Source organism: Anaerophaga thermohalophila DSM 12881, assembly GCF_000191885.1.
In the GTDB taxonomy this organism is placed as follows: Bacteria; Bacteroidota; Bacteroidia; order Bacteroidales; family Marinilabiliaceae; genus Anaerophaga; species Anaerophaga thermohalophila.
In genome coordinates, this window is the sequence record NZ_AEWI01000024.1 from 1 (window position 1) to 57,671 (window position 57,671).

48 protein-coding genes are annotated in these 57,671 nt (G+C 41.6%); 27 read left to right on the forward strand and 21 right to left on the reverse strand.

Annotated elements, in window-relative coordinates:
- Positions 1 to 593: 593 nt before the first annotated feature.
- Together ATH1_RS0108905 and ATH1_RS0108915 are read right to left on the reverse strand one after the other, a co-directional pair.
- The gene (locus tag ATH1_RS0108905; RefSeq protein WP_010420382.1) at positions 594 to 2,090 is read right to left on the reverse strand and encodes a glutamine synthetase family protein; all 1,497 of its coding nucleotides are present in this window, start codon (positions 2,088 to 2,090) and stop codon (positions 594 to 596) included.
- Positions 2,091 to 2,458: 368 nt separating this feature from the next.
- Positions 2,459 to 3,073 carry an HAD family hydrolase gene (locus tag ATH1_RS0108915; protein WP_044115119.1) on the reverse strand — a complete coding sequence of 205 codons (615 nt, stop codon included), beginning with the start codon at positions 3,071 to 3,073 and terminating at the stop codon, positions 2,459 to 2,461.
- Positions 3,074 to 3,422: 349 nt separating this feature from the next.
- On the opposite strand from ATH1_RS0108915, the gene ATH1_RS0108920 reads away from it, so the two are divergent.
- Positions 3,423 to 3,989 carry a helix-turn-helix domain-containing protein gene (locus ATH1_RS0108920; protein WP_010420385.1) on the forward strand — a complete coding sequence of 189 codons (567 nt, stop codon included), beginning with the start codon at positions 3,423 to 3,425 and terminating at the stop codon, positions 3,987 to 3,989.
- 23 nt (positions 3,990 to 4,012) lie between these two features.
- Entirely contained in the window at positions 4,013 to 5,659 is a 1,647-nt protein-coding gene (locus ATH1_RS0108925) for an AMP-binding protein (RefSeq protein ID WP_010420386.1), read from the forward strand.
- Between the two features lie 604 nt (positions 5,660 to 6,263).
- On the opposite strand, the gene ATH1_RS0108935 is transcribed toward ATH1_RS0108925, so the two are convergent.
- From ATH1_RS0108935 to ATH1_RS0108955, 5 genes are all read right to left on the reverse strand, one after another.
- A complete protein-coding gene (locus tag ATH1_RS0108935; protein WP_245531757.1) occupies positions 6,264 to 7,340 on the reverse strand; it encodes an ATP-binding protein in 1,077 nt (358 codons plus the stop codon).
- A gap of 4 nt (positions 7,341 to 7,344) precedes the next feature.
- Positions 7,345 to 7,692: a hypothetical protein gene (locus ATH1_RS21830; RefSeq protein ID WP_029164049.1), complete on the reverse strand. Its 348-nt coding sequence runs from the start codon at positions 7,690 to 7,692 to the stop codon at positions 7,345 to 7,347.
- Positions 7,693 to 7,922: 230 nt separating this feature from the next.
- The gene (nspC, locus tag ATH1_RS0108945; RefSeq protein WP_010420396.1) at positions 7,923 to 9,065 is read right to left on the reverse strand and encodes a carboxynorspermidine decarboxylase; all 1,143 of its coding nucleotides are present in this window, start codon (positions 9,063 to 9,065) and stop codon (positions 7,923 to 7,925) included.
- Between the two features lie 70 nt (positions 9,066 to 9,135).
- Positions 9,136 to 9,912 carry a LytR/AlgR family response regulator transcription factor gene (locus ATH1_RS0108950; RefSeq protein WP_010420398.1) on the reverse strand — a complete coding sequence of 259 codons (777 nt, stop codon included), beginning with the start codon at positions 9,910 to 9,912 and terminating at the stop codon, positions 9,136 to 9,138.
- Positions 9,913 to 9,954: 42 nt separating this feature from the next.
- On the reverse strand, positions 9,955 to 10,980 hold the full coding sequence (locus ATH1_RS0108955; RefSeq protein WP_010420400.1) for a sensor histidine kinase: 1,026 nt from the start codon (positions 10,978 to 10,980) through the stop codon (positions 9,955 to 9,957).
- Positions 10,981 to 11,421: 441 nt separating this feature from the next.
- On the opposite strand from ATH1_RS0108955, the gene ATH1_RS0108960 reads away from it, so the two are divergent.
- From ATH1_RS0108960 to ATH1_RS0108980, 5 genes are all read left to right on the forward strand, one after another.
- A complete protein-coding gene (locus ATH1_RS0108960) occupies positions 11,422 to 12,720 on the forward strand; it encodes a TolC family protein (RefSeq protein ID WP_010420402.1) in 1,299 nt (432 codons plus the stop codon).
- Positions 12,721 to 12,940: 220 nt separating this feature from the next.
- Positions 12,941 to 13,957 (forward strand): efflux RND transporter periplasmic adaptor subunit, encoded by a 1,017-nt coding sequence (locus tag ATH1_RS0108965; protein ID WP_010420404.1) that lies wholly within the window; start codon positions 12,941 to 12,943, stop codon positions 13,955 to 13,957.
- A gap of 91 nt (positions 13,958 to 14,048) precedes the next feature.
- A complete protein-coding gene (locus tag ATH1_RS0108970) occupies positions 14,049 to 17,219 on the forward strand; it encodes an efflux RND transporter permease subunit (protein ID WP_010420406.1) in 3,171 nt (1,056 codons plus the stop codon).
- Positions 17,220 to 17,514: 295 nt separating this feature from the next.
- On the forward strand, positions 17,515 to 17,808 hold the full coding sequence (locus ATH1_RS0108975; RefSeq protein WP_010420407.1) for a PG0541 family transporter-associated protein: 294 nt from the start codon (positions 17,515 to 17,517) through the stop codon (positions 17,806 to 17,808).
- 59 nt (positions 17,809 to 17,867) lie between these two features.
- Positions 17,868 to 18,476 carry a TetR/AcrR family transcriptional regulator gene (locus tag ATH1_RS0108980; RefSeq protein ID WP_010420410.1) on the forward strand — a complete coding sequence of 203 codons (609 nt, stop codon included), beginning with the start codon at positions 17,868 to 17,870 and terminating at the stop codon, positions 18,474 to 18,476.
- A 212-nt stretch (positions 18,477 to 18,688) separates the two neighbouring features.
- Here ATH1_RS0108980 and ATH1_RS0108985 read toward each other — a convergent pair whose 3' ends face one another.
- The gene (locus ATH1_RS0108985; protein WP_342626187.1) at positions 18,689 to 19,912 is read right to left on the reverse strand and encodes a saccharopine dehydrogenase family protein; all 1,224 of its coding nucleotides are present in this window, start codon (positions 19,910 to 19,912) and stop codon (positions 18,689 to 18,691) included.
- A 77-nt stretch (positions 19,913 to 19,989) separates the two neighbouring features.
- Here ATH1_RS0108985 and ATH1_RS22220 point away from each other — a divergent pair, with 77 nt between their 5' ends.
- Complete coding sequence (locus ATH1_RS22220) at positions 19,990 to 20,121, forward strand: endonuclease/exonuclease/phosphatase family protein (protein WP_245531760.1); 132 nt, start codon at positions 19,990 to 19,992, stop codon at positions 20,119 to 20,121.
- Here the strand turns inward: ATH1_RS22220 and ATH1_RS0108990 are convergent.
- The 3 genes from ATH1_RS0108990 to ATH1_RS0109000 form a co-directional block, all read right to left on the reverse strand.
- Positions 20,118 to 20,624 carry a cob(I)yrinic acid a,c-diamide adenosyltransferase gene (locus ATH1_RS0108990; RefSeq protein ID WP_010420419.1) on the reverse strand — a complete coding sequence of 169 codons (507 nt, stop codon included), beginning with the start codon at positions 20,622 to 20,624 and terminating at the stop codon, positions 20,118 to 20,120. The genes ATH1_RS22220 and ATH1_RS0108990 overlap by 4 nt on opposite strands.
- Positions 20,625 to 20,912: 288 nt before the next feature.
- On the reverse strand, positions 20,913 to 21,659 hold the full coding sequence (locus ATH1_RS0108995) for an MBL fold metallo-hydrolase (RefSeq protein ID WP_010420421.1): 747 nt from the start codon (positions 21,657 to 21,659) through the stop codon (positions 20,913 to 20,915).
- Between the two features lie 407 nt (positions 21,660 to 22,066).
- Entirely contained in the window at positions 22,067 to 23,356 is a 1,290-nt protein-coding gene (locus ATH1_RS0109000) for an aminotransferase class I/II-fold pyridoxal phosphate-dependent enzyme (protein ID WP_245531758.1), read from the reverse strand.
- Between the two features lie 253 nt (positions 23,357 to 23,609).
- On the opposite strand from ATH1_RS0109000, the gene ATH1_RS0109005 reads away from it, so the two are divergent.
- From ATH1_RS0109005 to ATH1_RS0109080, 13 genes are all read left to right on the forward strand, one after another.
- On the forward strand, positions 23,610 to 24,410 hold the full coding sequence (locus tag ATH1_RS0109005; protein ID WP_029164050.1) for an outer membrane protein assembly factor BamD: 801 nt from the start codon (positions 23,610 to 23,612) through the stop codon (positions 24,408 to 24,410).
- Positions 24,411 to 24,434: 24 nt separating this feature from the next.
- Entirely contained in the window at positions 24,435 to 24,773 is a 339-nt protein-coding gene (locus tag ATH1_RS0109010) for a DNA-directed RNA polymerase subunit omega (RefSeq protein WP_010420424.1), read from the forward strand.
- A gap of 95 nt (positions 24,774 to 24,868) precedes the next feature.
- On the forward strand, positions 24,869 to 26,071 hold the full coding sequence (coaBC, locus tag ATH1_RS0109015) for a bifunctional phosphopantothenoylcysteine decarboxylase/phosphopantothenate--cysteine ligase CoaBC (protein WP_010420425.1): 1,203 nt from the start codon (positions 24,869 to 24,871) through the stop codon (positions 26,069 to 26,071).
- Positions 26,072 to 26,073: 2 nt separating this feature from the next.
- Positions 26,074 to 26,973, forward strand: coding sequence for a type IX secretion system protein PorD (gene porD, locus ATH1_RS0109020; RefSeq protein WP_010420426.1), 900 nt, complete (start codon positions 26,074 to 26,076; stop codon positions 26,971 to 26,973).
- 8 nt (positions 26,974 to 26,981) lie between these two features.
- Complete coding sequence (gene recN, locus ATH1_RS0109025; RefSeq protein ID WP_010420434.1) at positions 26,982 to 28,637, forward strand: DNA repair protein RecN; 1,656 nt, start codon at positions 26,982 to 26,984, stop codon at positions 28,635 to 28,637.
- 300 nt (positions 28,638 to 28,937) lie between these two features.
- Entirely contained in the window at positions 28,938 to 29,783 is an 846-nt protein-coding gene (locus tag ATH1_RS0109040; RefSeq protein WP_010420438.1) for an enoyl-ACP reductase FabI, read from the forward strand.
- Between the two features lie 396 nt (positions 29,784 to 30,179).
- Positions 30,180 to 31,085 carry a sulfate adenylyltransferase subunit CysD gene (cysD, locus tag ATH1_RS0109045; RefSeq protein WP_010420444.1) on the forward strand — a complete coding sequence of 302 codons (906 nt, stop codon included), beginning with the start codon at positions 30,180 to 30,182 and terminating at the stop codon, positions 31,083 to 31,085.
- A 127-nt stretch (positions 31,086 to 31,212) separates the two neighbouring features.
- Positions 31,213 to 32,490, forward strand: coding sequence for a sulfate adenylyltransferase subunit 1 (locus tag ATH1_RS0109050; protein WP_029164051.1), 1,278 nt, complete (start codon positions 31,213 to 31,215; stop codon positions 32,488 to 32,490).
- 212 nt (positions 32,491 to 32,702) lie between these two features.
- Positions 32,703 to 33,332, forward strand: coding sequence for a TetR/AcrR family transcriptional regulator (locus ATH1_RS0109060; protein WP_010420450.1), 630 nt, complete (start codon positions 32,703 to 32,705; stop codon positions 33,330 to 33,332).
- 160 nt (positions 33,333 to 33,492) lie between these two features.
- On the forward strand, positions 33,493 to 34,908 hold the full coding sequence (locus tag ATH1_RS0109065; RefSeq protein WP_010420453.1) for a TolC family protein: 1,416 nt from the start codon (positions 33,493 to 33,495) through the stop codon (positions 34,906 to 34,908).
- A gap of 59 nt (positions 34,909 to 34,967) precedes the next feature.
- A complete protein-coding gene (locus ATH1_RS0109070) occupies positions 34,968 to 35,996 on the forward strand; it encodes an efflux RND transporter periplasmic adaptor subunit (protein WP_010420456.1) in 1,029 nt (342 codons plus the stop codon).
- A gap of 58 nt (positions 35,997 to 36,054) precedes the next feature.
- Entirely contained in the window at positions 36,055 to 39,177 is a 3,123-nt protein-coding gene (locus tag ATH1_RS0109075) for an efflux RND transporter permease subunit (RefSeq protein WP_010420459.1), read from the forward strand.
- A 169-nt stretch (positions 39,178 to 39,346) separates the two neighbouring features.
- Positions 39,347 to 39,640, forward strand: coding sequence for a PG0541 family transporter-associated protein (locus tag ATH1_RS0109080; protein WP_010420461.1), 294 nt, complete (start codon positions 39,347 to 39,349; stop codon positions 39,638 to 39,640).
- 64 nt (positions 39,641 to 39,704) lie between these two features.
- On the opposite strand, the gene ATH1_RS0109085 is transcribed toward ATH1_RS0109080, so the two are convergent.
- Both ATH1_RS0109085 and ATH1_RS0109090 read right to left on the reverse strand, forming a co-directional pair.
- Entirely contained in the window at positions 39,705 to 41,270 is a 1,566-nt protein-coding gene (locus ATH1_RS0109085; protein WP_010420462.1) for an OmpP1/FadL family transporter, read from the reverse strand.
- A 176-nt stretch (positions 41,271 to 41,446) separates the two neighbouring features.
- Positions 41,447 to 42,943: a hypothetical protein gene (locus ATH1_RS0109090; RefSeq protein ID WP_010420464.1), complete on the reverse strand. Its 1,497-nt coding sequence runs from the start codon at positions 42,941 to 42,943 to the stop codon at positions 41,447 to 41,449.
- A gap of 550 nt (positions 42,944 to 43,493) precedes the next feature.
- On the opposite strand from ATH1_RS0109090, the gene proS reads away from it, so the two are divergent.
- From proS to ATH1_RS0109105, 3 genes are all read left to right on the forward strand, one after another.
- Complete coding sequence (gene proS / locus ATH1_RS0109095) at positions 43,494 to 44,969, forward strand: proline--tRNA ligase (RefSeq protein ID WP_010420465.1); 1,476 nt, start codon at positions 43,494 to 43,496, stop codon at positions 44,967 to 44,969.
- A 518-nt stretch (positions 44,970 to 45,487) separates the two neighbouring features.
- The gene (pepT, locus tag ATH1_RS0109100; RefSeq protein WP_010420466.1) at positions 45,488 to 46,723 is read left to right on the forward strand and encodes a peptidase T; all 1,236 of its coding nucleotides are present in this window, start codon (positions 45,488 to 45,490) and stop codon (positions 46,721 to 46,723) included.
- A 45-nt stretch (positions 46,724 to 46,768) separates the two neighbouring features.
- A complete protein-coding gene (locus ATH1_RS0109105; RefSeq protein WP_010420467.1) occupies positions 46,769 to 47,275 on the forward strand; it encodes a SixA phosphatase family protein in 507 nt (168 codons plus the stop codon).
- Between the two features lie 76 nt (positions 47,276 to 47,351).
- On the opposite strand, the gene ATH1_RS0109110 is transcribed toward ATH1_RS0109105, so the two are convergent.
- Genes ATH1_RS0109110 through queC form a run of 3 tightly spaced genes read right to left on the reverse strand, consistent with a single transcriptional unit; the run spans position 47,352 to position 49,764 of the window.
- Complete coding sequence (locus tag ATH1_RS0109110) at positions 47,352 to 48,224, reverse strand: NADPH-dependent 7-cyano-7-deazaguanine reductase QueF (RefSeq protein WP_010420468.1); 873 nt, start codon at positions 48,222 to 48,224, stop codon at positions 47,352 to 47,354.
- 11 nt (positions 48,225 to 48,235) lie between these two features.
- The gene (locus ATH1_RS0109115) at positions 48,236 to 49,093 is read right to left on the reverse strand and encodes a 7-carboxy-7-deazaguanine synthase QueE (protein WP_010420469.1); all 858 of its coding nucleotides are present in this window, start codon (positions 49,091 to 49,093) and stop codon (positions 48,236 to 48,238) included.
- Entirely contained in the window at positions 49,090 to 49,764 is a 675-nt protein-coding gene (gene queC / locus ATH1_RS0109120; protein ID WP_010420472.1) for a 7-cyano-7-deazaguanine synthase QueC, read from the reverse strand. Before queC ends, ATH1_RS0109115 begins: the two co-directional genes overlap by 4 nt.
- Before the next feature lie 314 nt (positions 49,765 to 50,078).
- Between queC and ATH1_RS0109125 the strand changes: the two genes are divergently transcribed.
- Complete coding sequence (locus tag ATH1_RS0109125; protein WP_029164054.1) at positions 50,079 to 51,212, forward strand: acyloxyacyl hydrolase; 1,134 nt, start codon at positions 50,079 to 50,081, stop codon at positions 51,210 to 51,212.
- Positions 51,209 to 51,964, forward strand: a complete 756-nt coding sequence (locus ATH1_RS0109130; protein ID WP_010420491.1) for a head GIN domain-containing protein — start codon at positions 51,209 to 51,211, stop codon at positions 51,962 to 51,964. Before ATH1_RS0109125 ends, ATH1_RS0109130 begins: the two co-directional genes overlap by 4 nt.
- A 10-nt stretch (positions 51,965 to 51,974) precedes the next feature.
- Here the strand turns inward: ATH1_RS0109130 and ATH1_RS0109135 are convergent, their stop codons facing one another.
- The 5 genes from ATH1_RS0109135 to ATH1_RS0109155 all read right to left on the reverse strand — a co-directional run bounded on the left by ATH1_RS0109135 (position 51,975) and on the right by ATH1_RS0109155 (position 56,712).
- Positions 51,975 to 52,415 carry an RrF2 family transcriptional regulator gene (locus ATH1_RS0109135; RefSeq protein WP_010420493.1) on the reverse strand — a complete coding sequence of 147 codons (441 nt, stop codon included), beginning with the start codon at positions 52,413 to 52,415 and terminating at the stop codon, positions 51,975 to 51,977.
- Between the two features lie 13 nt (positions 52,416 to 52,428).
- Complete coding sequence (locus tag ATH1_RS0109140; RefSeq protein ID WP_010420495.1) at positions 52,429 to 53,121, reverse strand: YceI family protein; 693 nt, start codon at positions 53,119 to 53,121, stop codon at positions 52,429 to 52,431.
- 33 nt (positions 53,122 to 53,154) lie between these two features.
- On the reverse strand, positions 53,155 to 54,420 hold the full coding sequence (locus tag ATH1_RS0109145) for a hypothetical protein (RefSeq protein ID WP_010420499.1): 1,266 nt from the start codon (positions 54,418 to 54,420) through the stop codon (positions 53,155 to 53,157).
- Between the two features lie 191 nt (positions 54,421 to 54,611).
- Positions 54,612 to 55,187 (reverse strand): YceI family protein, encoded by a 576-nt coding sequence (locus ATH1_RS0109150; protein WP_010420501.1) that lies wholly within the window; start codon positions 55,185 to 55,187, stop codon positions 54,612 to 54,614.
- Positions 55,188 to 55,773: 586 nt separating this feature from the next.
- Positions 55,774 to 56,712, reverse strand: coding sequence for a diacylglycerol/lipid kinase family protein (locus ATH1_RS0109155; protein WP_010420508.1), 939 nt, complete (start codon positions 56,710 to 56,712; stop codon positions 55,774 to 55,776).
- A gap of 171 nt (positions 56,713 to 56,883) precedes the next feature.
- On the opposite strand from ATH1_RS0109155, the gene ATH1_RS0109160 reads away from it, so the two are divergent.
- Positions 56,884 to 57,576: a phosphatase PAP2 family protein gene (locus ATH1_RS0109160; protein WP_010420513.1), complete on the forward strand. Its 693-nt coding sequence runs from the start codon at positions 56,884 to 56,886 to the stop codon at positions 57,574 to 57,576.
- The last annotated feature ends 95 nt before the right edge of the window (positions 57,577 to 57,671 follow it).

The following is a 57,671-nucleotide window of genomic DNA, read 5'->3' on the forward strand; positions in this document are numbered from 1 at the left end:
TCCCTGTTTTTGTTTTCTTAGATGATTAGAGGTTAAATGGTGTTATACATGTTCTGTTGTGGAAAAACGTTGTCATGCTTTTTTCATCTTAAATCTTAAATCTAAAAATCTGATAATCTATTAAGACAAACCTTGCCATGCTCGTTTCATCAATATAAATATTTTTTCTTTATACGGGCAAACTGTGGTGTTGCAGGGGTTGGTAAAAAAAGCTAAAACGCAAAGACGTATGTTGTGTTTATAATTCACACTACTGGCTACTGACTAAAAACTACTGACTAAATTACTTATATCTAAAAATCTGATAATCTATTAAGGCTGTCTTTATCATGCTCGTTTCATAGTATTATCTTTTTTATCCTTTAACAAACAAAAATGGATGATGTTCTGCATCGCTTTCAATCTTTCGGGCTGAAGATTTTTTCTTCCAGGATGGTTTTGACCAGCCCGGTTATGGCTACACTTTCTGAATACTTTTCTGGATAGAGGCGAAAATATCATTCATTGGTTCACCTATGGTAAGGGTAACAGCAATAAATGTCACAATAAGCACTGCTAATGGTCAGAAACAAGGCTGTCAACATCAAAGTATTTTATTGGCAGTGAATATATTTTATGACCAGTTCTCTTTCTTTATTTTTATCAGCAGAGATTTCTTCCCTGATATTAATATCATTATAATTTTTGAGTATGTCGATGGTGTGGGTAATGATCATTCGGGGAAATACGCCGCTTCCGATGAATATATCCCTTTTCGAATCAAGTCTTTGAGCCGATTCAAAGCACGACGATGGAAGCTGGTTCAGATGCTTGAAATCCGAAGTATGGAAAATGTTTCCTTTTACGTAGAGTGCTTCGGCTTTTTCCAGTGCGTCGGGCATAGTTAGTCCATGCACGGCGGCGACCAACAATCCTGCCATGATGAGATGGATATTGGCACTTCCGTCGGGAACTCTGAATTCGAATGTTTGAAGATTGTTTATCGTAGCCTGGTTGTTGTTTTGCATTCCCGGATTAACTACACCTGCCATATCCTTATTACCCGACCATCCGAGCGGTATTCTTACAAGCGCTGAGCGGTTTCTTTCTCCCCAGCATATATATGTAGGTGCTTCCTGATTGGGGACAAGTCTCAGGTAAGAAGTGGGGACGGTATTTCCAAATGCCGTTAGTGCATCGGCCAAGTCAAGAATGCCTGCGATAATTTTTCTTGTGGTAGGACTTACCAGCTCATTTTGCATGACAATATTTTGTCTGTCTTTGAGCACCATCATATGAAAATGTAACCCGTTGCCTGCTTTTCCGGTACTGATTTTTGGGGCAAAGCTGATCTCAACACCTAATTCTTCCGCCAGCATTCTTAAAATCCATTTGGCAATAAGTATCTGGTCGGCAGCAATATCCGGTCTGGTCGGCAGAAATTCTATTTCATGTTGTTCGAACGATTCATCACCTCTTGTGAAATTTCCTACTTCGGAATGACCGTATTTAATTTGGCCCCCACATTCAGCAATCAGCCTGAGGGCTTCTTTGCGCATCCATTCAAATTTGGCAAATGGTTGCGACTCATGATAACCTTTTTGGTCGGTAGCGGGGAAAATACTCGCTGTTGAACTGTTTACGTAGTATTCCAACTCTCCCAGCATTTTCATTTCCAGCCCGGTAGATTGAGTGAAATAGTGCGATGCCTTCCTGAGAATATTTTCAGGAGACAGCTCAAACAAGCTTCCGGTATAATCAAAAAAAGAACAAAGTATTTCCAGTGACGGCATATCGGAGAATGGATTCAAAAACGCAGTGTGATATCGTGGAACCACATAAAGATCACTGCTTCCGGTCTCCATGAATGAAAACAAACTTGAGCCGTCAACTCTTTCTCCGAAAGTTAAAATTCTTCTGAGATGATCGATACTGTGAATAGCAAAATTGAGGGTTTTCAAACGTCCGTCTTCTCCTGGATATCGAAAGTTTAAAAGTCTAACATTATTTGCCGACATATAATTGATGATATCCTCCCTGGTGAAATTTTCCGGCTCCTTTTTAAGAAATTTGACCAGAGGATTGGGGCTGAAATCGAAATGTTCTTCCATGATGCTCTCCTTAAAGTTTAAAGCCAAAGTCCTCTACATTCCATCTTTCAGGAAACGATAAGATAGACAAAACAATAGCTCCCGTTTGTTGTGACTAACTTAGGCAATAAGTATCACGAAAAAGATGAGGAACATCAGAAAGAAGGCCATTTCTGATTTGATTTTTATCAGCGTTTTGATGTCGTTTTGCATATCAGCACTCTGTTAGACTTTTACAATATATATACTGAAAACCAATTTTTTCATGTCAAAAACTTGTATCTGTTAAAATACAGTTTCTGAAAGTTATATGATTTATCTGACATCTAAGAATCTTTCGATCTATTGACATATTATTTAGTGCCCGTCTGTAAAGTCGGGAAAATTTCTTACTTATCATGTGTCTGTCCGGTTGTTACTTCGTAATAGTCTGTCACATCTGTAACCATCATTCCGGCATCGCGGGCAGCTTTCATACCAAGTATTCCGTCTTCAAAAACCTGGCAATACTCTGGTTCTATGTTCATGCGTCGGGCACATTTCAGAAAAGTCTCCGGATGTGGTTTGGGGTTGGTAATATCATCAGAAGTGACAATAATATCGAAATATTTATCCATTCCAACGGTTTTCAGCGTTTCTTCTGCTACTTTACGCTGACCTCCTGTACCTACAGCCATGGGCAGCAGACCATGATAGTGACGTATGATTTCGGCAACGGGCTCGATAGGCTTAGTTTGCGACAGAGTTGCCCTGAAGCGTTCTTCTTTTTCTTCGCCAACTTTTCGCGGGTCCATATTGGTGCCGAACATTTCGTTAAGTTTTTCAACTGTGCCGTACAGGGGAATGCCGGCAAGTTGATTAAACAGGTCTGTTGTAAACTCAATGCCGTGTTTCCTGCATGTTTCGCGCCAGGCAATAAAATGGGCCGGCATTGTGTCGGCAATGGTGCCGTCCAGATCAAAAATGAGTCCTTTTGCTTCGGGATAAACCGGAATGCTATGCATGATTTTTTTTTTTATGAGTGTAGTATAAAAGGCCTTCAAACTGCTGATTTTTACCATTTTTACCCCTGACCCCTAAAGGAGAACTGCTAAAAATCAGCAGTTTGAAAAAATCCCCTTTAGGGGATTTAGGGGTCAAAAGGCGTTTTAGACTGCACTCATTTATGAAGGTGCAAAAATAGTGAATTTTCCCGTATAAGGTAAGCTTTGTTATTGCTCACTTAAGGGCTGTTAACAAGTTTGAGACAGTGTTTCTCACTTTCGATCCATAATAAAAACGCGTAAATTGTTGTGTATTTTGTTAAAAAACCCTTTTTTTGGTGTCGGTATTTAATCATCTAACAATCTTTTTATGAAACCTGGAGAAAAGATTAAATTACAAAGAACGGATAAGAAACTCGAATTACCGGAAGTGGCAAAACGTGCCGGAATCGACGAAAAGCAATTGGCCGCAATAGAATCCGGTAAGGTGGAGCCTTCGTTGGGAACACTCATTAAGCTTGCCAGGGTATTTGGTGTCAGACTGGGTACTTTCCTGGACGATCAGCAGGATAAGGGTGTTGTTGTCACCAAAAAAGGAGAAAATAGACCTTTGGGAAGTATGAATGCACCCGGAACAAATGAGGTAGAGAATCTGACCTTTTCGTCATTGGCTTGCCAGAAGAGCAACCGTCACATGGACCCGTTTCTCATCGAGGTGTTTCCCGGAGATGACGTAACCGGACAAAAATTTTCGGCCCACGAGGGCGAAGAATTTATTTATGTTCTGTCAGGAAGTATTGAAGTAGCGTATGGAAAAGAAACGCACCGGTTGGTTGAAGGCGACAGTATTTATTATGATTCTATTGTGAAGCATCGGATCAGGGCATTGAACAATGAAAAAGCACTTGTTCTGGCCGTAGTTTATTTACCGGTTTAGTTCTTTCTGAAAAATTTTACACTATGTCATTTCAACCAATAGAAGATACTTTAGGCGATTTACTTGAAAAGTGGGCCGGGCAAATGCCGGATCACGACTTTATGGTTTATCCCGACCGGGGGCTTCGGTTTTCTTACAGCGAATTTAACGAGCGGGTGGACAAAATGGCCAAAGGACTTATTGCCATTGGCGTTCAGCCGGGTGATAAAGTGGGTATATGGGCGAATAATGTACCGGATTGGACCACTTTGATGTTTGCTACTGCAAAAATCGGTGCCATACTTGTTACCATAAACACCAGTTACAAGCTTGCAGAACTGGAATATCTTATCAAAAATGCTGACCTGAACACGCTTTGTATTATCGACGGCTATCGCGACAGTGATTTTGTGGATATGATTTTTCAACTGGTTCCCGAACTGAAAACCAGCCAGAGAGGTCACCTCAGAAGTGAGAAATTTCCCGAACTTAGAAATGTCGTTTTTCTTGGACCTCAGAAACATCGTGGCATGTATAATACACCTGAGCTTCTCCTGCTGGGCAATCATGTTGACGATGAGGTGTTGGAAAAACGTAAAGAAGGAGTAAATTGTCACGATGTCGTTAATATGCAATATACGTCGGGGACAACCGGTTTTCCAAAGGGCGTAATGCTGACGCATTATAATATTGTTAATAACGGTCAGGGGGTTGGCGATAACATGAAATATACACCTGATGACCGTGCTTTACTGTGTGTCCCGCTTTTTCATTGTTTTGGCTGTGTTCTCGGTGTCTGTGCAGTTATTACGCACGGGGTGAGCATGGTCATTACCGAAGATTTTGATCCGCTTATGGTTTTGGCAGCGGTTCAGAAGGAAAAATGTACTGCTATTTACGGAGTGCCGACCATGTTTATTGCGGAATTGAATCACCCGATGTTCGATATGTTCGATCTTACGTCACTGCGTACAGGTATTATGGCCGGTTCTCTTTGTCCGATCGATACCATGAAGCAGGTAATGACCAAAATGCATTGCGATGAGATCATTATTGTTTACGGACTGACGGAATCGTCGCCGGGAATGACTACCACCCGGACTTTCGATCCACCGGAAATACGGGCGACTACTGTAGGAAAGGAACTGCCCGGCGTGGAAGTTAAAATTATTGACCCTGAAACAGGCGAAAAGCTTGGACCTAATCAGCAAGGCGAAATATGCTGCCGTGGCTATAACGTGATGAAGGGGTATTACAATGATCCGGAGGCTACCAGGAATGTTATTGATGAGGATGGGTGGCTTCATTCGGGCGACCTCGCGGTAAAAACCGATGAAGGATTTTACCAGATTACCGGTCGGATTAAGGACGTGATTATCCGGGGCGGGGAGAATATTTATCCGCGTGAAATAGAGAATTATATATACAATATGCCGGAGGTCGAAATGGTTGAAGTTGTTGGTCTGCCGGATGAAAAATATGGTGAAATTGTTGGCGCTTTCATTAAATTAAAAGAAGGAAAATCGCTGACGGAAGAAGGCGTTCAGGACTTTTGCAGGGGACAGATTGCCCGTTACAAAATTCCGAAGCATGTGTTTTTTGTGGACGATTTTCCAAAAACCGCCAGTGGAAAGATACAGAAATATAAACTTCGCGAAATGGGAGCCGAACAGATAAGTAGTAAAAAATGAATGTTACAATAATGAACGATTTTAACTATTAAAAAGTCGCGGTGGCCCGTCTGCTTTCCGGGCCGGCGGATGGCGGGCGGGAAACCAAAATGGGCGACCTTCATGGCCTTGTGCAATGGCCGGAAATTTTGGTTTTCGCGGGAAGACAGGTTTAAGCGGACCAGACCTTTTTGGTTCTTTTTGGGACAATGTCAAAAAGAACAATGGAAACGAGCATGGCAAGGTTTGCCACAAAAGAATATGTATAAGTTCTTGCATGCGAGTTCCATCCGACCTTAAAAATAAATTATATACGGATGAAAATAAATTTGAAACAGGCTGCTGATTTTTTCAGCAGCCTCTAACTAATTGAAAAAACAATACTTTCGATAGAAAGGATTGAGTTCGGTTTTTCCAAAGAATTACTTTTTTGACACTCTCAACAAAAAGGACACTCGGAACTCCGTTATGGGCGGCTTTGCAAGCCTGGCAACCGGCACTCTAAGGGCAGCCACACTTATTGTGAAAATTTTTGCGGGTTTATAGACGAGCACTAAAAGCTTTTATTAAAGCCCCTTCTTCGCTAAAGCTTTGCAGGACAATCAGCAACTACCAACAAAAATGTTTATATACTAAAATAAAAACTGGTTCCTTTATTGATCTCCGATTCGAACCATATTTTTCCACCGGAAAGTTCTACGATTTTGGAGGCAATGGTAAGCCCTACTCCGATGCCGGGATAAAATTTTGAGTTGTTTGGTGCTCCTTTTTCAAACGCTTTGAAGATGATTTTTTGTTTTTCAGGAGGAATACCAACACCAGTGTCTTTTACATAAAAGACAGTCTTTCCCTCTTCATCCAGGTGACTGCCGAAAATAACAGAGCCTTCATCGGTAAATTTTATTGCATTATTGACCAGATGTGTCATTACCTCCTTCAGATAGGGGAGATTGGTCTTAAAACGATGGTTTTCAGGCAGGTTCATCGAATATGAAATGTGCAGATGCTCTTTTTTGTAGTTGGTCAGAGTTTTGCGGGCTTGTACCAGTATTTCACGAAAAAGAGGGTCCGGTTCAACATCAGATTGGCTTTTTGGAATAGACTCTTCGGACTCGATTTTTGACAAATGTAAAAGTGAATCAACCAGTTGAAGAAGCTCGTCGGTTTTTGCATGTAAAAGTGCTGCAAAATTTTCTTTGTCTACATTAGAAATATCCGAATAGATCAGTATTTCCGAAAGTCCCTGGATGGCATTCAGCGGTGTTCGTATCTCGTGTGATATGTTTCGGATAAATTCCTGCTTAATTCTTTCGGGCGAAGAATTTTCCTTTTCTTCCTGGCTCTTTTTCTCACACTGCCATTTTTGAAATGTACCTATCAGCTTGTCCTGCAAAAGCACGCCATAAAATTTTTGTTGGCTGTCTATTACCGGCAAAGCAGGGAGGTTGGTTGATGAAAGCAGGTTCATGGCCTGGTCAATAGTGGAGTCGGGCGAGATACAGGGTTTAGGTAACAGGCAATCGGCAACGAGTTTTTTCTTCCGTGCTAAAACATCAGGGACGGTCAGCATTCCCACGTATTTGTCGGTTTCTTCCAATACGATGAAGAAGCGTTGGTGGATCAGTTCGTCTTCAATTTCGTTGATGCCTTTTAATGGTGCAGTTTTGGGGTAGTTCTGTTCGATGTAAGGTTCGATTTGCATGGTCTTATATTTCCAAATCAATAGTATCGTAATCGATTTTTAACTTGAAATCTACTCTGAGGATTTCGGAAGGCGAAATATAAGGAAAAACTTTCTGTTTTAACATCTCTAAAATCTTTTCTGTTTCAATTTTTTTTAAAATATTCCGGTTTATGTATATGGCTTCAACTTTTGGGTCATCAACGTCGATTGTTTCAAACTCGTTGGGAACAAGTAATTCAAATAGTTTTGAGATGCCAACTTTTCCCTGGGGAGATTTTTTCCCGATAACCAGGATATCTTCGAAGGGAGGAAATTTTATTTCTTCAAATCCCAATTTTATTCTATATCTTAGTGTTGTATCCTGAAACATGAATGAAATTGTTTTTTCTTTAAAAGTATTAAGTTTATTTCTCTTTATCAATAACTTTTTGCAACTTTTTAACTGAAAATGTAATTTATTATTTATGAATAAAATGGGAAGCTTTGGTTGTGGCGTGTTGCATTTGTATTTACGGCAGAATATGAACCGATGTTTCAGAATAAATGAGAAAAATATTTTGTTTGTTTTTAATTTGTATTTAAACAGGTTGGTTCTTTGGCTCATCCCATTCTGGATTTATAGTCTTCATAGCCAAAATTTCTGACTATTTTCAGACCGTCTTTGTCATTCCAGAAAGCGATAGCCGGATGTGGTACCCCGTTGAACATGGTGGTTTTCACCAGGGTATAATGGATCATGTCTTCAAACACAATCCTGTCGCCGGGTTTCAGCGGATTATCAAAACTCCAGTAACCGATAAAATCGCCTGCCAGGCAGCTGTTGCCTCCCATTCTGTAAGTGGGGAGTTCTTTTACCGGCTTGTGATGGGCGCCTCTTATCCGTGGTTTGTAAGGCATTTCAAGGCAGTCGGGCATGTGTGCCGTGAAGCTGACATTAAGAATGGCGGTTTGAATGCCGTGATTTTCTACTATATCCACAACTTCCGAAACCAATACACCTGTTTCCCAGGCAAAGGCGCTGCCCGGTTCCAGAATGATATGCAGGTTCCATTTTTCCCTGAATGTTTTCAGTAGGTTGATGAGGTGCTCTACATCATAATCTTTTCGGGTCATCAGATGGCCGCCACCCATATTAAGCCATTTAATCTGTTTTAAATGATTGCCGAATTTATCTTCAACATTTTTCAGGACTTTTTCCAGTTCATCGCTTGACGATTCACAGAGGGCATGAAAATGAAGGCCCTCTATGCCATCTGGTAATCTTTCCGGCATTTTTTCGGCTATAATGCCAAGCCGTGATCCTGGTGCACAGGGATTATATAAATCGGTAGAAACTTCTGAATATTCGGGGTTAATGCGTAATCCGGCCGAAATATGTTTTTCATGAGATTTGAGCATCGGTCTGAATCTTTCATATTGCGCCACGGAGTTAAAGGTAATATGGCTGCTGTATTGCATTATTCCGGGGAAATCTTTTTCAGTATATGCCGGACTGTAGGTGTGTGCCGGACTGCCCATCTCTTCAAAAGCCAGGCGGGCCTCATGGATGGAACTGGCTGTGGCGCCCGGTATATATTCCCGAACAATTGGAAATGCCGGCCATAATGAAAACGCTTTAAAAGCCAGGATGATTTCAATGCCGGCACGGTCGCGTACACTCCGGATTAATTCCAGATTTTTACGCAGCAATGATTCATCCATCACATAAGCAGGAGAGGGAACCTGTTCTGTATCGATGCTCATAATTTAGTCTTAGGTTTGTTGGTTAATAAAACGCCTTGTTTTTGGCAAAAATATGCTTTTTACAGCGTACTCACTGATCATTTTCACCCGAAAAATAATTCAATAGCTTTGGTTTCATTGTTTTACTTACGGGAATATCGTTTGATCCTACTTTTACGCGATTGCCGTTGATCTCGGTTATTTTATTCAGGGCAACTATATAAGATTTGTGGATGCGCATAAATTTTTTTACAGGAAGTTCTTTTTCCAGTTTTCTGAGGGAGAAGAGTCCCATATATTTTGCTTCCGGGGTATAAAAAGTCACGTATTCCAGGGCACCTTCAATATAAAGAATATCATTATATTTGAGTTTGACCATTTTGCGGTCACTTTTTACAATGATAAAATCCTTTTCCTTATTATGGTTCTCTTTGTCGGCGGGATTGTCTTTTTCGGACTGGCTCGCTTCCAGTTTTTTAAATTTTTGTTTGTAGGAGAGAATCGTAATAATTTTATTAACCGCTTTTACAAACCTGGGAAAAGAAACGGGTTTTAGCAAATACTCTACCGCATTTACCTCAAATCCCTGAACAGCATATTGCGGATAGGCCGTGACGAAAACGATTAGAGGGCCGTGCGGTACCATCAGATTTTTGATGAAATCCATGCCCGACATATCCGGTATTTCAATGTCTGTAAAAATGACGTCAATATCTCCATGGCTGATGGTATTGATAGCAGTCATCGGCGTGTCAAAAGAGTCCACAAGATTGAACTGCGGAATTTTAGATATATAATCGGCCATGAGTTTTCGGGCCAGATATTCATCGTCAATTACAATACAGTTATATTTTTCCTGATAGGTCATTTTTTATTAGCCTGTTGGTTTTTGTTGATGCAAAAAGAAGATTTATTTATGCAATTTCAAAACAACTTTGTAAAGATTTTCTTCATTAATAATAACCAGACTATGCTTATTCGGATAAAGTAACTCTAATCTGTTGCGGGCATTTTCAATGCCAATACCTCTTGATATAGACGGTTTTTTTGTGATATTGATGGACGGTTTGCTGTTTTCTACGCTAAATGTAAATTGATCTTTGGTTTGTTTAAGTTTTATTTTCACGTAACCTGATTTATCTTTTTCAATTTTACTGTGTTTAAAAGCATTTTCTACAAAAGTAACCAAAAGCATCGGGGCAATTTGATAATTTTCATCATACTTTCCAATGTTGAAACTGATATTTTGTTTTTCTTCAGTTTTAAGTTGCTGAAACTCCAAAAAACTGTTGATATACTCGATTTCCTTATACAGGCTGATATAATCTGATTCACAGTCGTATAAAACATACCGGAGCATATAGGAAAGCATAGTGATTTTTTCGGGTGCCGATTCATCACCGGTGTAAACCATGGTGTAGATATTGTTTAAGGCATTAAACAGAAAGTGTGGGTTGATCTGGGTCTTCAGAAATTTAAGTTCGCTTTCCGCTTTATCCCGTTTAAGGGTCTCAATTTCAATGTTGTTTTTTTCCTGTTTTTCGACCAGGTACTTGGTCATGCTAACCCAAAAAGCCATTAGACACAAAACAAGATAAAATATGAATGGCGCAATTAAATTGAAATTTCTGGGAGCCATATTGGGATATATATCGTAAAAAACCGATTCCAGAAAAACGCCCAATACAGACAGTCCAATTATCAAAATTGCATTGTAATGCCTGAATTTATTTTTATAGTGGTCGTAATAATGCGGCATGAACCTTCTGAGGTTAAGATTGTAAACCAGGTATTGCATTGAAGTGAGCACCACGGCATGAAATAACCCTTTTACAGTGCTAATCTGCGTTCCCAGCGAAAAGTAAAAGAGGGCCAGCATAATCCAGGTAGCCGCGCTTGGCAGGGATTTATATAATTTGGCAATACTTTTAAGCATAATGTAATGTGTTTCAGGTAGATTTTATTCCATTTTGCAACAAAAATATGACAATTACCGATATTATTCTTCCTTTCTTTCAGGTATTCAATGAAAAGACTGTAGCGTCAATCATCGGAACTATTCTTCAATGAATGGCATAACCCGAATATTTTGTCCGATTATTGAAAACTCTTATAGTTTCCTTGATTTTATTTTTTCCTCTGCGATAATGATGAGTTATTTGCATCTGAATAATACAGGGTGAAACGAGCATGACAAAGATTGTTTTAATAGATTTAAGATGGTAAGATGTAAGATAAAACGGGTCTGACAAGGCATACCACATCAAGAATATGTATAAAGTCTTGCATGCGAGTTCTATCCGACCAATAACTTAGACTTATTTTATACTGATGGAAGGAATTTGGATTTTCTGATTTAATCAAAATTAAAAACAATATGCGAAACAGGATTTTTGTTTTAATGTTGACAATCTTTTTTGTGGGTATTACTACTACGTTTGCGCAGGAAAAGGTTAGTCTGACTCTTAAAGAGGCTCGCGAATATGCATGGGAACATAATCGCACCTTAAAAAATGCTTCATTAGAGGTAAAAAAGGCTGAAGCCATCCGTTGGCAAGCGCTTGCAACGATGCTGCCACAGGTGAGCGGTTCGATTGAATACAATAATATGTTTGGGTATTCAATGGATTTGGGCGAATTTCAGATTTCTATGCCCAATTCAATTAATTATAGCGGAAGGGCCAGCGTATCTTTTAGCGGAGCGCAACTGATCAGTGTTCAACTGGAAAATATCTCGAAAGAGATGGCCAATATTTCACATGACCAAACCGAAGACGAGGTCGCTGATCAGGTGAAAATACTCTATTATTCCGCATTGGTACTTGAGAAAACAACTGATCTTCTGGAGAAAAATCTTAAAAATCTTCAATATCTTCTTACGCTTACACAAAAGTCGGTTGAGGTAGGTATAGCTGAACAAACTGATGCTGATAAAATTGAAGTTCAGGTGGCTTCTATGGAAACCAATGTGAATTCAACCAAACGTTCATTGGAGATGGCATATAATTCATTGAGATTACAATTGGGGCTTGATGTTGATTCTGAAATTGAATTGACTCAGACTATTGAGGAGTTGATGGATGCTGAAAGGGCCATGGCTTTACTGGATGCTGATTTTATGCTCGACAACAATTACGACTATCAATTGATGCAACAAAATGTTAAGTTGGCTGAAAAACAGCTATCTCTTAAAAAATGGCAATATGCACCCTCGATTACTGCTTTTTATCAATACACCGAAAAAGATTATCTGAGCGATGAACAAACGATGAATTCAACGCCGCCTAATATGTTTGGTCTGACGCTTAACATCCCTGTTTTTTCCAGTGGTAGTAGATATAAAGCTGTGAAAGAGGCAAAATTTAACTATGAGCAAAAAGCCAATTTGCTTGACGATACCCGCGAATCACTTATTATCCAGCATCGCCAGTTGCGCTATAATCTTAAATCAAATTATGAAACTTACCAGACTCAAGTGAAAAATCTGGTTGTTGTGCAACGGGTCTTTGATAATATGTCACGTAAGTATGAGCAGGGAGTGGCTTCCAGTCTTGATGTTACCAATTCCGGATCGGAGTTGATTTCTGCTCAAAATACGTATGTGCAGGCATTGTTGGAGGTGGTTAATGCTCAAATCGAACTTGAAAAGTTGCTTAATGCTCAGATGTACGATTGATTCGGCAATTCAAAGTTTGATGCTGTTGTCATCCAATATTGGCCGTTAGATTTATTGATACAATTCGGATCATAGAATTTTGGTATTCTGCATTTTAAAAGATGCTTCCTGTTGGGAAATAAACAATTAATTTTCAGATTATTACAAGATTTTAATGAAATATTTTGTCATTTATATAATATAGAAAATCATTAATTCATAAAAAATAAAAATGAATAGCATGAATTATTTTTTAAAAATCATGATTGTCGGCGTTCTGGGACTTTTTATGGTTAATTGCGCATCATCCGATGATAATAGCCGTGAGGAAACCCCAAACATTAGTACTGTTAAAACTACCAGGCTGGGAATTTCTAAAATATCGCGGAAGATAGAGCTTTCTACAACACTTGAAGGTTACGAAACCGTCAACATCGCGCCGTCAATAAACGGAACTATTGAACGTATTTTTGTTGATGTTGGTGTTATTGTGAAAAAAGGTGATTTATTGGTTCGTATGGATCAGCAGCAATATAACAACGCCAAGTTGACCTACACCAATGCAAAAAAAGATTATGAGCGACTTAAAATATTGAATGAAACCGGTACGGTTTCCCAACAACAGTTCGATCAGGCAAAGCTGGCTTATGATCAGGCAAAAGAAAATCTTGAATTCTTGGAACCCAATACTTTTGTCAGGGCGCCTTTTAATGGAGTCATTACTGCCAAAAATTATGAAGCCGGAGAACTTTTTACCGGAAGCCCTATTTTGACCATTACAAAAAATTATGTCTTAAAAGCGTTGATAAGCGTACCGGAATCTTATGTTCCGTATGTCAAGGAAGGTACGAAGCTGGACGTTAAATCGGAGGTTTATCCTGGCAAGACTTTCCCTGCAGCTGTTGAAATTGTATATCCGATGGTAGATCCGGATACTCACACTTTCCAGCTTAAAATCAGAATTTCCAATCCCGATCTAGAATTGCGTCCGGGAATGTATGTGAATACTTCTATGAATTTGAACGAGGTTGAAGCTCTAATGGTTCCTTATCAGGCTGTGCTGAAACTAACAGGCGCTAATAACCGATATGTGTTTGTTAATGATAATGGTGTGGCCAAAAGGGTATCTGTAGTACTCGGACAGCGTCATGATGATATGGTTGAGATAAAATCCGGAAACCTGAAAAGTGGTGATGAGCTGGTAACTACCGGACAAGCCAAACTGGTGGATGGCGCTAAGCTCAAAGTAGTAGAGTAACCTTTTTTTGCGGGTTATGCTGATGTTGCTATTGACTGACGCCTGCAATGGCCCGAAAGAGTAATTTTTGAAACAAACGATTTAGTGTGATATGAGTATATTCAAAACATCTATAAATAAACCGGTTACAACTGCTCTGATCTTTGTAGCCGTCATAGTTATAGGCCTGTTTTCTCTTCAACAGTTACCTATTGACCGATTTCCTGAAATTGACCCGCCTTATATTTCGGTGATGACTTCCTATCCGGGAGCTAATGCCAGTGAGGTGGAGACCAATGTAACAAGGTTACTCGAAAACAGTCTTAACTCCATTGACGGTCTGAAAGAGCTGACCTCCAATTCGCAGGACAATATGTCCATGGTAACCCTTGAGCTGGAATGGGGAATGAACATTGATGAGGCCATTAACGATGTACGATCGTACATTGATATGACTAAAGACGAACTTCCTGAAGGTGCCGGAACTCCTTTCATTTTTAAGTTCAGCACCAGTTCTATGCCGATTATCGTATATTCGGTAACGGCCGATGTAAGTTATGCCGGTCTGGATAAGCTTCTGAATGATGTTGTAATGCCACAGCTCAACCGTGTGGATGGAATTGGTAATATTTCCCTTTCCGGTTCGCCTGAGCGTTACATTTATGTGGATATGGACCAGGAAAAACTGGATACCTATAATACAACTCTTGAAGCGGTGGGTGCAGCAATACGCAACAATAACATCAACCGTACCTCCGGAACTGTTAAAATGAAGAAGGAGCAGTATCAGTTGCAGCTTCGAAGTGAATATGAAGAAAGTTCCGAAATTGAAAATATTGTGGTCACAACGACTGAGGATGGTCAACAGGTTTTTGTTCGTGACCTGGCTACTGTTCGCGATACCATAAAGGATTTGACGCTCGATGAAAAAATTAACGGCCGCGATGGTGTCCGGATTATTATAGCAAAGCAATCCGGGGCAAATACTGTTGAGATTTGTCAGAAGGTTAATGAAGAAATGGCCAGAATTCAGAAAATATTGCCTGCCGACGTCAAGTTGAATGTGGTATATGACTCTTCCGACAACATCAGAGACTCTATCAGCAGTTTGGAAGAGTCTATCATGTATGCCCTCCTCTTTGTTGTTTTGGTTGTGCTTGTGTTTTTGGGAAGATGGCGTGCTACGTTGATTATTGGCATCACTATTCCTATTGCCCTGATTGTTTCCTTTATTTATCTGGCTTTAGTTGACAGTTCTCTCAATATCATCTCTTTGTCATCGTTAACGGTGGCTATTGGTATGGTGGTGGACGATGCCATTGTGGTGCTCGAGAATATAACCAGGCATGTAGAGCGTGGCTCCAGTCCGCGTGAGGCAGCCATTTATGCGACAAATGAAGTCTGGGTATCGGTCATTGCCACTACCTTGGTTATTGTGGCAGTATTTGTGCCTTTAACCATGCTTGGCGGTCTTGCCGGTATCATGTTTAGCGAATTGGGCTGGATTGTCACTATTGTGGTGGTAACATCAACCCTTGTTGCTATTTCATTAACACCGATGCTGGCTTCGAAATTATTGAAGTCCGCTCCAATCAAAGTAGATGAACATGGACATATTATTCCGCAGGAACCAAAGGAAAACTGGTATCAGAAATATGTTGTCAGTACACTTGACAAAGTGGACGCATGGTACTCTAGATTCTTAAGTACCATTTTAAAGCGTAAAAAGACGACGCTTGCTGTAGTTGTTGTTCTGTTTATTGTTACTTTGCTACCTCTTTTTTTGGGACTTATCGGAACCGATTTTATGCAACAAAGCGACCAGGGACGAATTTCGGTAACTGTCGAGTTGCAACGGGGAACGCGGGTTGAAGAATCGATGAAAACAGCAAGAATGCTGGAAGCCCGATTCCTGGAGCTGGCTCCCGAAATAGAAAGATATGCCACCACTGTAGGCTCGAACGATGAGGCGAGTATTGGTGCTATGTTTATTGCTACTTCCAATAAAAAAATCTCAATGACAATCGTCTTGTCTGACAAGAAGGAACGTGAAAGAAGTGCATTCGACATTGCTGAAGTGCTGCGTCAGGAAATGGCAAAACATCCTGAAATAATTGAATATCAGGCAGAGGTTGTTTCCGGCATGGGTAGTCAGGGGGCATCAACTGTTGATGTGGAAATATATGGTCACGATTTCGATAGAACTAATATACTGGCAGCAACGGTGGAACGTACGATCAGGGAGAATGTTCCGGGTGCCAGAGATATAACCGTCAGTCGGGAAGAAGATCGTTCTGAGTTGAAAATTGATGTGGATAAAGAAAAACTTGCCCGGCATGGATTAGATGCTGTAAATGTTGCCAATATGGCTTATAATCGTATTCATGGAATGCCTGCAGGTTATTTTAAGGAAGAGGGTGATGAATACGACATTGTTGTCAGGATACTTGAAGAAGACAGAAACTCAATTAGTGACATTGAAGCAATGTCCATTCCGACAGCTGCGGGCAATATTAAACTCGGAGAGGTTGCCAATATTGATGAATACTGGTCGCCTCCTACCATTGAGCGTAAAAGACGTCAGCGAATTGTCACCGTTTCAGTCACCCCGTACCAGGTATCACTGGGGGAATTGGCTTCGGGCATTGAGAAAGCGCTTGACAAGGTCGAAATTCCACAAGGAATAACCATTCAGTTGGCAGGTGATTATGAAGACCAGCAGGAGACTTTTGCAGATATAGGAATGTTGTTTCTCCTTATCGTGATGTTGGTTTACATTGTTATGGCCTCTCAGTTCGAAGATATGGGTAAACCTTTCATTATTATGATGGCGGTACCGTTTGCCATTTCGGGCGTTGTTCTGGCATTGTTTATTACCGGTATTTCTCTTGACATGATAGGTGCACTGGGAGCGGTAATGCTGGTAGGTATTGTTGTGAAAAACGGTATTGTGCTGGTGGATTACATTAACCTTATGCGTGAGCGAGGATACGAGCTGAACGAAGCCATTGCACTTGCCGGTCAATCACGTCTGCGTCCTGTTTTAATGACCGCTTTTACTACTATTCTGGGTATGGTGCCGATGGCTTTAAGTACAGGTACCGGTTCCGAAACCTGGCGACCTATGGGGGTTGTGGTTATAGGCGGACTGATAGTGTCTACTTTTGTGACACTGGTTGTTGTTCCTGTTTTATACGCTATAATATCGAAACATGGTGAGCGTAACAAAGCAGCGAAAACCAGAAAAGAGTTTATATTCTTGCAAATTGCAGATGATGAATAAATGCGGGTAAGAACTTTTTAACCGACAGGTTTCAGAAGAAATGAAACGAGCATGACAAAGATAGCCTTAATAGATTAATAGATTAATAGATTATTAGATTATTAGATTTAAGATTTAAGATAAAACGAAAATAACGGGCTTTACCTCAATAAAGACAAGTATAAATTCTTGCATGCGAGTTCCATCCGACCTTAATAAATAAATTATATACTGATGAAATAACCTGTCGGTTAAAAACTCTGATAAAATTAAGGATCATGCTGATATCAGTAGTTCCTTCCAAAAATGAGAAAAAATGAAAGCAGTATTTATAGTATTTAATCAGGCCAACACTGAGCGTGTTGAATATATTCTGGACCAACTGAAAATTCGCGGATTTACATTTTTTGAAGAGGTACAGGGGCAGGGTTCCGAAACCGGTGAACCACACCGGGGCACCCATACCTGGCCCGAAATGAATTCGGCCGTGATTACTGTGGTTGAAGATGATAAAGTAGATATTTTATTAAAAACCATTCATAAGCTGGATTTACGTAATAAAGCCATCGGTGTGCGGGCATTTGTCTGGGATATAATACAATCGTATTAAGCCGGGTGATGTTGACGGATTACTTTCTGTCAATATCAAAAAAATATAAAAAGGAATAGATGGAAAATAGAGGGCTGGATATTGAACGAATTGCCAATTTGTATTATAAGTTTGGAGTCAAAAATATTACGATGGATGAGATAGCCAATGAACTTGGCATATCAAAACGAACTATTTATCAGCAGGTTGCTACGAAATATGAGTTGGTGCAAATGGTACTGAATGAAGAGTTTGATAAGTTTAAAGAAGCGGTGTTAAAGGTGGTGAGTGAAAACAGGGGAGGTATACAAAAGCTATACGGGCTTTACAGTGTTGTCTTAATGCACTTTAAGCCGATAACACCGGTTTTTGTTTATTCTCTTGTGAAAATGAGTTCTGTTCTGGCTGATAATATTCGGGAGCAGTATGGCTCTTTTATTAAAGAGACTCTTTCTCAGATTATTGAAGAAGGCAAAAATGAAGGCGTTTTTCTTACCCGGTTTAAAGATGATTTTGCCACTTTATTTACCGGGTTTCTTTTTCAGACGGGTGATATTTATGTTGACGGGAAAGAAAGAAATGTTGATCTGAACAATATGTTTTATTTACAAATTAGTGGAATTTGTACCGCAAAGGGGGAGAAAATTCTTGAACAATTTATTGAAAATCCTCAAATATTATCGGCTTAACAATTTTTTATCGAATAAACGGGTGGGGTAAAAAGCATATTTTTGTTAAAATCAAGGCGCTTTAAATTTTTGTACCGCAGTTGACTCGTTGTTATGAGGATTAAAAATTTAAAACAACAATGAGTTTGGCAATAAAAATGCTTTTTAGGCCGCGCTCATTAAATAAAAAAGCGAGGACCGGAAAAGGTGCTCGCTTTTTTGTTCGTGTTTTGTTAAAGTTCCAGTTCTACATCATGCAACTCATGCCATGGAAGCCCCCGTTGGTTCAACTCTTCCATAAAGGGGTCGGGATCAAACTCTTCTACGTTGAATACTCCCGGTTTTTTCCACAACCCTTTGAGGTACATCATGGCTCCGATGGTTGCCGGAACGCCTGTTGTATAGCTCACAGCCTGGGTTCCTGTTTCTTTGTAAGCATTCTGATGGTCGCAATTGTTGTAGATGTAATAAGTCTTTTCTTTCCCGTCTTTCAGTCCTCTGATTCGGCAACCTATCGATGTTTGACCTTTATAATTTTCACCCAGCTCTCCGGGGTTGGGCAGTACGGCTTTCAGGAATTCAAGGGGAATGATATCCACACCTTTATATTTTACCGGATCGATTCGGGCCATACCAATGTTTTGTATTACCCGCAGGTGCGTCAGATACTCCTCACCAAAAGTCATCCAGAATCTTGCCCGTTTCAATGTCGGAAAATTTTTCACGAGTGATTCCAGTTCTTCATGATAGATAAGATACGACTCTTTTGGGCCGATTTCCGGATAATTAAGAGGCTTGTGTATTTTGTGCGGTTCGGTGGTGACCCACTTGCCGTTTTCCCAATATTTCCCTTTCTGTGTAACCTCCCTGATGTTGATTTCGGGATTGAAATTGGTCGCAAACGGTTTACCATGTTCACCCGCATTGCAATCTACAATATCGAGATACTGTAACTCATCGAAATGATGCTTAGCAGCGTAGGCAGTGAAAATGGAAGTCACCCCCGGATCGAATCCACAGCCGAGAATGGCCGTTAGTCCGGCGTTTTTGAATTTATCCTGATAGGCCCACTGCCATTTGTATTCAAATTTTGCCTCATCTTTCGGTTCATAATTGGCCGTGTCCAGATAGGCAACACCGGTTTCCAGGCAGGCATCCATGATGGTAAGGTCCTGATAGGGGAGAGCGACATTGATAACAATATCAGGTTTAAAGCTGTTGATTAGTTCTACCAGTTCAGGTACATTATCGGCATCAACCTGTGCTGTTTGGATGCGATTGTCTCCGATTTTTTTGGCAATTGCATCGCACTTGCTTTTTGTGCGACTGGCCAGCATAATCTCCGTAAATACTTCAGGTATTGCAGCCGCCTTGTGGGCCACAACAGTGCCGACTCCGCCGGCGCCGATTATCAATACTTTACCCATTTTCAGATTTAAATTTTTGGTTTGAAAAATATCCTTTTTATTATGGAAGCAAAGAAATGAATTTTTTTAATCTCCTTGCCGCATAGGTCGATTAATATAACAATTATCTGCGGCAACAGGAGGGAGATTACAGGGGTTACCCGTATCGCACCTTTGTAGGTGATTGGTACCATGGTGGTTACAGTGACCATTTCCCCGGCTGTATTGTGCTGAAGAAAAAGAAGGGATTTTTGTTTTAAAACTCAATCCCCTTCCGGGCTTTTACACCATTTTGATAATAATGTCTGATCTCTTTCATTTCGGTGATGAGGTCAGCTTTTTCGATGAGTTCCGGTGGGGCGTACCGACCCGTGATGACCAGTTCGATATTTTCAGGCAGATATTCAAGCATTGCAAGGACTTCTTCCAGGCTAAATAATTTATAATACAATGCGATGTTTAATTCATCCAGCACCATCAGGTCGTATTTGCCTGATTTGATCAGCTCTTTGACTGTACGCAATCCCGCCTGGGCTGCTTTGTAATCTTCTGGTTCCGGTTCCCTTTTGATGAAGCACTTCCGGCCAAAAAGCTGATGTTCAATTTGCGGTATTTGCTCGTGAATGAGCATTACTTCACTGTAAGCCATTCCTTTAACAAACTGGCCGAAGAATATTTTTTTCCCTGCACCTGCCGCTCTTACCATGAGTCCCAGGGCAGCTGTGGTCTTGCCTTTTCCGTTTCCTGTATAGATGTGTATCATAGGCTTAAAGATAGGAGAATTTTAGCAGAAAGAGAGGAGAGAGAATAGGGCAAAGAACATGGCACGTTGAGAACAGAGTTATACTTTTCCAGTGGTTTCTTACCCTGAAAGTGTTGGAAGGGTATAAAGGTAAAAGGGTGAAACGAGCATGACAAAGATTGTCACAAAAGAACATGTATAAAATTCAATCATGCGAGTTCCATCAGGCCAATGACTTAGACTTATTTTATACTGATGAAAAGGAGAGGGATTGAGATAACAACTCTCACCCCTCAACCTTTCCTTGTTCTATTGTCTGAACCGGACTTCAATACCTGAAACATCTTTCATTAACTGAGCAAATTTCCCGGTATCCGTTTCGCCCATTTTGTAGTGGTAGGGAAACAGTACATCCGGTTCCACCATCAGGGCTGCTTTTTTACACATTTCGGGACTCATTGTGTAGGGAAGGTTCATGGGTAAGAAGGCAATGTCAATGTCTCCCAGGTCTTTCATTTCCGGAATGTTCTCGGTGTCTCCGGCAATGTATACACTGGTATCTCCGAATTTCATCACATAACCGTTGTCCCGGCTCTTGGGGTGAAAGGCTGTGCCATCATCTCCTTTGTGAACGATGTTGTAGGCCGGTACTGCCTTTATTGGGATATCCAGAACAGTTGTCTGGTCTCCGTTTTTCATGATTCTGCCTTTCTGTAGAGAATCGTAGCCGGCCTTATTGATGATGATTTGGGTATTTTCTTTCAAAATCAGCTCAATGGTTTCGGCATCCAAATGGTCGGCATGCTCATGGGTAATAAGTATCAGGTCAGCTTTGGGCATGTTTGAGTAATCGCCCATTTTACCGAAAGGATCCACATGTATGGTTTTGCCATTAAAAACAAAATAGAGCGAAGCGTGGCCAACATGAAATACTTCCAGAGCACCCGCTGATGTCTGAAAAGTATCCTTTTTTGGGGATTCTGCTCTTGAATTTGCGGACAAAACGAACATCATAGAAAACATAGCAAGTACCATTTTAAAAATGTTTGTTCTCATGTTTCTTATTTTTAGTTATTAATTAGTTAGTATCTGTTCATAAAGTATCATTTGCTGTGTTTCGCTTGCGGTCAAAATATTCAACCGTATAAAATTTATTTATTAAGGTCGGATGGAACTCGCAAGCAAGATTTATACATATTCTTATTGTGGAAAATCTATTTATGTTCATTTCATCTTAAATCTTAAATCTTAAATCTAAAAATCTGATAATCTATTAAGTCAAACCTTGTCATGTTCGTTTCATCTTAAATCTTATATCTTAAAATCTGATAATCTATTGAGACAAACCTTGTCGTGCTCGTTTCATTTTACATTTAATTAATAAGTATTGTCATCAGGTTTTTCACAAAAAAGGCGCTCCTTATTAAGAAGCGCCATAAAAATATTAGAAATATTATAGGATGTCAAGATAAACTTGCAATTTTATCGCTTTGGTATTTACCTGCTTCAAGCTTTTCCTTAATTTCGGAAAAAGCCTTGACCGTAAAATCGACATCTTCAAGCGTATGAATCGCCGTCGGGATCAGTCGCAGCATGATTTGTCCCTTAGGAATAACCGGATAAACCACGATGGAGCAGAAAATATTATAATTTTCACGCAGGTCCATCGTCAGGTTGGTAGCTTCGGGGACGGTACCGTTCAGAAAGACCGGAGTCACCGGAGATTCGGTATGTCCAAGATTGAAGCCTGCCGTCCGCAAACCTTTCTGAAGCGCTTTTACGACCGTCCACAGATGTTCCCTGAGTTCGGAATGTGTTTTCAGTAACTCCAGCCGTTTCATTGCGCCAATGACCATGGGCATGGGCAGTGATTTGGCGTAGATTTGTGAACGCATGTTATAGCGTAAAAATTGCACCACGTCTTCGCGGCTGGCTACGAATGCACCGAAGCCGGCCATCGATTTTGCAAATGTCCCGAAAATGAGATCCACCTTGTCGGTTACTCCATAATGCTCGGCTACACCAGCACCGGTCTTGCCCATCGTGCCAAAACCATGTGCATCGTCAACCAGGATACGGAATTCAAACTTGTCTTTCAGGGCAGCAATTTTATGAAGATGCCCGAGGTCACCTGCCATCCCGAATACACCTTCAGTGATTACAAGGATACCACCACCGGATTCTTCGGTACGCCTGGTAGCCATGGAGAGCATCTTTTCACATCTTTCGATGTCGTTATGCGGAAACACGAAACTCTTGCCACCTTTTGCTTTGTGAAGAAAAATGCCATCCATAATACAGGCATGACATTCCGAATCGTAAACAATTACGTCATTGCGGCCGGCCAACGTGTCAATGATGGATACCATGCCCTGATAACCAAAGTTTAGAAGATAAGCATCTTCTTTCCCTACAAAGTCGGCCAGAGCGGCTTCCAGTTCCTCATGTTTACTGGTATGACCCGACATCATGCGTGCCCCCATCGGGTAACCAAGTCCCCAGTCTTTTGCAGCCTGACCATCTACCTCTCTTACTTCGGGGTGATTGGCCAGACCCAGGTAATTGTTCAAACTCCATGTTAGTACTTTCTTACCCCTGAATATCATATGGGGGTGGATTTCTCCCTCCAGTTTGGGAAACATAAAGTAACCGTGGGCGTCTTTGCCATATTGGCCAAGAGGCCCCATGTTTTCACTTATTTTATCAAAAATATCCACTTTACTATAGCTTTTTAGTTTTAATTTTGAGGGCAAAGGTAATGTTTTTTGTTTATTTTAATTCGTGTGGTACTGCCTAAATCTTTTCTTATCACGGATACGGCTTATTTTATTCCTCTTACTTATCAGTGGCCCGGTTTTTGATTTAAATCAGGAATGGAAAAAACCCGTTTGTGGGAATTTATATTTCAAAGTAAAACCTGTATCTTTGCAGGAAATTTTGCGGTTATTATTTTTGGTGAAAGAGTTAACCGGAAATCTGCAAATGCACAAAAAGCGCATAGTTACGATGAGGAAATTGATTGTTCTGATGGCCTTGGTATTATTGGCCTCATGTAGTGAATATCAGAAAGTATTAAAAAGTACTGATTACGACCTTAAGTATGAAAAGGCTCTTGAGTATTACGAGGAAGAGGACTATATGAGGGCCTCGACTTTGTTGCAGGAGCTGATTTCAGTCTTTATGGGTACCGACAGAGCTGAAGAGGCTCATTACAAGTATGCCTATTCGCTCTATAATATGCGCGATTATATTAGTGCCGTTCATTTTTTCAGACAGTTTGTGAAAAAGTATCCGAACAGTGAGTATGCAGAGGATGCCCAGTTTATGATAGGTGCTTGTTATTATCAGCAGTCGCCGAATCCCAGGCTGGATCAAACCGATACGCAAAATGCCATTGAGGCTTTTAACCTTTATATGAACCTGTATCCAAACAGTCCGAAGGTTGAAGCCGCCAACAAAATGGTAGAAGAAATGCGCAATAAACTGGTATTTAAATCATACCTGAATGCCAAATTATATTACCAGCTGGGAACCTACCTGGGCAATAATTACCAGGCTGCCGTTATTACCGCACGTAACAGTCTTGACGAATTTCCCGATACCAAATACCGTGAAGAATTATCTTTTTTGATTCTGGATTCATTATACATTCAGGCGATGAATAGTGTTCCCGAAAAAGAGGAAGACCGCCTGAGAAGAACTTTGGATGAATATTATGCCTTCATAAACGATTTTCCTGAAAGTTCTTACATGAAACAAGCCAACAAGATTTTTGAAGATGTTACAAGGATGTTGAAAAAATATTAGTATTTACATAAAATCACTATTGCAATGGATTATAAAAAGTCAAATGCGCCTTTGACAACCGTTACCTGGGATACCGATAAGATGTCGTCGCGCACAGGTAACATTTACGAGACCGTGATGATTATCAGCAAAAGGGCCAATCAGATTGGGGTTGAGATGAAAGAGGAGCTCAACAAAAAATTACAGGAGTTTGCTTCTTATACGGATAATCTGGAAGAGGTATTTGAAAATCGCGAACAAATCGAAATATCAAAATTTTATGAGCGATTGCCAAAACCCTCTCTTCTTGCAGCCCAGGAGTTTATAGAAGGAAAAATCTATTACCGTAATCCTGCCCGGGATAAGCAGGTTGAGGAAGAATAGAGCGTTGTTTTCTATCAGTTCGATTTCGGATAGTTTCCGAAGGTTAATCGTGGTTTTATGACCTCATAGTCGCACTCATCTAAGGAGACGGATTTATGCTTAAAGGGAAAAAGGTAATTTTAGGAATTACAGGAAGCATTGCAGCTTATAAAGCTGTTTATCTTCTTCGTCTCCTTGTGAAGGAAGGTGCTGAGGTTCAGGTTATCATTACGCCTGCAGGAAAGAAGTTTATTACTTCTGTCACGCTTTCTGCCTTGTCGGGGAAGCCGGTCCTTTCAGAGTTTTTCGGGAACGAGGATGGCACTTGGCACAGTCATGTTGATCTGGGGTTATGGGCCGATATTATGGTCATAGCGCCGGCAACTGCCGACACAATGGGTAAGATGGTCAACGGGATTTGCGACAATCTCCTGATCACCACATATTTGTCAGCCAAATGTCCGGTTGTTGTGGCGCCGGCTATGGATGTAGATATGTATGCACATCCTGCCAATCAGCGAAATATTGATTTGCTTAGGCGCTTCGGAGCACACATTATTGAGCCTGCCACCGGAGAACTGGCCAGCGGTCTCGAAGGAAAAGGGCGGATGGAGGAACCGGAGCTGATCGTTCAACGTATCAGCGAAATTTTAGCGATAGAAAAAAAAAAGTCATTGAGCGGTAAAAAGATTCTGGTTACGGCCGGGCCTACCTACGAGAACATCGATCCCGTCCGGTTTATCGGAAATTATTCATCGGGGAAAACGGGATTCGCGATTGCTGAAGAGCTGGCACATAGAGGTGCCGAAGTTTTTCTGGTTACCGGCCCGGTAAATCTGAAAATTTCTCATCCTTCTGTTCACCGGATGGATGTTGTGTCCGCTACCGCGATGTATGATATCTGTCGCAAATTATTTACTTCTTGCCATGCCGCCGTTTTTGCAGCAGCGGTTTCCGATTATGCACCTTCAGATGTTTCGGCAGAAAAAATAAAGCGAAGCACTGAAGATTTAACCATTCATTTAAAAGCCAATCCCGACATTGCTGCAGAGTTGGGGAAAACAAAAAAGGCGGGTCAGGTTACTGTCGGGTTTGCTTTAGAAACCAATAATGCAGAAAAGAATGCACGCCAGAAACTGGCTCGAAAAAATTTTGATTTTGTTGTTCTGAACTCTCCGAATAATGAAGGAGAAGGATTTATGGGGGATACCAATCGTATTTCTATCATTCATAAAGACCATAAAATTGAAAACTTTCCGTTAAAGAGTAAACAGGCAGTTGCCGTCGACATTGTTTCGGCACTCGAAAAAATCCTTTGAAGATGAGATATCTGGCATTCATCTTTTTCGCATCTCTGTCATTAATTCCTTTGCATTCTCAGGAGTTACGGTGTGCAGTACAAGTTGTGGCTCCCTCGGTGCAGGGAACCAACCGTACCATGTTTCAATCATTGCGCGAAACGATATATGAATTTATGAACAATCAGCAATGGACGAATCATGTTTATAAAACATCCGAACGGATTGAATGTACCTTTCATTTTACCATCAACGAACTTATTGGTGTTGACAGGTTTAAGGGTTCTTTGCAAATTCAGGCCAGACGACCGGTTTTTAATTCTGCCTATTCAACCACTACCCTGAATTTGAAAGATGATAATATCGATTTCGAATATGGCGAATATGAGAATCTGGTGTATAACAAGAACAATATTGAATCCAATTTGACAGCCATACTGGCCTATTATGCTTACATTGTTTTGGGATATGATTACGATACCTTCAGCCCCGAAGGAGGAACTCCCTATTTTCAGGAAGCTCAAAAGATTGTGGGGATGATGCAAAATACCAGAGAGACAGGCTGGAAACAATTCGAGAGCCGACAGAACCGTTATTGGCTTGTTGACAATCTTCTTGACGAAGACCATCAACCTTTGCGTGAGTTTTATTATGAATATCACCGTAACGGACTGGATTTAATGCACAAAGATGCGGAGGAGGCACGTTCGCATATTGCCGCCTCCTTAAAGTTGTTGCGTGATGTTTATCGTCGCGAGCCCAGCTCTTATGCTTTGCAGGTATTTTTTGATGCAAAACAAAAAGAACTGATCAATATTTTCTCTGAATCATTTTCAATGGAGAAAGCAGAGGTTGTCAATATTCTGTCTGAAATCAATCCGACCAATGCCGATGCTTATCAGGAGATGCTCAAAGACAATTAATTGTTGTTATGCTGAGATATTTGTCTATAAAAAATTATGCGCTTATTGATGAGGCCCGCATTGAATTTGGGCCCGGATTTACCGTTATTACCGGCGAAACCGGTGCGGGCAAGTCCATTATGCTTGGCGCTTTGGGACTTGTATTGGGGCAGCGAAGCGATGTGTCGGTAATTGGCGATAAAGAAAATAAATGTGTTATTGAGGCTGTATTCGATATTTCCAATTACGGATTGCAGTCGCTTTTCCGCGATGAGGATGTCGATTTTGATGAGGAAGCTCTTCTGCGGCGTGAAGTTCTGCCATCCGGAAAATCCCGTGCTTTTGTAAATGATACACCGGTCAATCTGAATTTTTTGAAATTGCTTTCCGATCGCTTGATTGACGTTCACTCGCAGCATCAGAATCTTTTGCTCGGGGACAATAATTTTCAGCTGAATGTAGTGGATACAGTTGCTTCGAACCTGTCTGAAAGAGAAAATTACACCGAGGCGTATAATACTTATAAGCGGCTGACGAAGGAAAAGAAAAAACTTGAAGAGATGAATGCCCGGCAACGGGAAGACAAGGATTACTGGGAGTTTCAGTTTAAACAGCTCGACGATGCCAATCTCAGGGAAGGAGAGCAGGCAGAACTCGAACAGGAACTGGAACAGCTTACACATGTTGAAGAAATAAAAACAGCTCTTTCGCATGCGTCACAGTATCTGTATGAAAGTGAAAAGCCAATGGTTCAGGAGTTATTTCACCTGGTCGAAGAATTCAGAAAAGTCGCTTCCTTTTTGCAGGGAGGCGTGGATTTGTTAAATCGTCTTGAATCATCATATATTGAATTAAAAGACATAGCTGAAGAAATTACAGACCGGGGGACGGATGTGGAATTCGATCCTGCCAGACAGGAAGTGGTGCGCGAGCGACTCGACCTGATCTATTCGCTTCAGCAAAAGCACCATGTGGATTCTGTAGAGGCGTTGATTGAAATAAAGGCAGACCTGGCTGACCGTCTTGAAAAACTGGCTTCCTTTGATGAAGAACTTGCAAGGCTCGATAAGCAGATCGGCGAAGCTCTGAGTGAACTTGAAAAACGATCCAAAGTTCTGACCAAATCCCGTGAAGGTGTCTTCAGGCAAATAGAACAAACCGTTCAAAGTCAGCTTCGCGAGCTTGGAATGCCGAATGCACGCTTTGCCGTGAGCAACAACAGAATGAAGGAGTATGGACCTGACGGCCTGGACAATGTGTCTTTCCTGTTCTCAGCCAATAAAAGTGGAGAACTGACCGATATCCCTAAGGTTGCTTCAGGGGGTGAAATATCGCGGGTAATGCTCTGTGTTAAATCGCTTTTGTCATCAGCAAAAGGACTGCCGACAATAATCTTCGATGAAATTGACAGCGGCGTTTCCGGCGAAATAGCCGATCGCATGGGCCGCATCATGCAGGAAATGGGCCGCAATATACAGGTTATTAGCATTACACATCTTCCGCAAATTGCCGGTAAAGGCAATTATCATTTCAAAGTTTTCAAAACCGAAACCGACCATCAAACCATTTCATCCGTTAAGTTGTTGAGTAAGGAGGAACGTCTGGCTGAAATTGCAGGAATGCTTAGCGGTGCCAGTGTTACCGATGCCGCTCTCGAAAATGCACGGGCATTGCTGGAGAATTAAATGTCGGGAAGCCTTGGCATTGAACGGCTTCTGATCGTATTGAAAATTCGTTATGTGACATACAGTGCAATCTCTTTTTCCCTGGTCGTCAATGCTGTTTTTTCTCAGATTTGTGCAGAGGTTCAGATTTCTTAACCCACTGTAATATTTATTATATTTCGGATTTGATGCCCCTAAATGGCTAATTTTGAAATATTTGAATTATTTTTAAATAGATTTGATAAAAAGAAGACAGTTCGAAACTTTTTCCGGCTATGATTTTGCGGTATATTTGCATCCTGAAAAACAATTTTTACCGATATGGGAAATAACTTGTTAAAAGGAAAACGGGGGATTATTTTCGGCGCCCTCAACGATATGTCCATTGCATGGAAAGTTGCCGAACTGGCCCACGAGGAAGGTGCCACATTTACCTTGTCAAACACGCATGTAGCGTGCCGGATGGGTGAAGTTGTCGACCTGGCAAAGAAGACAGGTGCAGAACTAATTCCGGCCGACGCCACAAACGTTGAGGATTTGGAAAATGTCTTCCGAAAATCAACCGAAGTACTTGGCGGTAAGATAGATTTTGTTTTGCACTCCATCGGAATGTCTCTGAACGTTCGTAAAAAGAGGGTTTATCACGACCTGGATTACAATTACTTTCAAAAAACGCTTGATATTTCAGCCATTTCGTTTCATAAAATGCTTCAGGTGGCTTTCAAGCAGGATGCCTTAAATGAGTGGGCATCTGTACTGGCGCTATCTTACGTGGCAGCGCAGCGAACGCTTTATGGATACAACGATATGGCCGATGCCAAGGCTTTACTGGAATCAATCGCCCGTAGCTTTGGCTATATTTTCGGTCGTCAGAAAAAGGTGAGGGTCAACACAATCAGTCAGTCACCAACTGCCACTACCGCGGGTAGCGGTGTGAAGGGAATTGACGGACTGATGGATTTTGCCGATCGAATGTCTCCCCTTGGGAATGCCGACGCCGAAGATTGTGCCCGGTATTGTGTGGTAATGTTTTCCGATTATACCCGGAAAGTGACCATGCAAAACCTCTACCACGATGGTGGATTCTCGAGTATGGGTATGAGCCTCAGAGCTATGAAGCAATACAATAAAAGCTTTGACTCAGGGGATGTGAATGATTTGTACTAAATATGTGATTACTTTTAATTCAAAAGATGATTACCGGCCATTCTCATTTTTGGGAATGGCCTTTTTATTGAGTATATTTGCGGCCGGTTTTCAGACGCATTTTTAATGCCGAATCTTGCAGCAGAGCATTATTATTTGGATGAAACGAGCATGGCAAAGATTGTTTTAATAGATTTTTAGATGTAAGATGGTAAGATGTAAGATAAAACTGGCATGACAAGGCATACCACAATAAGAATATGTATAAATGTTTACATGCGAGTTCCATCAGGCCAATAACTTAGACTAATTTTATACTGATGAAACGAGCATGACAAGGTTTGTTCCAAAAGTTGATGTATAAAACTCAATCATGCGAGTTCCATCAGACCAATAATTTAGACAAATTTTATATCGATGAACAAATACCAGATTAACCATCTGAAAGAACTTGAGGCCGAATCGATTTTTGTGATCCGTGAGGTGGCAGCCCAGTTCGAAAACCCTGTTATGTTGTTTTCGGGCGGCAAAGATTCTATTGTTATGTTTCATCTCGCCCGGAAAGCCTTCTGGCCGGCAAAAGTTCCCTTCCCCTTGATGCATATTGACACGGGGCACAACTTTCCTGAAACGATCGAATACAGGGATAATCTGATGAAGGAGACCGGTGCCCGTTGCATTGTTAAGTATGTTCAGGATACCATCGATAAGGGAAGAGCTGTGGAAGAAACCGGTATTAATGCCAGCCGCAATAAAATCCAGACCATAACGCTTTTGGATGCCATTGAAGAGGAAAAATTTGATGCAGCTATGGGGGGCGGCCGGCGCGATGAAGAAAAAGCCCGTGCCAAAGAACGTTTTTTCTCGCACAGGGATGAGTTCGGCCAGTGGGACCCCAAAAACCAGCGTCCCGAACTTTGGAATCTTTTCAACGGGAAGAAGAATATGGGTGAACATTTCAGAGTTTTCCCCATTAGTAACTGGACCGAAATGGATGTCTGGCAATATATCTATATGGAGAATATCAAACTGCCATCGCTTTATTTTACACACAAACGTGAAGTTTTCCAACGGGATGGTGTCTGGCTGGCTAAAGCCCCTTTTATGCAGCTTAAAGATGGAGAAAAAGTGGAAGTGCGCGATGTGCGTTGCCGTACCATTGGTGATATGACCTGTACGGGCGTTACTTTATCTACTGCCAATAACATCGAAGATATTATACAGGAAGTAGCAGTAACTCGTGTAACTGAACGTGGAGGAAGAGCCGACGATAAGCGCTCAGATTCTTCTATGGAAGACCGTAAGAGGGAAGGGTATTTTTGAGTTCTGGGTTCGGAGTTGTTTTAAATACCCAAAAGTGAGTTTGGCAACAAAGATGCTTTTTAGACCGGGCTCAAAAGTAAATAAACCAATACTGATAATTGGTAATTGATAACTGATAATTGAAAAAATGAGTGGAAAAGAATCGGGATATTTAGATATGGAGCTTTTGCGGTTTACCACGGCAGGAAGTGTAGACGACGGCAAAAGCACACTAATTGGTCGTTTGTTATTCGATTCCAAGGCCATTTTTGAAGACCAGATGGAGGCCATTGAAAAAGCAAGTTTCCGGTCGGGTGGCGAAAGTGTGAATTTGGCTTTGCTTACCGACGGACTAAAGGCCGAGAGAGAGCAGGGCATTACCATCGATGTGGCTTATCGTTACTTTGCAACCCCGAAAAGAAAATTCATCATTGCAGATACCCCTGGACATATACAGTACACGCGAAATATGGTGACCGGAGCCAGCACAGCCAATGCTGCAATAATCCTGGTTGATGCCCGGCACGGAGTGCTTGAACAAACACGTAGGCACGCCTATATAGCTTCGCTTCTGCAAATTCCGCATATAATAATTTGTGTCAACAAAATGGACCTTGTTGACTACGATGAAGCTGTTTTTGAGCAGATAAAAACCGATATGGAAGATATTTCTTCCAAATTGAGTGTTAAAGATGTGCGTTATGTCCCCATAAGCGCGCTTGTTGGTGATAATGTAGTTACCCGTTCCAAAAATATGGACTGGTACCAGGGCCCGACACTTATGTACCTGCTTGAAAATTTGCACATCGGAAGCGATATTAACCGGGATGATTTCAGATTGCCCGTGCAATATGTCATTCGCCCTCAGTCTAAAGACTTTCCTGATTACCGTGGCTATGCCGGGCGTATTGTCAGTGGAAGTCTTAGAGTTGGCGATACCGTAAAAGTGTTACCTTCAGGTTTTACATCAAAAGTTAAATCCATTGATTTGTTTACCGAAAGTCTGGAGAAGGCTTTTGCTCCTCAATCTGTTTCTGTAACCCTTGAGGATGAATTAGATATCAGCCGTGGAGATATGCTGGTTAAAGAGTCTAACGGGCATGGTCCCAAAATCAGCCAGGATATCGAAGTGATGATGTGTTGGTTCAACGACAGAAAAATGATACCGAGAGGTAAATATACGCTGCGCCATACAACCACCGAAATGAGATGCATGATAAACGAGGTGGAATATAAAATGAATATTAACACCCTCGAAAAGGATACCGATGACCTGGAAGTAGAAATGAACGATATTGTGAGGGTGAAGTTGCGTACTACCAAACCCCTGTTTTTCGATTCCTATAATGTCAACAGAAATACCGGTAGTCTTATTCTTATTGATGAGGGCACCAACGAAACTGTAGCTGCCGGAATGATAGTGTAGAAAAAATTTTAATATTTGATGAGAACCGTCAATGCCTATGGTGTTGGCGGTTTTTTTGTGGGTTTGATTCAACTTCCTGAAAAGTCAGCAAACAGGTAGGAATGTATCGTTCTCGCTATGCAATTGCACAAGATTAATAAACGTTAAAACTAAAAAACTATTTTGTTTTTTTTAGTTTTCACGCTATTTTTGAACCGCTCAATAAAAGGAAAATGGAAATTAAGGAAAGAATAATTCAAGGTGCCGGAAAGTTGTTTTTTGCCCGTGGCATTAAGCGGGTTATAATGGATGAAATAGCATCGGAAGCTGGTGTATCAAAACGTACCATCTATGAAAATTTTGATGATAAAACACAACTTTTAAAGGAAACCCTCGACTATTTCCAGCATGAGCACGATTGTAATCTCAAAAGAATGACCGAACAAGCTGACAATGTTATTGAAATCATAATTGGGATTTTGCATTATGGTCTGGAAAGTATTAAAGTGGTAAACCCTCTGTTTATGGAAGACCTGAAGAAATTTTATCCCAACATTTGGGATGAGAGTGTTCGTAAAAGCCGGGAGTCGGGCCAAATGGAGTTGCAGAGATTATTGGAAAGAGGAAAAAGAGAAGGACTTTTAAGACCGGATATCAACCCGCATCTTGTTGCAAGAATCTTTTATGAACAAATTACGCTTATTCACAATAATGAAGCATTCCCCATTGATGAATTCCCCCGTAAGGAATTGTTCGAGAATATAGTACTAAATTTTGGTCGTGGTATTTCCACTCCCAAAGGTGTGGAAATGCTTGAAAAATTATTGTCTGATCCAGATTCGGGAAAGAATGGCCCGGGATAATAGTTTTATCTTAAATCTGAAAATCTAATGGTTTGTTATTAATAGGATTCTGTATACCAATATCTTGTGTATATCTTAAATCTAACATCTGATAATCTCACCATCTATTGTAATGTTCTGAGTGTTTAGTAACCTGTTAAAATAGTAAAACCAGTTATTTATGAAAATAATGTTCAGAAAAGTTACCCTTTTACCTGTTATTGTTGCTGTTGTGTTCGTATTTCCGGGCGCTGGCACAGCACAGGAGGTCTCTGTTGACGATACTTTGCATCTGACTTTGGATAAGGCTCTGGAAATTGCTTTGTCCGAAAACCCGTTAATTAAAGTGGCAGATAAAGAGATTGAAAAAGTGGACTATTCCCGTAAAGAAGCATGGGCGGGATTAATTCCTTCGATTTCGGCGGAAGGAAGTTACAGCAGAAATGTTAAAAAGCCCGTTTTGTTCCTATCCGAAGATATGGCAGGTGGTTTAGGTGGCGGTAGTTCAACCATTGAAATAGGGTCGGACAACAGTTATTCCGCAGCTATCAGTGCTGCAATGCCACTTTTTAATATGTCGCTTTTTAAGAGTATCCAGATGACCGATGTGGAGATGAAAAGCGCTTTGGAATCAGCACGCCAATCACGGATTAATATGATTAATGAAGTGAAAAAGGCTTACTATAATTGCTTGCTGGCCAACGATTCCTATAATGTAATGTTTCGAAGTTTGCAAAATGCAAGAGAAAATTACGAAAACATTCGAAGGATGTTTGATCAGGGAGCTGCGGCAGAATATGATGTTATACGTTCTGAAGTTCAGGTACGAAATCTTGAACCTTCGCTGACAGAAGCAAAAAACGGACGTAAAGTATCTGCTTTAATGCTGAAAATTCTTCTTGGGATCGACAGTGACATCCCGCTGGGTTTTGACGAAAATCTTGAGGCTTTTAAAGAATTGATAGAAGGAATGCCTTCTGCTCCGGACCAGGATTTATCCAACAACTCCGATATCAGGCAACTGGATATTCAGAAATTACAACTTGACAAACAGTTTGAGCTGACCAGAGCCCAACGTTTTCCGACGCTTTCAGCGTTTATTAATTACCAGTTTCAAACGCAGGCCAACCATTTTCGATTCGACGACTATCAATGGGCAACCCCGATTGTTGCAGGTTTGCAGTTGCAAATACCCATATTCAGCGGTTTCTCAAAACGGTACCAGGAAAAACAGGTGGAAGTAAGTATGGAACAGCTGAAATATCAACGCGAAAATGTTGAACGTCAGGTATCGGTATCTGTATTGAATGCCTACTCTTCCATGGAGGCAGCCGCGCAAAAAATCGAGTCGGCCAGGGTGGCTGTACGTCAGGCAGGACGTGGATACGAAATTTCTCAGGCCCGTTACCAAACCGGAGCTGGTACGCTGTTGGAACTGAACGACGCCGAAGTTGCTCTGACACAAGCCCGTCTGAATTTAAACCAGGCTCGTTTCGATTTTCTTACGGCACGTGCCGAATATGAAAAAACACTGGGGACAAATCTGCCTGAATTTGCCGAATTGCCGGGATCATCGGAAGAGACTGGCATGGAGTAGCTTTGATTTCTCAGATGTCTGATAAGAATGTAACCATTTAACCTTTAAAATATATATCAATGAACGCAATAAGTTTGAAAAATACTTCCCGCATTTTATCGATTGTTCTTTTCAGTGGTCTGTTAGCTTGTTCGGGACCATCTAAAGAAGAAGAAGAGAGCGGAACCAGAAAAGTAAAAACCGCTTTTTCGGGGATAGAAAATGTTAAACAGGATATGGATTTTACGGGGAACGTTGTCCCTTTTGAAAAAAATATTATCAGTCCTTCTATGCAGCTTCGAATTCAGAAAATATTCGTGGATGTGGGCGATGCTGTGAAAAAGGGTCAATTGCTGGTGCAAATGGATCCGGCTCAGTTGTTTCAGACTGAAGTGCAATTGAATAACCTTGAAAAAGAATATGCCCGTCTTGATACACTTTACAAGACCGGAAGTGTTTCCGAACAGCAGCTTGATCAAATGAAGACTGAACTGGACGTGTTGCGAACCAATTACCAGAATCTTAAGGAAAATACCCGTCTGTTGTCTCCAATCAACGGTGTAGTTACTGAGCGTAACTTTGAAGACGGAGATATGTACAATATGGCTGCAGGAGCAGGAATTCTTACTGTCATGCAAATTGATCCTGTTCAGGTCGACATTAATGTACCGGAACGGTATTTCCCGGCTGTTGTTGAGAACATGGCCGTTTCCATGCAACTGGATGTTTATCCCGACACTTCTTTTGCAGGCCGGGTCTTCCTGAAGCATCCTACTATTGATCCTGCAACCAGGACTTTTACGGTTGAAACCATATTCCCCAACAAAGAACAACTAATACGTCCCGGAATGTTTGGCCGTGTTAATATCGTTTTCGAGACTCTCGAAAGAGTGACTGTCCCTGATCTGGCAGTTCAGCGGCAGCAGGGAACCAACGACTCTTATGTGTTTGTGGTAAAAGACGGGAAAGTAACACGGAAAGAGGTTAAGTTAGGACGAAGAGTGGATGATTTTTATGAAGTAATCAGCGGTTTGGATGAAGGAAAAGAAGTTGTTGTAGAAGGTCATACAGGACTTCTTGAAGGAACACCTGTCGAGGTGATCCAATAACATTCCGGGTTACTGTGTGTTCATACATTATATTGCGAATCTGATAATACATTAAGAAATGAGTATATACGAAACGGCGGTAAAGAAACCCATTTCAGTAATACTGATATTTACAGGGGTCATTATTATGGGGCTTTTCTCATTAAGGTATTTGCCTATTGATCTCTTTCCGGAAATTGATCCCCCCATTATAAGTGTTTTCACGTTTTACGAGGGAGCCAGTGCTGCCGATATTGAAACCAATGTAACCCGCATTTTGGAAAATAATCTGAATACGGTTAACAATCTGAAAGAACTTACATCGGTTTCAAAAGACAATACCTCGTTGGTTTTGTTGGAATTTGAGTGGGGAACTAATCTTGATGAGGCAGCCAACGATATCCGTGATGCTATTGGACGGGTCGAGACATTTTTGCCCGATGGCGTTGAGAAACCCGTTATTTTTAAGTTCAGCACGAGCATGATTCCCATCATGGTTTTGTCGGCTACTGCCGATGAGAGTTATCCTGCCTTGTCAAAAATTCTGGATGACGGAGTGGTTAACCCGCTTAACAGAATCGAAGGCGTTGGCGCCGTCGCTTTATCGGGCGGGCCGGAACGTGAGATTCAGGTAACTGTTGATCCGCGAAAACTTGAGGCTTACAACATGAGTGTTGAGCAGATAGGTTCGGTCATCGGTCAGGAGAATCTTAACATGCCCGGCGGGGAACTGGACATCGGAAGCCATACTTACCCGGTTCGTGTTGAAGGAGAATTTAAGACCAGCGATGAAATAAAACACCTGGTTTTAGGATATTTTAACGGGAAACCGGTGAAAATGATGGATGTGGCTACCGTGAAAGATACGCTTGCCGAAATGACTATTGATGAGCGAAGTAACGGAAAAGTAGGGGCCCGTATTGTGATTCAAAAGCAGTCGGGGGCCAATTCCGTCCAGATAGCAAATCAGGTGAGAGAGCGACTGCCCGAATTGATGCGAAACCTTCCGCCTGATATTCAGATTAATACAGTGGTCGATACCTCCGAATTTATCGTAAACTCGATTAGCAGTCTGTCTAATACTGTAATGTATGCCGGCATATTCGTTGTTTTGGTGGTATTGTTTTTCCTGGGACGCTGGCGTGCTACATTTATTATTATCCTTACGATTCCGGTATCACTGATTGTTTCGTTCATTTACCTGTATGCAACCGGTAATACTTTGAATATTATTTCGCTTTCTTCACTTTCGATTGCCATCGGAATGGTGGTTGATGATGCCATTGTGGTGCTGGAAAATATTACACGGCACATCGAACGGGGAAGTTCGCCGCGCGAAGCAGCTATTTACGGTACCAATGAAGTGGGCCTGGCCGTTGTAGCCACCACTTTAGCGGTTGTTGCAGTATTTTTCCCATTGACACTTGTTCAGGGGTTGAGCGGAATAATGTTCCGCCAGCTGGGGATGATTGTTACGTTGGTTGTTACCGTTTCTACATTGGCTGCACTTACGTTGACACCAATGCTTTCCTCTCAGATATTACGGTTGATGCCCCCGCGCAAACCGGGTTTTTCCAAAGCTGTATTTGGTACTATTGAGAATTGGTTAACTAAATTGGACAATTTTTATGAGAAAACGCTTGGATGGGCCGTTAAGCACCGTGCATTCGTGGTGGTAATTTCTATTGTTATTTTTGGAGCCAGTATTTCATTGATTTCAGTAGTTGGAACAGAGTTTATTCCTCCGTCCGATAATGCCCGTATAGAAGCAACCGTTGAGTTGCCCATGAACCTGAGACTTGAAAAGACCAAAGAGGTGGCCCGTCAGATTGAAAAAATATGGCAGGAGAAATATCCTGAAATAGAAGTTATTTCTACCAGTGCAGGTGTGGCCGACGAGAGTAACATATTTTCTGCGTTTGGCGAAAACGGATCTCATATCATTAATTTTACCTTGCGTCTGTCGAACAGCACCGAAAGAGAAAGAGATATATATCTGATTGGCGACCTGATGCGGAATGATCTGAAGGCGATTCCAATTGTTAAAGACTTTTCCGTTTCGCCAGGTGGTAGCGGAGGCGGTATGGGAAGTGGTGCCAGTACGGTGGAGGTCATCATCTCCGGATACGACCTTGATGTAACCGGTGAACTCAGCGAAAAAGTTGCTGACAAGATGGAAGAAATGGAGGGTTTACGTGATGTGGAAATAAGCCGGGAGGACCCTAAAACGGAATATCAGCTCGTACTCGACAGAGAAAAACTGGGAATGCACGGGTTAAATACCGCTACCGTTGCCACGGCTATGCGTAATCGTATAAACGGGCTTATAGCAGCGCAGTACCGCGAAGGTGGAGATGAATACGATATCAGGGTACGATTTGCAAAACCTTTCCGTAAGTCGATTGAATCTATTGAAAATATTCTTGTGTACAATCAACAAGGTCGTGCTATTCGAATTGGTGAACTGGGCAAGGTGGTAGAATTTACTGCTCCGCTTTCCATAGAACGTCGCAACCGGCAGCGTGTCATTACTGTTACCGGGTCTTTGTATCAGGCCTCTATTACCGATGTAGTGAATGAAATTAATAAATATATAGATGAAATTGGAATCCCTCAGGGTGTCGGTATTGATATTGGCGGAACAGCCGAGGACCAGCAGGAGTCTTTTGCTGATCTTAGTTTATTGCTCGTGCTGGTTATTATTCTGGTATACATCGTGATGGCATCGCAATTTGAATCTCTTCGTTCACCGTTTATCATCATGCTCACTTTGCCGTTTGCTTTTACCGGGGTATTTCTTGCCCTTTTCATTACAGGAACCACACTTAACCTGATATCAATGATTGGAGGTGTGATGTTGGTTGGTATTGTTGTGAAAAACGGAATTGTACTCATCGACTACATCAATTTGTTGCGCGACCGGGATATGTCGTTGATACAGGCTGTCGTCGCCGGTGGTAAATCCAGACTTCGACCTGTGCTGATGACCACCCTGACAACCATTCTGGGTATGCTACCGCTGGCAATAGGTATTGGTGAAGGTGCCGAAATCTGGCGCCCTATGGGTGTGTCCATTATTGGCGGACTTACGATCTCAACAATGATTACATTGATTCTGATGCCGGTGGTTTACACTATGTTTGGAGCCAATCGTCTGAAGAGTGAACGCAGACGGATTGCAAAAATTGAAGAAAGTATATAATAAGGTTTTGAGTTTCGAGTTCGGAGTTCAGGGTTCAGAGTTAAAGTTTTAACTCAAAACTCAAAACCCAGAACTTAAAACCCAAAACTCAGAACCCAAAACTCAGAACCCAAAACCCAAAACTCAGAACTCGAAACTCGAAAACTCGTAAACTCAAAACATTATAGTTATGAAAACAGTATTTATTGTATATAATCAGGCGCTAACCGAGAAAGTTGAGCACGTTCTTGATAAGCTCTCCATTCGCGGTTATTCACGATGGCCTCAGGTTCAGGGACGGGGTACTAAAAACGGAGAACCCCACCAGGGTACACATACCTGGCCCGCCATGAATGAGGCCATACTTACAGTTATTGAAGAATCCGGAATTAAAGAATTAATGGAACATCTGAATCATCTCAATGATAATGCAGAAATGCAGGGACTCAGAGCCTTTATCTGGGATGCTGAAGTGGGCGTCTGACAATTATGAACACAACAAAAAACGGGATGCCATCTGGCATCCCGTTTTTTGTTGTGTTTTTTATTCAAAATCGCCAGCCCAAAGTGACGGCCAGTTGGTGGTCGGTAGAGGTCATATCGGCCGGTTCCTGAACATTGTCAGGAATTTCCGGGGAATAATACAATGAATGTATATAAGTCTCTTTATTGTAAAGGTAAGCGACATCAATTGTCATATTTCCGGTTATGAAGCCCAAACCACCTGTAATATTAAAATGCTTACCGTCCGAATTTAGATAGTCTTCCTGATATGGGTTTTGAAAATAGGCATACCCTCCTCTTAAAGCAACCATCGGTGTAATTTTGTATTCGGCTCCTACCCGGAAGTTGTGAGTAGCACGGAAAGTGTTTTTAATAATTTCATTTAAATTTTTTAGTTCCGAAGTTTCCTGAATTTCGTTGTTTTTACTTTTGTACTTCATTGAGGCATAATCGGTATATTCATAATCGAGTGATATAAGACCTTTGGTACCAAATATGTAAGCAACACTTCCGATGGCTTTCATTGGGGTACGGAAATTGAAAGAAAATTCACCCGGGTCTGATGTCATCTCATAATTGTCGGCGTCGAAAAAGTAAGCTGTAGCCTGCGTTTCATATTCCATTTTCATTGAATAATAGGTCGGGGTGTGAAAAGAAGCACCTAACCTGAGACTATTTACCGGTTTGAAAATTGCACCTACTTTTACATTAATTCCGGTTCCGGTAGTCTTTTCATATTCATCGAAAAAGAAATCATCAAGAATCTCAAAACCGTTGTTTAACCTGTAATCGATATAAGCATCATAAACTTCATCACTTGCTTGTTCATAGTGTTGCGACTCCTTTTTTTGTGTTAAAGTCGCAATGCCAACACTGGCGCCTGCATAAAATTTGTTGGCAATATTTGCTCCAAAAGACAAATCAAAAATTCCTGAGTAGCCCTTTTCAGTAATCATCTTCTTTTGATTTATTCCGTCAACAGGACCCAACTCCAGAAATCCCTCATCGTTTACAAATTCGTAAGCATGGATATATTCGTAATAGTCACTTTCGGGAACCAATTCCAGGAGTCTTGCATCATAGGCAATCCCGGTGTAGAAATCATCCAATTGCTGGGGTGTCAGATCATATGCATTGGCTGCAAACATATGCAGCAATGAGGATTCTACCCCATCATGTTGTATGTAACTCTTCCTGTTATAGTTATTCGTCCGGTTATATCCTATTCCAAAGTGGGTACTGACGATCCCGTCAGTATTTTCCCGCATCAACCGGAAGGTACCCACGTATGATATTTGATTAACCGGGACGCTGAACTTGTCATCGCTTGAGACTGTTCCGTAGTAGTCGCTCTCGGTTGTATTATAGATCAATGACGGGGTAAAGGAGAATTCGCTGCTTCTGTATACTGCAATTCCTGCGGGATTAATGCCAATTGCCGAGTAATCGCCGCCAAGAGCTCCCATGGCACCTCCGGGTGCGATACTTCGGGCCGTTCCTGTAGGACGGTCGTAAGAGTAGTTAAGCGCATTATCTTCGTTTTGTCCTTTCGCCAGGGTGACGGCTAAGAACAAACTAAGTATCGAGACAAGAAATTTGTACCTGAACATGTTGATAGTGTTTAAAAACTCCATACTTCCGGCGGGGGAAGCATGGGGTTTGAATTTATGAAATGAGTATGGTAAGGTTTTCCACAATCAGAATATGTATAAGTTCTTGCATGCGAGTTCCATCCGACCTTAATAAATAAATTTTATACGGATGAAATGAGGATGCTTCCATTTTATTATCGACGTCCGCCACGAATTGTGCGTCCGCTGCCGGAACTGCTGCCCGAACTTCCTGTACTACGGGTACCTGAAGAGCTGCTACCTGAGTAAGAGCTACTACTAGTACTGCTGCGATTGAAGCCTGAGGATGAAGAGCTCTTCTGCACTGGTGTGTAGCTTCTGCTTCGAACAGATGATCGTTGTTGTGAACTGCTTCCGGTGTTATAACTTCTGGTTTGCGAATTTACAGAACTTCGGGTGGTTCTAATGGTATTTGAACTTCCCGATTTCAGGTTGTCATCGGAAGTGGAGCGACTGGTGCTTCGAACCTGACGTGTATAGCTGCTGGTGCGGTTATACGACGGTTTCGATGCGTTATCGGGCTGGCTATAAGTTGGCGTTGAACTTCTTCTCGTACTTGTTTGCACAGTTCCTGTTGAAGCACCACTTCCCCGGTAACGACTTATGCTCCTTTCTTCCTGTTCATTACCATCGGATTTAAGGGTTGCTGTTCCCCGGATGGCTCTTTGTGTATTACCATCCGTATTTACCACGGTAGTTGAACCATCTGAATTATGGATGATTCTTGTACCGCTGCGTGTCGTCGTCACCGTACGTCCGTCATCGTTATCTCCGCCTTTCAGGGAATTACGTCCCACAGAAGTTCCTGAATAACGGGTGTTGCTACTCATTGATGGTCTAATACCCCTGTATACATCTTTTCTGTAGTCCTTATCGTAATATCCGTGATGATAATAGGGATGGTATCCGTAACTGTAATAGGGGTGGTGATAATACGGCCATCCGTAATAGCCACGGCTATAGTAAGGGCTGTAAAAAGGATCATACCATCCATACCCGTAATATCCGTAATAATACGGGTCGCCCCAGAATGAACTGTAACCAAAGGAGAAACTCCATGGTGTACTCCACCGGTCGAACATATAGCGGTCGTACCACGGATTGCTCCATGTCGGGAATGCATAGGCGTAATTTCCGTCTATATATACGTTCCAGTCGGGATCATTGAAATAAACAAACTGATCGTAAAGTGGCGACCAATAGGGGATACGGGTAAACGGGCCATGGAAGCGAATCAGCCGTTCGGCATAATCCCTGTCCATCTCGCTTCCGTCAAATCCACCAACCCAATGTCCTGTTTCGTCGTTGTAATAGATCATGGTATCTACTTCCCCGGTCTCTTCGTCTGCAAGAATGGAAGCATATTTTTCCTGAATTTCACTAAAATCGCGTGTATCTCTTTGCTCGCGGTCCAACTCACTGCGTTCGTATTCACGAACCAGTTCTCTCTCTTCTTTTTCGATTTCTTTCTTTTCCTCTTTAGTAATGTCGGGCACCGGAGCAAAAGCCTGCTCCATGTTTTCCTTCGTCAAATCCGGTGCATAATAAATGTCGTCATAATATACTCCGGTTGATGCCATTCGGCCGGTAGTGCATCCACCTGCCACTATCAGCAAAACAGCTGTGGTTGTGATTAATACTAATTTTTTCATAAGGCATCCTCCTGTTGTTTTCTATATATATTGAAGCAAATTTTATACCAAAAGGTCTGTTTTTGACGACCGATTGTTAAAAAATGTTTCCTGACATCTAATAGTCTTTACTTTTGACAAAGCAGAATGGAAATGGTTGAAGCGTTACTAAATAAAAAGCCCGGCTATCAGTGTTGTGGTTAGTCCTCCAAGAGCAATGATGGTTTCCATTACTGTCCACGATTGAAGTGTTCATAAAAAGTAAATAGCAAGAAGAGTGGCGATGATCAATGCAGAGAAAGGGGGCGTTAATCCTGCAGTGCTGCAAATAAGAGCCGCAAAATGGTAAAAAGTTAACTCATTTTTATTATTTTCGTGCCGCTTTCCGAAGCTTCCGGCTATGAGAATTTCATCGTTTGACGCACAGAAACTTTGGTATTATTCAGGAGGATTGATTTGGTTGAGTTACGGGTGTTTTTGATCTAACTATTATATAACAACGGGATTGGCAAAAAAGAGACTTTTAGGAGTGGACGCCACAATCTAACATCTAATAATCTAAATAGCAGTCATGGCAAAAGTATTGACCCCAAGAAGTGAGAATTATGCGCAGTGGTACAACGATTTGGTGATTAAAGCGGGACTTGCCGAGAATTCTGTAGTCCGCGGTTGTATGGTCATCAAACCTTACGGTTATGCAATATGGGAAAAGATGCAACGGGTACTCGACGATATGTTTAAAGAGACGGGGCATCAGAATGCTTATTTTCCTTTGTTTATTCCCAAATCGTTTTTCAGTAAAGAAGCCGATCATGTTGAGGGATTTGCCAAAGAGTGTGCGGTAGTTACGCACTACCGGCTGAAAAATAACCCGGATGGCAAAGGTGTAGTGGTTGATCCGGATGCGAAGCTGGAAGAAGAGTATATTGTTCGGCCTACTTCCGAAACCATAATCTGGAATTCCTACAGAGACTGGATACAGTCGCACCGTGATCTGCCCATTAAAATAAATCAGTGGGCCAACGTGGTGCGCTGGGAGATGCGTACCCGCCTTTTTTTGCGTACTTCAGAATTTCTGTGGCAGGAAGGGCACACGGCTCATGCCACCAGGGAAGAGGCCATTGAAGAGGCCGAAACCATGCTGAAAGTGTATGCCGGTTTTGCCGAAAAATATATGGCAATGCCTGTGCTTCAGGGATATAAAACCGCCAGTGAGCGTTTTGCCGGGGCAGAGGAAACCCTTACTATTGAAGCATTAATGCAGGATGGTAAAGCGCTTCAGTCCGGAACATCACATTTTCTGGGACAAAACTTCGCACGTGTATTCGACGTGAAGTTTCAGAACAAAGAGGGTAAGGAGGAATTTGTCTGGGCTACTTCGTGGGGTGTTTCTACCCGGTTAATGGGCGCTTTGATTATGTCGCATTCCGACGATAACGGACTGGTGTTGCCTCCAAAACTGGCTCCTGTTCAGGTGGTTATTGTGCCCATTTACAAAAAGGAAGAGGAATTGAGACAAATTGTGGATCAGGCCGATAAGATTGCTTTAGCCCTTAAAAAACAGGGTGTCTCAGTCAAAGTTGACGATGATGACAAACATAAACCGGGATGGAAATTTGCGCAATACGAATTGCAGGGTGTGCCCGTGCGGCTGGCAATTGGCCCGCGCGATATGCAAAACGGTACGGTTGAGCTGGCCCGTCGTGATACACTCACCAAGGAGTTATTGCCTGTCGAAGGCATTGAAAACCATATTACTGAACTGTTGGATGATATTCAGAACAGCATCTATCAGAAGGCGCTCAATTTCAGAAAAGAAAATACCCACACAGTTGACACCTATGATGAATTCAAAAAGGTACTCAACGAGAAGGGGGGATTTATCCTTGCTCATTGGGACGGTACTGATGAGACCGAAGAAAAGATTAAGCAGGAAACCAAGGCAACCATTCGTTGCATTCCCATTGATAGCAATCCCGAACCAGGAAAATGTATGGTGACGGGAAAACCTTCCAGACAAAGGGTTGTGTTTGCAGTATCTTATTGATTCTTTAGTTGATGACAATAATAACCTGAACTTTGAACCGTTCAGGTTTTTTTTTGGTAAAAAAAGGTGGTAAACATTTTTCGCCATTCTATTAACCAGCCCGGTCTAAAAAGCATCTTTATTGCCAAGCCCGTTGTTTTTTTAAATTTTTGCATCCTCATTAACAACAAGTTAACTCCGGTACAAAAATTTAAAACGCCTTGATTTTGACAAAAATATGCTTTTTATACTGCACTCATTAACATCAAATTTGATTTTAATGGCCTATTGTAACTTGCATGTAAGACTTATACATAATTCTTATGGTGGGAAACCTTTTGATGCTCGTTTCAATTGACATTGAATTATTGTAATAAACTGTAAGTCAGTTTACTGGTTTAGATCGTGTATTTGATTTAAAACTCAGAAAGTCAATAATATTTGATTATTCGTGCATTTTTTTCTAAAAATCTAAAAATCTAAAAATCTAAAAATCTATTATTATCTTGCATTCACAAAAATTAAAAAATTAAAATACTATGACTTCAATAACAGACCGTTTCCTGGAATATACACAATACGATACCCAGTCGGATCCAAACACCGGATTAACCCCAAGCACGCCAGGACAAATGAATTTTTCAAGACAACTGGCTGAGGAATTGAAAGGGATTGGACTGGCTGAGGTGGAATTGGATGAAAACGGATATATCATGGCTACTCTTCCTTCGAATATTGAAGAGGAAGTTCCTGTGGCCGGATTTATTGCCCATGTGGATACAAGCCCCGATTTTTCAGGGAAAAATATTTCACCGAAGGTTGTGGAGGATTATGATGGCGGTGATATTGTACTGAATGCGGAGAATAACATTGTTTTGAAACCATCGGAATTTCCTGAACTGAAAAAATATATCGGACAAACGCTTATTACCACCGATGGAAATACTTTGCTGGGCGCCGATGACAAGGCCGGAATTGCGGCCATTGTTTCCGCTATGGAGTATCTGGTTCAGAATCCTGATATTAAACATGGTAAAATAAGGATTGGTTTTACACCTGATGAAGAGATAGGCGAGGGGGCCAACCTTTTCGATGTGGAAAAGTTTGGAGCCGATTTTGCCTATACCATCGATGGCGGTGAAATAGGGGAGTTGGAGTTCGAGAATTTTAATGCGGCACTGGCAAAAGTAACGGCCCATGGCCGGAATGTTCATCCTGGATATGCCCGCGGTAAAATGCGAAATTCAATCAGGATTGCCAACCAGTTGATCATGATGCTTCCACGTCACGAAACGCCGGAGCATGCAGATGGATACGAAGGTTTTTATCACCTGATGTCTTTTAACGGAGATGTTGAAAAGACAGAGATGCAATTCTTAATCAGGGACTTTAAGCGTGATCGCTTCGAGGACCGCAAAGAGGAGATGCAACATCTGGTTAATAAGGTGAACCATGAGTTTGGTGAGGGAACAATGGAACTGGAAATAAAGGATCAATATTACAATATGCGTGAGAAGATTGAACCTGTAATGTATATTGTGGATTTGGCGGAAAAAGCCATGCGTGAGGTTGGTGTTGTTCCTAAAATAAAGCCCATTCGCGGAGGCACCGATGGTGCGCGACTGGCTTTTATGGGATTACCAACTCCTAATATTTTTGCCGGCGGTCACAATTTTCACGGACGATTCGAATTTTTACCCGTTCCCTCGTTGGAAAAGGCTATGGAAGTGATTCTTAAGATTGCAGAGCTTGTGCCTTCTGTGAAGAAAAACTAATATGCGAGTTCCATCAGACCAATAACTTAGACTAATTTTATACTGATGAAAAGATTGATTTTAGTAAGACATGCCAAGACCGAACCATTGACCGATGCAGACAGTGACTTTGAACGGCAACTGAAAAGACGTGGTCATAAAGATGCCAGATTAATATCGGATCATTTGATCGGGAAACGAATTGTACCCGAAGTCATCATTTCAAGTCCTGCCGTCAGAGCCATTCAAACGGCCAGGATCATGGCCGGCGCTTTCAGCATCCCTGAATCCAAAATAATTGAAGCACCTTTCATTTATGAAGGGTTTTCTGTCGATCGTTTTATATCCGGAATTGCCGGGATGGCCGGGAAAAACGATTCGGTAATGGTAGTCGGGCATAACCCCGATATTGCTTTGATGGCCATTCAACTGGCAGGCGATAATTTCTTTAATTATCCTACCAGTGCCACTGTATCCATTGTTTTTACAGTGACTGAGTGGGATCAGATCAAACCCGGAAGCGGACGAACCGAAATGTTTGTTTATCCCAGGGAATTGAAGGACAAAAAGTAAGAATAGGATATCCCATGCAGCCCCTGTCTTTACCTCCTCTGCTCAGAGCATTGTCCCGAAGAACATTTTTGTTTTATCACTGCCGCAAAAGTTTTTTAGTCAGTTTGTCAGGAGTAATCAGGTTGGTTGGCAATAATTCGTGATGGCTGGCCCTGGCCGGGCAGATATCAATTCCGCCCCGGCGTGTATAAATACAGGCTACCATTAGCTGATCGGGAGTGAACCGATCCCATAATCTTTTGTAGATCATTTCGCAAATTTCTTCGTGAAAATGATTTTCGTTCCGGATGGAAACAAGATATTTCAGCAGACCGGTTCGATCCGGGATGTGTGTTCCTTTAATATATATAAAAGCGCTACCCCAATCGGGCTGAAACGTTACTTTGCAGTTGCTTCGCAGTAAATGAGTGCCCGCTTTTATGACATTACCTGTTTGTTGATGATCGGGTTTGAGCAGATGAGGGGCTTCCCGGTATTCAGAAAACGTTACTTTTTCAATTTCCGGTATTTCTTCAAGTATCCCGAATTCGCCAAAATCAAAATATTTTTTAGGGCTTTTGGGGAAGAAATGAATATTAACAGTGGTTTTTAAAACTCTTTCAAGGTCTTGCCTGATTATATTGTGGACTGTTTCTGATGCTTCTTTGGCGTTACTGCCAAAACGCTCCATATTGAACGAATTAAGATAAAGCTTTAGTGATTTACTTTCTACAATATACGGGCTGGAGGCAGGATATATCAGCTTAAGTAGCCCCGTTACCGGAAGTCCTTTTCCGGTGAGAAAACTCACCTCATAGGCATGCCAGACATCATATCCTGTAAAGGGCAGGGTATTTTCTTTTAATCCGTATTCCTTCCGGTTGGGTTGACGGGGAACGGTCACCAACACTTCGGGTGCGTAGTGTTTTGGATATTCGGTCGGTTTTCCGAGAAATTTTGCTTCGTTCATATTTGAGATATTTATACCCCTGCTTTTGAGCCGAACAGATCAATATGCAGACGCGGAGCATAACGCCAACCGTTGCTTATGGCCATTTTCAGTACCATAAGCGACGTGGTTTTTAATTCTTCTTTTGTAGCTCCGAGAGGCATCAGTAAAATATCATCGGGCCTCCAGTGTGTCAGGTGGGCGAGAAATTCATTTTTTATTTCAACGTAATCGTTGTGCCGGCCTACAACAAATTTAAGCTGAAAGTCTTTTTTATTTTTTCGGGAATAGTCGATGAATTTTTGGATGACCTCTGTGTTTCTTCGTTTTTGGGCATGATATGAAAGAGGCCCGGAAGGCTTTAATTGGTACCACTCTCTTTTTGCGGGAGAGGGATTGGAGTTGGAAAGCTTTGGTGAGAGGCTGAACAAATCGATATATTGGGCAACATCTTCGGCAAATAAGGTTCCATTGGTTTCAACGGTCAGGTGCAGGTTCAGCTCTTCTTTCAGTCGCCGGCACAAAGGTGCCAGTGCTTTGTGCTGGAGCAGGGGTTCTCCTCCTGTAATAACGACATGTTTTACACTTCTGGTGTTTTGTTTTACAAGATCGAAAACTTCACCGGCTTCGGGCTGACGCTCCTGTTCTGCTTCAAATGAAGCATAAGGTGTATCGCACCGGCAGAAAGAACCGTCGGGAAGTGTCCAGATGCATCTCAGGTTACACCCTGCCAGGCGAACAAATATTGAGGGAACTCCGGCCAGTTTTCCTTCGCCCTGAATGGTACCGGGAATGCCCAGATTCGTAGCAGGTGATTCTGTTATCGGGTGTCCGTATCTGTCATTCGTAACCGGGAACACACCTTCGTTTGCCAATACCAATTTACTCATATTCTCATCGCTTTGTCTTCCACACCGGCTTCGGCAAAGGCTTTGGCTCTTAAAAGGCAGCTGTCGCAGGTGCCGCAGGGTTTTTCACCGCCCCGATAGCAGCTCCATGTCATTTCAAAAGGGACATTAAGCTGCTCCCCCAGTTTTATTTCTTCAGCCTTGGTTTTATGAATAAAAGGTGCATGAACGCGAATGGGGAGATTTTTCTCCGCACCCATAACCGTCCCTTTGTTGATTGCCGTCTCCATGGCTTCTATAAATGTTTGGCGACAATCCACATATCCTGAATAGTCAACCTGACTTACGCCAATAAATATATCTCTGGCTCCGATGGCTTCGGCATACGATGCCGCCACAGAAAGAAATATCATGTTGCGGGCGGGCACATAGGTAACCGGGATGTCATTTCGGTTTATATCTCCATCTTCTACCTCAAGCGACGGATCGGTAAGCGAAGAGCCGCCCCATTGGCTGAGTTTCATAGAAACGACCTGATGCTCTTTTACGTTTGCTTTTTTGGCAATGGCTTTTGCAGCATCGAGTTCCCGTGAATGACGTTGCCCGTAATCAAAAGAAAGCGCGTACAGATCGAATCCCCGCGATTTGGCAAGATACAGGGTAACGGTACTGTCCAATCCGCCCGATAATAAAACAACAGCTTTTTTGTTCATTTTCCATAAAGTTTCGAGGACAGCCGATTATAGAAAAGATCATCCTGGAACCAGAAGCAACAAAACCCGGGGAATGAACATTGAGAAATTGCAAAACGCGATATCCGATGAGATTGTCGTCAGGTGACGCAGGCATCATGAAAGGCATTTTTGCACATGTTTGGACATGGCCCATAGTTTTGTTTATAGACAGGATGGTTTCGAACTGTCTTCTTTATTTTCGGTACAAAGATACTAAAACCGGAACTTCTTTGTTTATGGTTATAAGCAAAATGTGCATTTTTGCAGTTAAAATAACAGAAAAGGTCATTAAAGTGAAGGACAACATTCTTTTTGCTATTATTGTATTCTCTTTTTTTACGGAATCTGTAACCCGGGCCCAGCAAATACAGCCGGAGGTTGGAATGCCGCCCAATCAGAAGCACGTTACGGTGTTGTATCATCACGGCATTGTAATACCACATCATGCCAATATGATCTATTTCATTGATGACTTTTCCCGTGGTATGGAGGTGAATTATGGCTTGTGGCGGTTCGACCGTGAAGGTTGGCAGCAATATTATAATTACCCGGAGGTGGGTGTCGGCTTTTTTTATAATTCCTATGGCAACCCTGATATCTACGGTCAGGGAATGGCTCTTTATCCCTATCTGCATTTTCCCATTGTTCGTACGTCCAAATTTACGATTAAAAACAAGGTGGCAATGGGGCTGGGATATACCAATACCCCTTTCGATTACAAAGAAAATCCATGGAACCAGATTTTTGGTGCACGCCTGAATATTTATGTTGGATTCGGCCTTTATACGGGCTACAGAATATTTGATCATTGGTCGGTTTATGGGTCGGCATCGTTTAACCACATGTCGAATGGAGCTGTCAGGAAACCCAATAATGGTATTAATACACTGACTTTCAGTCTCGGTACCAGGTACCATTTTCTCAGGGACCATTTGCCCGAACTGAAGAAACGTGAAGCTCCCCGCACTAACAAGAGAGATATTCAGATATTTTTGAATTACGGACGTAGTCAGGCCAGCGAATATAATTTCAACATCTACTCATCCGGGAGTCTGACCATAAATCATTTGTGGTACCGCTCGGTAAAATCGGCATGGAGTGCAGGAATTGATGCTATATATTTTGGCGCTGCTCCTTATGCTTATCCTGAAAATAATGAATACATTCCTCACGATAAAAGGATGTTTTATGGTGTTTTTGGAGGGAGGCACTGGCTAATGGGAAATACATCATTGTTTGTTCAACTGGGCGTTTATGTATATTCCTATATTGATCCGCCCCAGCCTGTTTATCCCAGAGTTGGCATACGGCATCAGATTACCGACCGATGGATGTTCAATTTTAGTTTAAAAGCCAGTTTTTTCCGTTCGGAATTTATGGAATTTGGTATTGGTTACAGGATTCCGTATAAAAGCAATACGTTATGAAACGAACAGGTTATATATTTATCGGATTTATTGGTTTGTTTCTGTCGACGTCGGGATGCAATTATACAGATGCGTTATTGAAAGACGGCAAGATGACAGAAAAAGAATTGACCGTGAAAGCATTCGACCGGGTGGTGATAGAAACCTCGGTGCGTCTTGTCCTTGCCAATGGGCCGGAATATGCTGCGCGTGCAAAGGGACTTGATTTTATTCTGTCACGACTGGAGCTTGAGCAGAATGGCAAAACATTGGTTATAGATTCGGACGGGATGATAGGTTTTCGTAAAAAACAGATGCCGGAACTCATTCTTTCATCGCCTGAATTAAAACGTATCACTTCCAATTTTCCGGCCGAAATTACCACTCTCGATACACTTCATATTGAGCAACTCTCTATTGTTGTTAACGGGAGAGGAACTTTTACGCAGTGTGATATGCTTGTGGACGCCGGACAAATTTCTCTTTCGGTATATGGAAGCAATGCCGGTAATCATATTTTCCGGGGCAAAGCCGGTAAATTACACGTGGTTGTCGAAGGACTCTCGAGTGTGGATGCGTCAGAACTGGAAGCAAAAGAGGTCAGATATGTTCAGCGATCGGTGAATGACGGGTATTTGTGGGCTACTGAGAAGTTATTCGTGAATATGTCGTCTTCCGGCAATATTTTTTATTATGGTAATCCCGACACGACCATCCAAATGGGAGAACCTTTATATGAAGTGGAACTGGGAGAAGTGATTCACCTTAAGTAATGCCTGCCTTTTAATTGACTTCTATCCCTTCCTTTTTCTCGAGTTCAACCTGTTGGTCAAGTAACTGTTGCAAAGTTTTCGATTTTAAGTAATCAACAATCATATCATTCAGGCCTTCCCAGAACACTTTCGCGGCACAACTGGCTTCTCTGTCGCACTTGTAGGTCATCGTCAGGCAGTCAATGATGCAAATTCCAGGCTCAAAGGCATTGTTAATGTCCAGGATGGTTATTTCAGAAGCCGGTTTGGTCAGTATATAACCGCTTTTTTTGCCTTTAACATTAGTGATAAGGCCGGCCACTTTAAGTGCATAAATGATGTGGTCGAGGTATTTATTGGAAAGATTTTGCCGTTCGGCAATTTCTTTTTGATAGATACCGTTGTGGTCTGTTTCGCGGGCAATTTCGATCATTGCCCTGAGACCGTATCTTGTTTTGGTGTTGAATTTCAAAATGGATTTGTTTTTAATGATCTAAAGTCAACCCAAAGTTAATAAAAACTTCATTGTTTACCTTTACCATTCCCATAAATTTGGTTGGTGGTTCCAGACCAAAATCTTTCAGGTCGATGTCTACTTTGCCCCTGATGTGCAACTTTTTATCCCGGCATTCTTCTATGTATCCCGGAATTTTATAGGTATGTGTCCGGCCTGCAAGTCCTATTTTGATTTTCGGGACAATGGTTGACGGGGGGCCGGCCGGAAGTCTTATGTTATCAAAGAAGATGGTAATATCGATATAAGGATATTCGTTGGCTTTGATGAATTTAAGAAAGTCCTTATACATCATTGGGTTGGAAGGTTCAAAATTGTGAGCCGGGATTTTTATGGTCAGCGTTTCCTGCGTCTTTTCTTCTTTTTTATAAGGGGTCGTTTTTTCGTTAAGATTCTGAACAAAATGAAAATGGTTGACATTGGTTGAACCGTCAATTTTTATGTAGTCGTCACACCCTTTTGTCTCGACAGGGGTATGGTGCGGTTGTTCCATTTCGGGCATCGGTTGCCCCTGAAAGGGCAGAATTCCCAAAAAACAGAAAACCGCAGCCAGCAAAACAAATCGTCCTTTACTCCCGGACTGTCCAAATGACATGTAAAATCCGGAATGATACTGCCTTTGTTTTACGGGCCACGGTTTCTGATGGTGGAAATTTCTATACATAAATTAAATTACTGTTTTTTAGCTGTTTAGTCATTAAAAGCTTATGACCGCCTCCAGCATGAGCCCGTTAAATTCCCCTTCGTGCAGGATATTGTCTGTGGCAAAACCGTCGTAAGTCTGGCTGACATATTCTGCTTTGGCCAATATGTTTTTGGTCATAAACCAGCCGCCACCGAGTTGAAGACGATTAATGTCGACGTCTTCACCATTAATGGTCTCACCAGACACTGTGTTGTAGCGTGTTCCTAAATAGAAGTTTTCGTTGTTCCCGAAGCGGTAGAGCAACTCGGCAGAATATTGATTAAATTTCCTGTCGGATTCCTCAGCATCGGCTTTACCTTTTGCTTGTTCGATGACGCCAAAAAATTCAAGGCCTTTATATTTAACGAAAGGATTAAACATCAAGGCGGTCAGTTCGTTACTGAAGCCCGGGTTCCATCTTCCTGAGCGGAAGTTACCCGAAGAAGTGGCATCGGGATCTTCCATAACAAAGTAATAGCGCGAACCGGCGCGGTCGCCACTGTAGAGGTATGTTTCGGCACTCTCTGCGGTGGTATATACCGAACCGGTGAGTCTTAGCCTGAAATCGTCATTGAGGTAATTGTCGTATCCCAGCTTTGCCAGGAATGAGGGCTTTGTTTCGCCGGGGTAAGTAACCGATTGGTTCAGCTTTCCGTTGGTAAGTCCTACCATACCAATGAATCCGTTCTTACGGTAATATACTTCTCCGCCAACCTCTGTTGTAAAACCATCCATGATCAGGTTCCCAACGAAGGGATTGAATAATGCCTGGGCATTGTCCGACCTTCGGAAATGGGCATCACCATAGTTGTTTTCCATGTGCCCGACACGAATGGTAACATATTGCATAAGATTCTCCATAAAGCCTTCGCGTACAAAATCCAGTTTGTCGATCTGAAAATACCCTCCTTTTACATAGGGGTCGGTATGGTGACGCGATGAGAGGTAGGTGCGCAGGTGCATCCTGACGCCGTCATACAATTCTACATCAAGGTCGAGATTGGCTGTTGCCAGATTGAAGTTATTCCCAATTTCAATCAGATCTGCGTTACCTGAATTTTCATGGTCAAGTGCCTGAAACTGCAGCGTAGATGCACCGCCTATGCGCACTTTGAGTCCGTCAAAATCGTCGGTGGTGTCTTTGGGAGCTTCAAATTCACTAACGCCTCTTTTGTCGGGGAAACGATAATTATTCAGGTCACGACTTCCCTGGGCTGATAAATTAACCCCTGGGATGATTAGTAGCGTAACTGCCAAATATAAAAACTGTTTTTTCATAATGGATACTTCGTTTTTAGTGAGTATTGATTTTAGGAGGAATTATTGAGTGCAGTCTAAAAAGCCTTTTGACCCCTAAATCCCCTAAAGGGGACTTTTTCAAACTGCTGATTTTTAGCAGTTCCCCTTTAGGGGTCAGGGGGTAAAAATGGTAAAAATCAGCAGTTTGAAGGCTTTTTATACTGCACTCATTATTTTAATGTCAGATTAAAATTTATTGTTACTTCGTCGGCTGTCTTAATCGTTCCAAACATGACAGTGGGAGGTTCTACATCGAAATCAGTCATTTTTAGAGTTGTTTCACCCGATACAGAAACCTCCTTTTGAGGACTGATATTTGCATTTAAGGCTATTTCGATGGGTTTGGTCTCGCCCGCAATGGTCAGGTTTCCGACAATGGTGTAATGTCCGTTCCGGTTGCCTGCTATTTCCAGGTTTCCGGTTTGTTCAAATTTTATTTCGGGATGTTTCTCCGCCTTTAAAGCCTCATGGGCTTTGTTTCTCATCATGGATTTTTCGCTTGACAAATCATTGGCATTTGCAGAAAACCGGGCTTCTGAAATAATGTAACTGCCATTGTCCCTGTTTTCCAGTTGTGCAGTAGCATCAAACGTTGTCATATCCATTTCCCAGTCGTGCAGGGTTGAGGTACCGGATGCTTTTACGGAGTTATTATCTCCTGTGAGCTTTATGTTTTGACCGGTTAGAAGTTGTGGTACGATGAATAATGCCAGTATCAGCTCATTCTTTAATATTGATTTTATCATGTTCAAAAAGTTTTTAATATTAATCCTATCACAAAAGTAGCAAAAATTTAATGATACCAAAACAGGGCTGATACTAAAAGATTTTTTTTCAAACGTTTCTTTAATAGTCGGTCTGTAAATCTTTTTATGGGTTTTTAGTTTATGAGTGCAGTATAAAAAGCATATTTTTGTCAAAATCAAGGCGTTTTAAATTTTTGTACCGGAGTTAACTTGTTGTTAATGAGGATGCAAAAATTTAAAACAACAAAGAGTTTGGCAACAAAGATGCTTTTTAGATTGGGCTCAGTTTATAAATGAGAAATATCCACGCCGAAAAGCACATGAAACGGGCATGACAATGATTGACATAATGGATCGTCAGATTTTCAGATAATAGTAACCTATAGACAGAAGTTTAACAGGCAGAAGTAATAAATTTTGTTGAAAAGGATTTTTCAGCTTATAGTGAAAGGATTTATATTGCTTTGTCGTCAGGGAGGACAGATTGTAAGATGAGAGAAGGAAAATTTCCACACGACAAAGCAGGTAACACACTTAAGTATCTGGATTACAATTTTTTTGTTTTGCGCAAGATTAACAAAAAAAGTCAAATTCCCGGCGGGAACAACTCCATCAGGGGCTGAAGAATATTGGGGGTTTGCTGCAGGTGCACCGGGGGAACAATAACTTTAAGAGCAAGTGGTAATATTTGAATATGAGCTTCTTTGCCCAAATGGACGGGTTCGCCATCGACATGCCCGAGCAACGGCTTGTCGTGTTGTATGGTGATGTCGCGTGCTTTTATTATTTTGTCGTATTTGCTTTTATCGATAGATTGGTCAACAAGGCTGATCAGCAGAGCTGGTGCTGTATATTTCGGAAAATCTTTGATGAGACAAACATCGATGAGACCATCGTCGATAAGTGCACCGGGGGCAATATGAAAATTATTTCCATACTGACTTGAATTGGCAAAACTGATGAGGAACGCGTTAACATCAATTTTGTGACGATCAATGTCCAGAGAATAATTTTCCGATTTGTATTTGGGAAACTCTTTGGAAATTAATTGCATATAAGCCAGTGGGCCCCGTTTTTTTTTGCCGGCAAATTTATGACTGATATAGGCATCAAAGCCAATGCCGGCAACATTCAGTGAGAAAAACTCATTAATTTTGATGACATCAATGGATTTGACAGCGCCCTCCCGTATTACTTCGAGCGCTTTGTTGACCTTGAAAGGCATTTGAAGAAAACGCGCCAGTCCGTTACCTGAACCGGTGGGGATAATTCCGAGGGCTGTAGAGGAATGAATCAGGCCACGACCTACCTCGTTGACGGTTCCGTCACCACCAACGGCAACTACAATATCATATTTTCCTGCGGCGTCTGCGCTTATTTTAAATGCATCTCCGGATTTCCCTGAGTATGCAATTTCAAAATTCAAACCTGAAGGCTTTGTTTCCTGCCTCAGTACTTTCTCAATGTCCTTCTGCCGGCCAATACCCGACACAGGGTTTATGATATATAAAACACTTCTGCTCATCCTCCTCGGTTATTTAAAAACATGTAAAGTTACACATATATTTTTTGCAGCGATATATTTTGCCGACTTTAGGGACAGACCCTGATTAACTCTTTAGCTGTAGATGTGAGGGCACATTAGTGCTTCAAATTGTAAAATTTTTATTTTCTTTGAAGAAAAAACCATGAAGCCATGGAAACGTTAATACAACTCGATCAGGAATTATTATTATATCTCAACTCATTTACATCACCGCTATTCGATAACTTTTTCTGGGTGGTGACCAGCAAAAGTATCTGGTTCCCGATGTATGCCTTCTTCCTTTATGTCATATTCCGTAACCAGGGGGTTAAGGGAATTATTACTGTTCTTGCCCTGGCATTGATGGTATTACTCTGCGATCAGATTTCTACAAATATTTTTAAAGAAGGTTTTGAACGTCTTCGTCCGTCACACGATCCGTCAATCCAGGGACTGGTTGACCTGATAAACGGGAAACGTGGCGGGAAATATGGTTTTGTATCGTCGCATGCTACCAACTCTTTTGGTCTTGCAGTTTTTTCTATATTGCTGTTCAGATATCGCTGGTATACTGTTTTTATTCTTTTTTGGGCTGCATTGAACAGTTATTCCAGGATATATATGGGTGTTCATTATCCCGGCGACATCCTGGGTGGAATGATTCTTGGGTCTCTCATCGGTTGGTTTGTTTACTGGCTGTATAAAAAGGTTTCGGCACGTTTTTCTCCTGGCAGTGAGGCTATATATCCGCTTTCAAAGCATCAGGATTTTTCGGTTGCTTCGGTTCAGACCATTATTATATCCGGAATCCTCACGATTATCGTTGTCTATATTTCTTCGGTTTTATTGCTTGATCTTATGTAGCCGGAGTTTAGCCTTTCGTAATTTCTAATCTACTGACAAACAGTATATTATCGGTGGTTATTCATGTAGAAGTATAATAATTGTTAAAACCTATA

What these genes read in the sequence shown, in the direction of transcription:
- ATH1_RS0108905 (WP_010420382.1), bottom strand. Translation starts at nt 2,090, where the DNA reads ATGGAAGAACATTTCGATTTCAGCCCCAATCCTCTGGTCAAATTTCTT.
- ATH1_RS0108915 (WP_044115119.1), bottom strand. Translation starts at nt 3,073, where the DNA reads ATGCATAGCATTCCGGTTTATCCCGAAGCAAAAGGACTCATTTTTGAT.
- ATH1_RS0108920 (WP_010420385.1), top strand. Translation starts at nt 3,423, where the DNA reads ATGAAACCTGGAGAAAAGATTAAATTACAAAGAACGGATAAGAAACTC.
- ATH1_RS0108925 (WP_010420386.1), top strand. Translation starts at nt 4,013, where the DNA reads ATGTCATTTCAACCAATAGAAGATACTTTAGGCGATTTACTTGAAAAG.
- ATH1_RS0108935 (WP_245531757.1), bottom strand. Translation starts at nt 7,340, where the DNA reads ATGCAAATCGAACCTTACATCGAACAGAACTACCCCAAAACTGCACCA.
- ATH1_RS21830 (WP_029164049.1), bottom strand. Translation starts at nt 7,692, where the DNA reads ATGTTTCAGGATACAACACTAAGATATAGAATAAAATTGGGATTTGAA.
- nspC (WP_010420396.1), bottom strand. Translation starts at nt 9,065, where the DNA reads ATGAGCATCGATACAGAACAGGTTCCCTCTCCTGCTTATGTGATGGAT.
- ATH1_RS0108950 (WP_010420398.1), bottom strand. Translation starts at nt 9,912, where the DNA reads ATGACCTATCAGGAAAAATATAACTGTATTGTAATTGACGATGAATAT.
- ATH1_RS0108955 (WP_010420400.1), bottom strand. Translation starts at nt 10,980, where the DNA reads ATGCTTAAAAGTATTGCCAAATTATATAAATCCCTGCCAAGCGCGGCT.
- ATH1_RS0108960 (WP_010420402.1), top strand. Translation starts at nt 11,422, where the DNA reads ATGCGAAACAGGATTTTTGTTTTAATGTTGACAATCTTTTTTGTGGGT.
- ATH1_RS0108965 (WP_010420404.1), top strand. Translation starts at nt 12,941, where the DNA reads ATGAATTATTTTTTAAAAATCATGATTGTCGGCGTTCTGGGACTTTTT.
- ATH1_RS0108970 (WP_010420406.1), top strand. Translation starts at nt 14,049, where the DNA reads ATGAGTATATTCAAAACATCTATAAATAAACCGGTTACAACTGCTCTG.
- ATH1_RS0108975 (WP_010420407.1), top strand. Translation starts at nt 17,515, where the DNA reads ATGAAAGCAGTATTTATAGTATTTAATCAGGCCAACACTGAGCGTGTT.
- ATH1_RS0108980 (WP_010420410.1), top strand. Translation starts at nt 17,868, where the DNA reads ATGGAAAATAGAGGGCTGGATATTGAACGAATTGCCAATTTGTATTAT.
- ATH1_RS0108990 (WP_010420419.1), bottom strand. Translation starts at nt 20,624, where the DNA reads ATGATACACATCTATACAGGAAACGGAAAAGGCAAGACCACAGCTGCC.
- ATH1_RS0108995 (WP_010420421.1), bottom strand. Translation starts at nt 21,659, where the DNA reads ATGAGAACAAACATTTTTAAAATGGTACTTGCTATGTTTTCTATGATG.
- ATH1_RS0109005 (WP_029164050.1), top strand. Translation starts at nt 23,610, where the DNA reads ATGAGGAAATTGATTGTTCTGATGGCCTTGGTATTATTGGCCTCATGT.
- ATH1_RS0109010 (WP_010420424.1), top strand. Translation starts at nt 24,435, where the DNA reads ATGGATTATAAAAAGTCAAATGCGCCTTTGACAACCGTTACCTGGGAT.
- coaBC (WP_010420425.1), top strand. Translation starts at nt 24,869, where the DNA reads ATGCTTAAAGGGAAAAAGGTAATTTTAGGAATTACAGGAAGCATTGCA.
- porD (WP_010420426.1), top strand. Translation starts at nt 26,074, where the DNA reads ATGAGATATCTGGCATTCATCTTTTTCGCATCTCTGTCATTAATTCCT.
- recN (WP_010420434.1), top strand. Translation starts at nt 26,982, where the DNA reads ATGCTGAGATATTTGTCTATAAAAAATTATGCGCTTATTGATGAGGCC.
- ATH1_RS0109040 (WP_010420438.1), top strand. Translation starts at nt 28,938, where the DNA reads ATGGGAAATAACTTGTTAAAAGGAAAACGGGGGATTATTTTCGGCGCC.
- cysD (WP_010420444.1), top strand. Translation starts at nt 30,180, where the DNA reads ATGAACAAATACCAGATTAACCATCTGAAAGAACTTGAGGCCGAATCG.
- ATH1_RS0109050 (WP_029164051.1), top strand. Translation starts at nt 31,213, where the DNA reads ATGAGTGGAAAAGAATCGGGATATTTAGATATGGAGCTTTTGCGGTTT.
- ATH1_RS0109060 (WP_010420450.1), top strand. Translation starts at nt 32,703, where the DNA reads ATGGAAATTAAGGAAAGAATAATTCAAGGTGCCGGAAAGTTGTTTTTT.
- ATH1_RS0109065 (WP_010420453.1), top strand. Translation starts at nt 33,493, where the DNA reads ATGAAAATAATGTTCAGAAAAGTTACCCTTTTACCTGTTATTGTTGCT.
- ATH1_RS0109070 (WP_010420456.1), top strand. Translation starts at nt 34,968, where the DNA reads ATGAACGCAATAAGTTTGAAAAATACTTCCCGCATTTTATCGATTGTT.
- ATH1_RS0109075 (WP_010420459.1), top strand. Translation starts at nt 36,055, where the DNA reads ATGAGTATATACGAAACGGCGGTAAAGAAACCCATTTCAGTAATACTG.
- ATH1_RS0109080 (WP_010420461.1), top strand. Translation starts at nt 39,347, where the DNA reads ATGAAAACAGTATTTATTGTATATAATCAGGCGCTAACCGAGAAAGTT.
- ATH1_RS0109085 (WP_010420462.1), bottom strand. Translation starts at nt 41,270, where the DNA reads ATGTTCAGGTACAAATTTCTTGTCTCGATACTTAGTTTGTTCTTAGCC.
- ATH1_RS0109090 (WP_010420464.1), bottom strand. Translation starts at nt 42,943, where the DNA reads ATGAAAAAATTAGTATTAATCACAACCACAGCTGTTTTGCTGATAGTG.
- proS (WP_010420465.1), top strand. Translation starts at nt 43,494, where the DNA reads ATGGCAAAAGTATTGACCCCAAGAAGTGAGAATTATGCGCAGTGGTAC.
- pepT (WP_010420466.1), top strand. Translation starts at nt 45,488, where the DNA reads ATGACTTCAATAACAGACCGTTTCCTGGAATATACACAATACGATACC.
- ATH1_RS0109105 (WP_010420467.1), top strand. Translation starts at nt 46,769, where the DNA reads ATGAAAAGATTGATTTTAGTAAGACATGCCAAGACCGAACCATTGACC.
- ATH1_RS0109110 (WP_010420468.1), bottom strand. Translation starts at nt 48,224, where the DNA reads ATGAACGAAGCAAAATTTCTCGGAAAACCGACCGAATATCCAAAACAC.
- ATH1_RS0109115 (WP_010420469.1), bottom strand. Translation starts at nt 49,093, where the DNA reads ATGAGTAAATTGGTATTGGCAAACGAAGGTGTGTTCCCGGTTACGAAT.
- queC (WP_010420472.1), bottom strand. Translation starts at nt 49,764, where the DNA reads ATGAACAAAAAAGCTGTTGTTTTATTATCGGGCGGATTGGACAGTACC.
- ATH1_RS0109130 (WP_010420491.1), top strand. Translation starts at nt 51,209, where the DNA reads ATGAAACGAACAGGTTATATATTTATCGGATTTATTGGTTTGTTTCTG.
- ATH1_RS0109140 (WP_010420495.1), bottom strand. Translation starts at nt 53,121, where the DNA reads ATGTATAGAAATTTCCACCATCAGAAACCGTGGCCCGTAAAACAAAGG.
- ATH1_RS0109145 (WP_010420499.1), bottom strand. Translation starts at nt 54,420, where the DNA reads ATGAAAAAACAGTTTTTATATTTGGCAGTTACGCTACTAATCATCCCA.
- ATH1_RS0109150 (WP_010420501.1), bottom strand. Translation starts at nt 55,187, where the DNA reads ATGATAAAATCAATATTAAAGAATGAGCTGATACTGGCATTATTCATC.
- ATH1_RS0109155 (WP_010420508.1), bottom strand. Translation starts at nt 56,712, where the DNA reads ATGAGCAGAAGTGTTTTATATATCATAAACCCTGTGTCGGGTATTGGC.
- ATH1_RS0109160 (WP_010420513.1), top strand. Translation starts at nt 56,884, where the DNA reads ATGGAAACGTTAATACAACTCGATCAGGAATTATTATTATATCTCAAC.